The sequence below is a fragment of the Bradyrhizobium sp. UFLA05-112 genome (assembly GCF_053572325.1).
Genome location: NZ_JBANBK010000040.1, coordinates 1 through 57,671, shown reverse-complemented (window position 1 = coordinate 57,671; position 57,671 = coordinate 1). Strand labels below are relative to the sequence as shown.

Below are 57,671 nucleotides of genomic sequence, written 5' to 3'. Positions count from 1 at the left end.
GGCCATGACATGTTCGCGGTTCGTCAGCACGATCCTGGCGAGCGCCACACGCTCCTCGTCCTTCATGGCATCACGGATCACAGCAAAGGCATCGACCGCAGCCTTGCCGTCAGGAGCGACATAGTAGGGGTGGTTGAGGTAACGCTTGTCGATCTCCTCGCGCGGCACGAAGCTTTCGATGTCGATCGTATGATTGCTTTCGATCTGAACCGCTTCCAATTCCTCCGGCTCGATCTCGACATATTTGCCTTTACGTAGCTCGTATCCGCGTCCCTTCTGATCGCTCTCGACGACGTCGCCGGTCTCGGCATCGACCATTTGCTGCTTCAGACGGTTGCCGGTCTCCCGGTTGATCATGTGAAACCGTGTTTTCGCCGCAGCGGTCGCAGCGGGATAAAGGACGACCGGGCAAGTCACCAGCGACAGCTTCAATGTTCCTTTCCAATAGGCGCGGGGAGCCATTCCAATCTCCAATGTTTTCAATGCGTTTTCGGAACTCCAACCCACCTTATGGGTTTTGGTTCCGGGTGGGACTTTGGCCGTGATAGGCTCGAATGCACTTGAAAAAATGCGGGACCGGTCGTGCTGAGAAACCTCTCCACCTATCGGAAAAAGCGGGATTTCGAGATCACTCCGGAGCCGTCCGGCGAGACGGCGGTGACGCCCTCGAAACAGCGGCGTTTCGTGATCCAGAAGCACGACGCGACAAGGCTGCACTACGATCTCCGGCTGGAGTTCGATGGCGTCTTCAAGTCCTGGGCGGTGACGAAGGGGCCTTCGCTCGACCCGCATGACAAGCGGCTCGCGGTCGAGGTCGAGGACCATCCGCTCGATTACGGCGATTTCGAAGGCACCATTCCGGAAGGCCAGTATGGCGGCGGCACGGTGATGCTGTGGGACCGCGGATATTGGGAGTCTGAAGATCCCGAGCGCGGCTTCAAGAAGGGCGACCTCAAGTTCACGTTGCATGGCGACAAGCTGCATGGAAGCTGGGTGCTCGTGCGCATGCGCAATCGCGACGGCGAAAAGCGCACCAACTGGCTGCTGATCAAGCATCGCGACGACTATGCTCGCGAAGGCGAGGGCAACGACATCCTGGACGCGGACAAATCGGTCGCTTCCGGCCGGGCGATGGATCAAATCGCCGAGGGCAAGGGGCGCGCGCCAAAGCCGTTCATGCTGGCGAAGGGAACCAAAGGCAAGGCCGATGCGGTCTGGCAGTCCAATCGCGTCGATCAGGAGACGCGCACCATCAAGCCTGCGCCGCGCGCGGCCTTGAAGAAGGGCAAGGCGACGACAGCAACGACCGCGAAGAAAGTGTCGGAGATGCCGGACTTCGTCGCGCCACAGCTCTGCACGGCGGTGGAGCGTCCGCACCCGGGCGAGGGCTGGTGCCACGAGATCAAGTTCGACGGCTACCGCGTGCAGCTTCGTGTCGAGGATGGCGAAGCAACCCTCAAGACCCGCAAAGGCCTCGACTGGACCGGAAAATTCGCATCGATCGCTAAGGAAGGCAGCGCGCTGCCGGACGTGCTGATCGATGGTGAGATCGTCGCGCTCGACCACAACGGAGCGCCGAGCTTCTCCGCGCTGCAGGCGGCGCTTGCGGACGGCGAGACCGATGACCTCATCTTCTTCGCCTTCGATCTCCTGTTTGCCGAAGGCCTTGACCTGCGCCGGCTGCCGCTCGGCGAACGCAAGACGCGGCTTAAGAAGTTGCTGGACGCGCGCAAGAGGAAGTCGAGCCAGATCCGCTATGTCGAGCATTTTGAGAGCGGTGGCGATGCCGTGCTGCAATCTGCCTGCAAGCTCCAGCTCGAAGGCGTGGTCTCGAAGAAGCTCGACGCGCCCTATCGTTCAGGGCGCACCGAAAGCTGGACCAAGGCGAAATGCCGCGCCGGCCATGAGATCGTGATCGGCGGCTACAAGACCACGAATGGTAAATTCCGCTCTTTGATGGCGGGCGTGCACCGCGGCAATGATCTCGCCTTTGTAGGCATCGTCGGCACCGGCTTTGGTGCTGACAAGGTCAAGCGCATCATGCCGCTGTTGAAGGCGGCGGAGGCCAGGGAGAGCCCGTTCGGCGGCAAGAACGCGCCGAAGAAGACCCGCGACGTGCATTGGCTGAAGCCCGAGCTCGTGGCCGAGATCGAGTTCGCAGGCTTCACCGCCGACGGCAATATCCGCCAGGCCGCGTTCAAGGGCCTGCGGCAGGATAAGCCCGCCGAGGAGGTCGAGGCCGAGGCGCCGGTGAAGACCGAGCTTGCCGAGCCGTCGCCGCGGAAGGGCAAGGCGAAGGCTGCGTCAAAGACAAGATCAAAGCAGCCCGGTACCGCGGAAGTGATGGGCGTCGTCATCTCGAAGCCCGACAAGGAGCTGTGGCCAGACGGTGGGGATGGCGATCCCGTCACCAAGCTCGATCTCGCGCACTACTTCGAGGCGGTCGGCGAATGGATGATCGCGCATCTGAAGGGAAGGCCGTGCTCGCTCATTCGAGCGCCCGACGGCATCAAGGGCGAGTGCTTTTTCCAGCGTCACGCCATGCAGGGCACGTCGAACCTGCTGGAGCTCGCAAAGGTCTCCGGCGATCGCAAGCCATATTTGCAGGTCGATCGGATCGAGGGGCTGGCGGCGGTGGCGCAGATCGGCGGCGTCGAGCTGCATCCCTGGAATTGCGCGCCTTACGCCTATGATACGCCAGGCCGGTTGGTGTTCGATCTCGATCCCGCGCCGGACGTGGCTTTCCCCAACGTGATCGAGGCGGCCAGGGAGATGCGACAGCGTCTGTCCGACGTCGGACTGGAGAGCTTCTGCAAGACCACCGGCGGCAAGGGAATGCACGTCGTCGTGCCGCTGCTTTACGGTGCGCGGGACAGGGTCGATTGGAAGGAGGCGAAAGCCTTTGCCCAAGGCGTATGTCGGTGGATGGCTGACGATGATCCGCAGCGATATCTGCTCAACATGTCGAAAAAGCTGCGCAACGGAAAGATCTTCCTCGACTACCTGCGCAACGACCGTCTTTCGACGGCCGTGGCACCGTTGTCGCCGCGCGCCCGCGACGGCGCCACCGTCTCCATGCCGCTGACCTGGGCGCAGGTGAAGGGTGACCTCGATCCGAGGCGCTACACGCTGCGCACTGTGCCAGGACTTCTGGCGCGATCAAAGGCGTGGGAGGGCTATGACGATGCGGCCGCATCGATCAAGGCGGCGATCAAGAAGCTGGCGGGGAAGGTGAAGTAGTGGCGGATTCACCGAAGAGGTGGAATCGGTAGGGTGGGCAAAGCGAAGCGTGCCCACCATCGCTTGCCCGGATTGACACAGAATAAGTGGGCACGGCGCTTCGCGCCTTTGCCCACCCTACGATGTCGGCGATCAAAGCTAGATCCGTCCCATCAGCAGCAAGATCAGCAGAATGACGATGATCAGCCCCAGTCCGCCGCCACCGTAGTAGCCGGTGCCGTAGAACGGACCGCCGCCGATGCCACTGAAGCCGCCGAGCAGCGCGATGACCAAAATGATCAGAATGATTGTACCGATGGACATGCAAATCTCCTCCAGCCCTCGCAAAGAAGGGTCGTTGTCTTGACCAATTTTCGTCGGGGCAACTTGCCGTCGTAGCGAAAGTTCCTCGCTCGGATCATGATAAGAAGGCGTCAAGCAGGGGAACCTTTGTGTTCGAACGCGGCCTGATTTACATCAGTCGGCAGAGGACAATGTCATGTCAGCACCGCTCGTCGTTTCGATCCCGCACCGTCTCGGTCGCGAGGAGGCCGCGCGTCGTTTGAAATCCGGGCTTGGCCGCGCCGCAGCGAGCATTCCGGTGATGCAGGTCGAGGAGGAGCGCTGGGAGGGCGACCGCATGAATTTTCGCATCCGCGCGCTCGGGCAGGTCGCGACCGGTTTGGTCGATGTCGGAGAGGATCAGGTGCGGGTCGAGGTGATGCTGCCCTGGCTGTTGCAGCGCTTCGCCGAACTGGCGCAAGCCACGATCCGCAAGCGTGGGCAATTGTTGCTGGCAAAGGGCGATGGCAAGTAGAGTCTTGGCGTCAGGCGGGCGCGGGTTGCCGCGCGGCTCTTGCGGCACGCGCAATGCGAGCCTTCAGGACGGTTGCCGGAAACGAGCCAAAGGCCTGTGAGAGCCGCAGATCATGACCCTCGTGACCGGCGATCGCATAGCCCTTCGCGTCAATAATCGCATCGAGCGCTTCGAATGACGGCCATTCGCGGCCACCTTGCGTGAACGGTGCAAAGGCTCGCCCGACCAGGACGATCGCTGCGTCGCGTCCGTGGCGCCGCGCGAAAGCGATGACATGGTCGGCGTGCGGTCCGCTCACCACCAGAGGCTGGTAGTCGCCACGGGTAAAGACGTCGGCAAGCTCGGAGCGCAGCTTCAGGAGTTGCCGCGTCCAGGCGAGCTTCAGTCGACCGTCCGACCAGTTCCGGGCAAGACCGTTCCAGTCGGGGCGGTCCAGCGCGTCGAGCGCAACTTGTCGCTGGACAAAATCAACCGGACGGCGATTGTCCGGATCGACCAGCGACAGATCCCAGAATTCGGTGCCTTGATAAAAATCCGGCACGCCAGGGAGCGTTACCTTCAGCGTGAGCTGGCTCAGCGAATTCAGTGCACCGAGCAGGGCGAGGCGTCGCCCCAGCGTTTGAAGCGCCTCCAGGAATTCGGCGGAAACGGTGGGATCGAGAATCCTCGCAATGAAGTTCTGTACGCCTCCCTCATAGGCCTCGTTCGGATTGAGCCAGCTCGTCTCCTCCTTGCCTTCGCGGGCCGCTTTGAGCGCGTAGGCCTGGATGCGGTCGATGAAGCCCGCGTCAGGCGGCCCGGACATCCATGCGCCGAGCAGCGTCTGGTAGAGCATGTATTCGAACGTCGCCGACGGCGCGCGCATCTCGCCATGCGTTGTTATGTGAGGCACGTTCAGCACCTTCCAGCGTGCTACCGCGCTGGTCCATTCACCCGGGATTTCGCTGAGCGCGGCGAGCCGGGCCCGCGCATCCTCGCCGCGCTTGGTGTCATGCGTGGCCGTGGCCGTCATGCCATGCGGCCAATCCCTGGCGCGTGCCTTCATGGTCTCATGGAGGGCGGGTAATGCGAGAGCCTTTGCGGCGGGATCGCCGCCGACTTCGTTCAGCGCGAGCAGGCGGTGATAGCGATAGAAGGTCGTATCCTCCAGCGACTTCGCCAGCATCGGCCCGGTGAATTGCTGCACCTTCAGCGCAAAGCGTCGCACGCGCGGGGTACTGTGCGGCGGCCGATCTGGCTTGAGCAGATCCATGGTCAGGGCATCGCGCAGGAAGTCGAAAATGCCGTCGTCAGCCGCAAACCATTCCGCGCGAGCGCGCCCGATGGCCTCTTCGATCAGCCTGCGGTCGTGCGCCGTCGATCCGCTCGTCGTGATGTAGGTGCGGTAGACCGGGAAATGCAGCACGTAGAGCTCGAGCGCCTGCCGCAGGCTGTCGGCGGAAAAGTCGCGCGTCGAGTAGTGCCCGTTGGCGATGCGGGCGAGCAGGCGCGTCAGCACGGTGAATTCGCTCGTGAGAAGCGTATCCAGCACGCGTCGCTTGGCTTCCATCAGATAAGGTGCAAGCCGCGGCGAGCGGTTGCTGATCTGGCGCCAGGTTTCGTCGAGCGCGTCGAGCCCCTTGGCATCGACCAGTACCTGGGTGATGACGTTCATCCATTCATAGCCGGTCGTGCCGTGAACGCCGGCGAAGCGCGGCAGCCGTTCGTGCTCGCACAGGATCTTTTCGATCACGGTGTAGAACGGCTTTGCGGGGCCTTGCGCGTCGCGGACGATCCGGCGGAGCCGCTGGCAATATTGTGCGGGATCGCGCAAGCCGTCGATATGATCGAGCCGGATACCCTGCAGCCTGCCGTCCGCGACCAGCTGCTTGACCAGCCGGTGCGTGGCAGCAAATGTGCTCGCGTCCTCGACCCGCAGCCCGGCGAGACCGTTGACGTCGAAGAAACGGCGATAGTTGATATCGCTGGAGGCGAGCCGCCAATGGCCGAGCTTGTAGTGCTGGCGTTCGAGCAGATGATGCAAGGCAAGCGTTTGTGTCGGGCGGTCCTTGGCCGAACGATAGGCGGCAAGGCCTCGCTCCATGATTTCGGGCGCACCGGTGATCGCCCTCAGTTCGAGCCTGAAGGCCGGTGCCTCATCGCGGTTTGGATGGCGCAGTCCCTTGTAGCGTTCGGCGAGCTCAAGCAGACGCTTTCCAGCCTCGCTGCCTGCGGCATCCGCCTCCTTCACGATCATCCGCAGGACTTCGCCATAGCGCTCCGGCGCGATCGGCAGGCGATGCTCGAAGTACCACGCCGAAAAGCTGCCTTCGCCTGCATCAAAGCGCAGCTCGATCTCGCCACGCTCCAGCGCCTCGCCATAGGCCGAGCCGAGGATCGGCAGCAGCACGCCGCCGCGGGCGCGATAAGGCAACTGGTCCCAGTCGATGTCGAAGGAGGCCGCGTGCGGCGACGCCTGTCCCCATTCCAGCACGTCGAGCCAGTACGGGTTATCCGCGAAGTGGACGCCGACATGATTCGGGACGAAGTCGATGATCAGGTCAAGGTCATGCTGCTTTAGGGTGTCGCTGAAACGGGTAAAGCCGGCCTCTCCGCCGAGCTCGGGATTGAACTGGCTGTGGTCGACGATGTCGTAGCCGTGGGTCGAGCCCTTGCGCGCCTTCATCAGCGGCGAGGCGTAGACATGCGTGATGCCGAGAGCCTTGAGATAGGGTACGACCCGGGCGGCGTCGTCGAAGTTGAATTCGGCCGTGAATTGCAGGCGATAGGTGGCGAGCGGAACGGCACGAGGCATGTTCACCTCACAAGGCGCCAGACCACGAACCAGGGCGGAAGTCGATCACCGGCATCGTCACCCCATATTGGCGTGCCAGTCATGTTTGGTGAGGTGACATCGCGATCCGACAGATTGGCGGTCAGGCGCAGAGTCGCGCCGTCCCCCAAGCGCCAATGCGCGGTCAAGAGGCCGCTCTCCTCAACTTTGGCGTCGCCAAAGGCCGCGCCGGAAAGCCGTGGCATGATTTCGGTGCGGCGAATGCGCAGGAGCTCGCGCACCAGCGACAGCCGCGCGTCGTGCTCCGGGATACGCGAGTCCCAGTCGAGCACGGCGGATTGCGGCGTCGCCGGATCGAGCGGATCGGGCACTTCGTCGCCATATTTCTCGTAAGCCCAGGCATATTCCTGGCGCCGTCCGTTGCGAACGGCATCGGCGAGATCGCCGTGGAAATCGCAGAAGAACGGGAACGGCTTCGTCGATCCCCACTCCTCGCCCATGAACAGCATCGGCACCATTGGCGCGAGCAGGGTAACGGCGAGGGCCGCCTCGATCGCTCGGGGGTTCGCGATGCTCTCCAGCCGATCGCCAAATGGCCGGTTGCCGATCTGATCGTGGTTCTGCAGGAAATTGACGAAAGTGTCCGGGGGAAGCTGGCGGCTCGGCTCGCCCCGCGGCTTGTTGCCCCAGAACGCTGAGACCTCGCCCTGATAGACGAAGCCCGACGCCAGCGCGCGGGCGAGGTCGCCGCGCGGCGAGCGCTGATAATCGCCATAATAGCCAGAGGATTCGCGCGTCAGCATCACGTGCCAGACGTGATGATAGTCGTCGTTCCACTGGCCGCGATATTTTCCATTTGGCGGCTCCTCGGTGGGATCGAGCAAGCTCGCGCGATTGTCGCCATTCTCCAGCACGAGATGAATGTGCCGCCCGGTCGCCGCCGCAAGCTGGCCCGCTGCAATGCTGAGATCGTGCAGCACCGACTGCTCGCCCGGGATCGCCATGATGTGATTGGCGGCGTCCAGCCTCAGGCCATCGAAGCGGTAGTCGCTGAGCCAGCAAAGCGCGTTCTCGACCGCGAAGGCGCGGACCTGCGGCACACGATAATCGATAGCGCTGCCCCACGGCGTATGCGCATCGGTGAAGAAGTTCGGCGCATAACGGCCAAGATAGTTTCCCTCGGGGCCGAAGTGGTTGTAGACGACGTCGAGAAAGACCATCAGACCGCGCAGGTGCGCTTCGTCGATCAGCGTCTTCAAGTCTTCGGGCCGGCCATAGGCGCTGTCGGGCGCATACCACAGCACGCCGTCATAGCCCCAGCCGCGCTTGCCGGCGAAGTCCGCCAGCGGCATCAACTCCAGCGCGGTGATCCCCGTCGCGACGAGGTGATCAAGCTTGCCGATCATGGCGCGATAGTTTCCTTGCGGCGTGAAGGTGCCGACATGGGATTCCAGCAGCACCGTCTCATGCCACGGACGGCCGCGCCAATCTCTGGCGCGCCACTCGAAACTGTCGTGGTCGATCACTTCGCTCGGCCCGAACACATCCTCCGGCTGGAAGGCGGAAGCCGGGTCCGGTACGTCGAGTTCGTCGTCGATTCTGAACCGATAACGGGTTCCCGCCGTCAGCCCGGGAATGTCGGCCACGTACCAGCCGTCCTCGCCGCGCCGCATCGCATGGCGCTTGTCGAGCACGAGGTCGACGTGCCTTGCACCGGGCGCCCAGAGCCGGAACGATACGCCCTCCTTGCTCGCCTTGGCGCCGAAGGATGGCCTCATAGCGCGCCTGCAAAGGCGAGCACCGAGCGCGGCGGCGCCTTGCTGTCGGTGCCGGGCAGGAAATCGACAGTGTTCAACTTGGCATCGGTCGTATTCAGGATCTGCTGCCAGCTCTTGTAGTCGGCCATCTTGGGCAATTTGAATCCGATCTCTTCCGGTGCGGCGTTCAGGACAATAAAGATCGCGGGCACGCTGGGTTCCAGCGGGCCGAGCACGTAGGCGAGAAATCTCCCTTCTGGGAAATTCCAGTCGCCCTCCTTCATCTCCTCGGCTGCCGGCGTCAGCCACAAGACGCCATAGGAGCCGTCGGCGCGGCGGCCGTCGAGCCAGCGCTGGCTGCGGAGCTGCGAGAAGCGACGGCGGATCTCGGCGAGCTGGTTGACGAACTCAACCATGTCCTCACCGTCCTTGCCGAGATTGTCCCAGAGCACCCAGCCCACCTCATTGTCCTGGCAATAGGCATTGTTGTTGCCAGATTGGGTGTTGCCGACCTCGTCGCCGGCAAGCAGCAGCGGCGTGCCCTGTGCAAGCATCAGGCAGGCGAGCACGTTCTTGCGGAGCTGGCGGCGCAGCGACAGGATTTGCGGATCGTCGGTCGGGCCCTCGACACCGCAATTGTTGCTGTGGTTGTCGTTGGAGCCGTCGCGATTGTCCTCGCCATTGGCTTCGTTGTGCTTCTGGTTGTAGCTGAAGAGGTCGGCGAGGGTGAAGCCGTCGTGCACCGTGATGTGGTTGATGCTGGCGCGCAGCTTGCGGCCGTCATGGTGGAACAGGTCGGATGATGCCGTCATGCGGCTCGAGATGTCGCCGATCAGGCTGCCTTCGCCGCTCCAGTAGCGACGCATGGCGCTGCGGTAGCGGTCGTTCCACTCCGACCATTGCGAGGGAAACGCGCCGACCTGATAGCCGCCGAGGCCGAGGTCCCAGGGCTCGGCGACGAGCTTTACGCCCTGGAGCACCGGATCCTGGCGGACCGCGGTCAGAAACGAGCTGCCGCGGTCAAACCCGTTCGGTCCGCGTGCGAGCGTGGTGGCGAGATCGAAACGGAAGCCGTCGACATGGCAGACCTCGACCCAATAGCGCAGCGAATCCGTCACCATCTGGAGCACGCGCGGATGGGTGAGGTTGACTGATGAGCCGCAGCCGGTGAAATCGTCGTAGTAGCGCGGGTTCTCGCGGTTCAGCCAGTAATAGGAGGCGTTGTCGATGCCGCGGAAGGAAAGCGTCGGGCCGAGATGGTTGCCTTCGGCAGTGTGGTTATAGACGACGTCGAGCATCACCTCGATCCCGGCGTCGTGCAGGCGCGCTACGGTGGTGCGGAAGGAATCCAGCGGATTGTCCTGCGCGTAGCGCGGCTCGGGCGCGAAGAAGGCAAGTGTGTTGTAGCCCCAGTAGTTGGCGAGCTTCTTCTCCACCAGCACGCGGTCGTCGATGAAGCCGTGGATCGGCAGCAATTCGACGGTGGTGACACCCAATCGTTTCAGGTGCTCGATCATGGCCGGTGAGGACAGTCCGCCAAACGTGCCGCGCAGGTTCGGCGGCACGTCATCGCGCCTTTGCGTCAGCCCCTTGACGTGGGCCTCGTAGATGATCGTCTCGTCCCAGGGGATGTTCGGGCGGATTTCGCGCCGGCCCCAGTTGAAGGTCTCGTCGACGACCACGGCCTTGATCATGCCGCGCGCATTGTCGCGCCGGTCGAAGGACAAATCCTCGCGCGGGCTGCCGGTGCGATAGGCGAAATGCGCATCGCTCCACACCAGGCGTCCGGCGAGCCGCTTGGCGTAGGGGTCGAGCAGCAGCTTGTTGGGATTGAAACGGTGGCCGTGCTCGGGCTCGTAGGGGCCATGCACGCGGTAGCCGTAAAGCTGGCCTGGCGAGACGTCGTTGAGATAGCCGTGCCAGACGTCCTCGGTGCGCTCGGGCAATTCGATGCGCTCGAGCTCGCGCCGTCCCTGGCTGTCGAACAGGCACAGCTCGACCTTCTGCGCGTTGGCGGAGAACAGCGCGAAGTTGGTGCCGCGTCCGTCCCAGCTTGCACCGAGGCGTGCGGGCGTTCCGGCGGTCAGTCGCATGCGTCAGCTTTCCGGAACGAGGAAGATCGCGGCTAGCGGCGGAATGGTCAGGCGCAGCTCCGGCGTCTTGGCGTCAACCGCCAGCACCTCTCCGACGTTCCCGACGTTGCTGCCGCCATAGTGAGCGGAGTCGGAATTGAAGACCTCGTGCCATTTGCCGGCGAGCGGCACCCGGACGCGATAATTGCGATAGACGTTCGGCGAGAAATTCACGATCACGAGACAGCGCGCACGGGCGTCGAACCCCTTGCGCAGCCAGGCGAACACATTGCGGTTGGCATCATCGGTGATCAGCCACTCGAAGCCGGCCTGATCGCAATCCATCTGATGCAGCGCAGGCACGGCGCGATAAAGCCGATTGAGGTCGCGAACCAGCGACTGGATGCCGGAATGGTTCTTGTATTCGAGCAGATGCCAGTCGAGCGACTGGTCGTGATTCCATTCCTTCCCCTGCGCAAACTCGCCGCCCATGAACAGCAGCTTCTTGCCGGGATGGCCGAACATGAAGCTGTAATAGGCGCGCAAGTTCGCGAAGCGCTGCCATTCGTCGCCCGGCATGCGGCCGAGAATCGAGCGCTTGCCGTGCACGACCTCGTCGTGCGACAGCGGCAGGATGAAGTTTTCCGAGAAGGCGTAGTGCAGGCCGAACAGGATCTCGCCGTGATGGTGCTTGCGGTGGATCGGATCCTTGCTGATGTAGTTCAGCGTGTCGTGCATCCAGCCCATGTTCCACTTGTAGCCGAAGCCGAGGCCGCCATATTCGACGGGCCGGGAAACCTGCGGCCAGGCGGTGGATTCCTCCGCGGCGGTCGTGGCTTGCGGAAAGCGCGCGAACACTTCCGTATTGAAGCGCCGCAGGAACGCGATCGCCTCGATGTTCTCCCGCCCGCCATACTGGTTCGGAACCCACGCGCCCGCAGGGCGGCTATAATCGAGATAGAGCATGGAGGCGACGGCGTCGACGCGCAGTCCGTCGATGGCGTAGCGCTCCAGCCAGAACAGCGCGTTCGACACCAGGAAATTCGTCACTTCGGTGCGGCCGTAGTTGTAGATCAGCGTGCCCCAGTCGAGATGGCGACCCTGTAAGGGATTGGCATGCTCGTAGAGCGCGGTGCCGTCGAAGTGGCCGAGCCCGTGCGGATCATCGGGGAAGTGTCCGGGCACCCAGTCGAGCAGCACTCCGATGCCTTCGCGATGGCAGGCATCGACCAGCGCGGCGAAATCGTCCGGCGGCCCGAAGCGACTGGTCGGCGCATAGAGGCCTGTCGGCTGGTAGCCCCAGGAACCGTCAAAGGGATGCTCGCTGACCGGCAGGAATTCGAGATGGGTGAAGCCCATGTCGCGCGCATAGGCCGGAAGCTGCTCGGCGAGCTCGTGATAGGTCAGCCATTCGTTGTCGCCCTTGCGTCGCCAGGAGCCGAGATGCACCTCGTAGATCGACATCGGCGCCGAGAGCGCGTTGATGCCGTCGGGCGCCGGCCGCGGGCGCGGCAGGTGCGCTTCGTCGAACACGATCGACGCCGTCTTCGGCCGCAGCTCTGCGGCAAACGCCAGCGGATCGGACTTCAGCGGCAGATTGTGGCCGTGCGGTCCGACCATGTCGAACTTGTAGTGATCGCCGGCCTTTGCGTGCGGGATGAACAGCTCCCAATAACCGACACCGCGCACGCGCATCGGGTGGCGTCGCGCGTCCCAGAAATTGAAATCGCCGACCACGCTGACCCGCCGTGCATTTGGCGCCAGCACGACGAAGCCGACACCATCGACCCCGTCGAGCGTCATCGGATGTGCGCCGAGCTTGTCATAGAGCCGCTGATGCGTGCCTTCGCCGAGCAGATAGAGATCGAAATCGGTCAGGATCGGCGGAAAGCGATAGGGATCTTCGAGCTCGACGACATTGCCGCCGAACGTCGCGCGCAACTGGTAGCGCTTGGCACCATTGGGCAGCGCGCCTGCGAACAGGCCGGACTCGTGAATGCGATCGAGTTTCGCCACCTCGCCATGCTCGCCGACGGCCTCGACATTGGAGGCCTCGGGCAGGAAAGCGCGCACCACGCTTTTGCCGCCTTCGGGATGGAGCCCGAGATAATGGAAGGGATCGGAGTGGCGGCCCTCGATGATCGCATAGGCCTCGGCGGACAATTTAGGCATGTGCTTCGCTCTCCGCATTGGACAGAATGCGAAGCAGCCCGGTCAGCGGCGCACTGAGCGCCTCCGGCCGGTGGGACAGTTCGTACTCCACCTCATCGAACGCTCTATCAAGCAGGAAAAATCTTAACAGGCCATCCGCCGAATGTGGATGATTTGTCCGCAGGCGCCGGTCGGTCATGGCCTCGCGATAGGCGGTGAGGAACGTCGCCGTGGCGCGCTCGCGCCATTCGCCGAGCGCGGTCGCGAGCCGTCCCTGTTCGTCCGGCGCGCCCTTGAGCGCGCGGTCGACCGCTGCGATCACGGCCAGGTCGATCGAGCAGACGAGGCTCGCGACGTCGCGCGCCGCGGGTGCCTTGCGCCGCCGCTCCGCCAGCGGCAGATGGAGGTTGCCATCGAAGTCGATGATGAAGATGTCGTCCTTCACGATCAGAATCTGCCCGAGGCGGAAGTCGCCATGATGACGGATGTTCAACCCGCCGATGTCGGATGGCAATAGCTTCGTGAGCACGTCGGAAAGGGCCGGGCGCCGGTCCAGGAGCTGGTCGACCAGCGGGCGATCTGCCTCCCGCAAGCCGTTGCGGCTTTGGGCCAGCGTTTCAAAGGTACGTTCGGCGCGCTTGAGGAGATCCGTGGTCCATTGGGCGACGTGCGCAGACGTGACCGGCTCGGGCGCGAGATCGGCGCCCTCGGCCCGGGCGAGCGCGATATGCAGCTCAGCCAGCCGCCGACCGGTCTGGGCGAGATAATGCAGATAGGGCACCTGGTCCTGGTTCTCGCGCGGCGCTTCGCTTGCGGCGAGCAGACGCTGCTCGTCGATGTAGCGGTCGAGATAGCCCGACGTCACCGCCCAGCCGTCACCCTGGTTCGCGACATAGGCATGCACGACGGCGACGGCGCTCCGCCCGCTATCCTCCACCAGCTCGGCGCTGCCAAGCAGCGCGGGCGTATTGGCGAACTGAGCGACCTCGGTGAGGTAATAGCCGAGCTCGATCTCGGGGTTGGTGCCGGCTTCGAGCCGGCGATAGATCTTGGTGACATACTGATTGTCGACCAGCGCGGTGCTGTTGGCCTGCTCGATGGCACGGATCTGCTCCGGCTGCTTGATGGTGCCCGCGCCGAAGCGGCTGGTCGGCCTGAAGTCCAGCCGCATATTGTTTTCCTCGACGATCAGGGACTGGCTGAGATTGCGCAGGAACAGGCCGATGAAGATCTGGTCGGTCGCGACGTCGAGCAGCGTTCCCTCCCGCGCGCCCTGGCGCACCGCGGCCAGTGCCCTCGGGTTGAAGCGTTCGCGGTCGAAGCGAACCCATTCGATCTGCATCGGCATCACATAGCGCGACGTGACGCCGCGCTGCGTCGCCTCGAAGAATGCGAGCCAGGGCCGGTTGTCGCCAATGTCGCAGAACGGGACCGCAGAAGTCAGGGTCGGCCGGATCTGCTTGGGATTGCGCTCCGGATACCAGCGGGTCCGCGACAAAAATCCCGGCAGCACGTCGCGCTCGAAGACGCCGCGCTCGCGCGCAAGGGAGACCCAGGTCGAGTTGACCGGCACCACCAGCGTCTCGAATTCGGGCACCGCGCGCGGCGTCACCGGCTCGGACTTGTCGCGCTCCCGTAGCTGGAACCAATAGTAGCCGTACGGCCCCAGCGTGATCATGTAGGGCAGCTCGCCGATCGCAGGAAAGCGCGTGCGGCCCAGCATCTCCTGCGGGACCCGGTCCTTCCACGGCGACAGATCGAGCTCGGTCGCCTGTGCCGCGCGCGAGAGGTTGGCGACGCACAGGATGACCTCGTCGCGATATTGCCGGACATAGGCCAGCACGGAACGATTGGCCGGGCGTATGAAGGTCATGGTGCCGCGGCCGAAGGCGAGCGTCGACTTGCGCACCGAGATCAGGCGCTTGGTGGCGCTGAGCAGCGAGGACAGGCTGCGCGACTGCGCCTCCACATTGACCGCTTCATAGCCATAGACGGGGTCCATGATCAGCGGCGCATAGAGGCGGGCCGGGTCGCAGCGCGAGAAGCCGCCATTGCGGTCCGGGCTCCACTGCATCGGCGTGCGCACGCCGTTGCGGTCGCCGAGATAGATATTATCGCCCATGCCGATCTCGTCGCCGTAGTAGATGATTGGCGTGCCCGGGAACGACAGCAGCAGCGAGTTCATCAGCTCGATCTTGCGCCGGTCGTTGTCCATCAGCGGCGCTAGCCGCCGGCGGATGCCGAGATTGATGCGGGCCCGCGGATCGTTGGCATAGGTCGACCACAGATAGTCGCGCTCGACGTCGGTGACCATCTCCAGCGTCAGTTCGTCATGGTTGCGCAGGAACAGTGCCCATTGGCAGCTCTGCGGAATGTCCGGCGTCTGGCGCAGGATGTCGGTGATCGGAAAGCGGTCTTCCTGGGCGATCGCCATGTAGATGCGCGGCATCAGCGGGAAATGATAGGCCATATGGCATTCGTCGCCGCGGCCGAAATATTCCTGCACGTCCTCCGGCCATTGATTGGCCTCGGCCAGCAGCAGCTTGCCCTTGGAGTAGGCGTCGAGCTCCTGGCGCAGGCGCTTGATGATGGCATGCGTCTCGGGAAGGTTCTCGTTCGAGGTGCCCTCGCGCTCGCAAAGATAGGGGATCGCGTCCAACCGGAATCCGTCGACGCCGGCGTCGAGCCAGCGCTTCATCACCTGGATGATGGCACTGACCACCCGCGGATTATCGAAATTGAGATCAGGCTGGTGCGAGAAGAAACGGTGCCAGTAGAACGCGCCGGCCTCCGGATCCCAGGTCCAGTTCGACTTCTCCGTGTCCGTGAAGATGATCCGCGTACCCTGATATTTCTGATCGGTGTCGCTCCAGACATACCAGTTACGGGCGCTCGAGCCCGCCGGGCTCCGTCGCGCGCGCTTGAACCATCTGTGCTGATCGGAGGTGTGGTTGACGACGAGCTCGGTGATCACCCGCAAGCCGCGCCGCTGTGCCTCCTGGATGAAGCGTTTGAAATCCTTCATCGTCCCGAAATCGGGATTGACCGAGCCGTAATCGGCGATGTCGTAGCCATCGTCGCGGCCGGGCGAAGGATAGAACGGCAATAGCCACAGCGTGGTGACGCCGAGATCCTGCAAATAGGGCAGTCTTTCGGTCAGCCCGGCGAAGTCGCCAATGCCATCATGATTGCTGTCGGCAAACGCCTTGACGTGGAGCTGGTAGACGATCGCGTCCTTGTACCAGAGCTCGTCCACGACCTCGGCAGCTTCGACCTTCTTCTCGTCAACGGAGGGAAGAACGTTCATGCCGCGATCCTCACGCCAGGCAGCGGAACAAGAGCGCCGGATCGCGATCGGGATCGATGCGCAGCCGGATTCCGCCCCATTCGATTACGGACTGCTCGCCGGTGAGAAGGTTCTCAACGCGCGCGATGTGGCGACGTTCCCCGTTCACGCTGGCCATGACGTCGCCAAGCGGGAGCCAGATCTCCCGTACGTCGGGCGACAGCGCGATGGCGACGAGAACGGTGTTCGTCCTGTCGATCGACTCCTTGACGAAGGCGATCACGTCGCCATCGTCGATGCCGAGAAAGCGCAAATTCGACGCCTGTTGCAGCGCATCGTTGTCGCGGCGGATGCGATTGAGCACGGCGATGTAGGGCTTGATGTTGCCGGGCTTGTCCCAGTCGCGAACCCGGATCTCGTATTTTTCTGAGTCGAGATATTCATCCAGCCCGGGAACGGCCTGGTGTTCGAGCAACTCGAAGCCGCTATAGATGCCGTAACTGCCCGACAACATGGCCGCCAGCGCGACACGCGACTTGAACATCCAGGGCTCGCCACTCTGGAGGTGATACGGCAAGACGTCGGGTGTGTTGACGAACAAATTGGGGCGATAGAAGTCGCGCTCGGGATAGCCGGTCATTTCAACCAAATATTGCTCCAGCTCCCATTTTTGCGTTCGCCACGGAAAATAGCTGAAGGACTGAGCGAAGCCGAGCTTGGCGAGGCCCTTCATCAGTTTCGGCCGGGTGTAGGTCTTGGAGAACAGGATCACCTCGGGATGCCGGCGGCGGACGTCGCAAATCAACCACTCCCAGAAACTGAAGGGCGCGCTGTCGTGATTGTCGATCGCAAAGATAGTCACGCCATGGTCGATCCAGAACAGCATGACGTCACGGAAGGCGTTCCACAATTCGCTTCGGGTCAGACAGGAGAAATCGGGCACGACGATGTCAGAATAGTCAGCCGTCCGCATCGAGCCGTCCGGCCGCCATTTGAACCATTCCGGACGCTGCGTCAGCCAGGGATGATCCGGCGAACACTGAACCGCGAAATCGAGCGCGAGCTCGACGCCGTATTCCAGGCAGGTCGCAACCAGCGCTCGGAAATCCTCGATCGTGCCGAGCTCCGGATGCAGTGCATCGTGACCGCCCTCGGACGCGCCGATGGCGTAGGGGCAGCCCGGATCGCCTGTGACGGCGACCGGGGAATTGTTGCGGCCCTTGCGGCGGGTGCGGCCGATCGGGTGGATCGGCGTGAAATAGAGCACGTCGAAACCCATCGCGGCGATATCGGGGACACGCGCGATGCAATCCCTGAGCGTGCCGTGCTGGCCCGCCACCTTGCCCTGGCTGCGCGGCATCATCTGGTACCAGGTGCTGAAGCGTGCCTCCTCGCGGTCGACGACCAGCGGGAAGAGGGGCGAGCGGGTGAGGTCGAGCTGCAACTGGCTGTCGGCCATGGCATCTCTCAGCTCATCCGCCATCAGCGGGGTGACCTCGCCGGTTTCCAGGAAATCCTCGCATTGTCGCAGGATGATGGCCGCGGCGTCATCGTCTGCGCCATGGGCCTTGGTCAGAAGGGCGGCGCCCTCGATCGCATCGAGCGTGACATCGGCTCCTGATCGCTGCCTGAGCGCCAGTCCGTGACGCCAGGTCGCGAATTCGTCGGTCCAGGCCTCGACGGCGTAGACATATTGGCCCGGCTCGGGCGGGATGAACGCGGCGACCCAGCGGTCATTGCCGTGATGGAGCATCGGCGTGCGCTGCCATTCCCGATCCTGCTCGCGGCGCCAGAGCAGCGCGGCGCCGACCGCGTCGTGGCCGCCGCGGTAGATGTCCGCCCAGACATCGACGCGCTCGCCCGCGACGCGCTTGACGGGGAAGCGTCCGCCATCGACTAGCGGATAGACGCCTTCAATAAGGAAAGCGCCGCCGGCTGCGACACTCTCGACAGTTTGAATTGTCTTGTTCACGGTGATGCCATTGACAACAAAGCAGCGTCTCGTGTCCCTTGTCGGGAACCGACGCTTGGTACCTATATAGAAAGCCTCTTGTGTGTCATTAGTTCCCGCCAGGAACGATAGCCGCAGTCAACGCGTTAGTCTCGACTATCCTATTCCTCCGCCTCATAAAAATGAATGCCGCCGTCTCATGGTGGCCTGCAAACTGCGTGCCGAATGGATCTTTTAGCTGAAGCCAGAACCAAGGGCGTCCAGTCCGAATTCGTCGATGCCCTGGGCAAGCTGCGGGTCACCGCGCCCGATGCCCTCACATCGATCCTCAAGGCTCTGCCGGAGAAGCGCGCCTACCGCTTCGTCAGCGGTGCTGTCGTGGTCCGCACCGGCAGACAGCCACGCACCGACCTCAGCGAGGCTGCCAAGCTTCCGCTGCGTTGGTCCATTGCCAACGGCACCGTGCCAGTCGCGCAGGGCGAGGCGCGCGAGCGCGCCATTGTCTGGCCCGACAACCTGCCGTCGGGCTACCACCGGCTGAAACTCGTCGATGCGTCCGGGGCAGTAGAAGAGGCGCCGCTGATCGTGGCGCCCGAGCGCGCTTTCACCGGCGATTTCGACCGCGGCTGGCTGCTCGCGGTGCAGCTCTACAGCGTCCGTTCCGCGCGCAACTGGGGTATCGGCGATTTCACGGACCTTGCCGCTCTCGTTGTGCTTGCCAAGGAGCTCGGCGCAGATGGCGTCGGCCTCAACCCGCTGCATGTGCTGTTCGACGACCGGCCGTCCGACTGTAGCCCCTATTCGCCGAACAGCCGGCTGTTTCTCAATCCGCTCTACGTCGACGTCGAGAAGATTCCGGAGTTTGCGCTCCACCTGCTGCCGGAGGCGGGCGCGACCGCGGCATCCCTGCGCGAAGGCGACCGCGTCCGATATCGCGAGGCGGGGCCTCTGAAATGGCGCGGCCTGCGCGCCGCGTTCGATGCGTTCAAGGCCGAGGCCGGCCTCGGGCGCCGAGAGGCATTCGATGCCTTCCGCCTCGAGCGGGGTCCGCTGTTGTCGCGCTTTGCCTGTTTCGAGGTGCTGCGCCATCGCTACAAGGGACGACCGTGGTGGGAATGGCCGTCAGAGTGGCAGCGGCCGGACGAGACGAAATGCACGGAGCTGCGCGCAGGCCCCGATCACGACGAGATCGAGTTCGTCGAGTTCGTGCAATGGACGGCCGATCTGCAGTTGGCTGCGGCCAAGGAGCTCGCGGGCCGGCTCGGCATGAAGGTCGGGCTCTACCTCGATGTTGCCGTCGGCGTGCAGTCCGACGGATTCGATGCCTGGAACGAGCAGGGCGCGATCTCCCGCCATCTCGCGGTCGGTGCACCGCCCGATGTACTGAACACGGTGGGCCAGGATTGGGGCCTCGCCGGCTTCAATGCCGGTGGCCTGGAGGCGCAATCGTTCGTGCCGTTCGCTGACATGCTGGCCGCCTCGATGCGCCATGCCGGCGCGATCAGGCTCGATCACGTGCTCGGGCTGAAACGGCTCTACCTCGTGCCGCGCGGCTTCAGGCCGGACAATGGCGCCTATGTGCAGATGCCGTTCGAGGCGCTGCTGGCGGCAGTTGCGCGTGAGAGCGCCGCTCACAAATGTATCGTGATCGGCGAGGACCTCGGCACGGTGCCGGAAGGATTTCGCGAGACCATGCAGGATTGGGGCATCTGGTCCTATCTCGTGATGATGTTCGAGCGAGATGACGCCGGGCGTTTCCGCAATCTCGATCATTACCGGTCCAACGCGCTCGTCACGTTGAACACGCATGATCTGTGTACCTATGCCGGCTGGCGCTCGTTCAGCGATCTCAAGATGAAGCTCTCGCTCGGGCTCGATCCCGGCGAGAACGAGGAGGCACGCTGGTACGCCCTCGGCATGCTCGACGAGATCCTGCGCTTCAATTCCATTCAGGCCAATGATCTCTATTCGGTGCTGGCCTTCCTGTCCCGGACGCCCTCCCGCCTTCTGGCGGTGTCGCTCGAGGATCTCCTGGGCGTGGTCGACCAGCCGAACATCCCCGGCACGATCGACGAGCACCCCAACTGGCGCCAGCGGCTGCCGGTCGCGCTTGACAAGATCGCGTCGAGCATCGATCGCGCCGCACTGAAAGCAGCAACGCGGGAGCGCTCGCACAGTTAGCGTATGATCCGGAAAAGTGTGAAGCAGTTTTCCGAAAAGATCATGCTCAAACAATAACCTAAAGCGCGATGATCGCGCTTTGGAGTCCAGCCACGACAATTTCAGGTGGGTTACAAGGAATTGTCACAGAAGATCGAAGACTATGCGCTGATCGGAGATTGCGAGACCGCGGCCCTCGTCGGCCGCGACGGCTCGATCGACTGGCTGTGCTGGCCGGCCTTCGATTCCGACGCCTGCTTTGCAGCAATCCTCGGCACCAGAAGGAACGGCCGCTGGCAGATTGCGCCGAGCGAAGCGGTCACGGCTTGCTCCCGCCGTTATCTCGCCAACACGCTGATCCTCGAGACCCGTTTCGAGACGGACGGCGGTTCCGTCGCCTTGATCGATTTCATGCCGCCGCGCGGCAAGGCGTCCGACATCGTGCGGCTGGTGCGCGGCCTGAAGGGCCGCGTCAAGCTCAGGATGGAGCTCATCATCCGCTTCGGCTTCGGCGTCGACATTCCCTGGGTCAGGCGAACCGAGGATCGCTCCGCCGTGCTTGCGATCTGCGGCCAGGACATGACGGTGCTCCGCACACCCGTCGAAACCCGCGGCGAGGATCTGACCACCGTCGCCGAGTTCGAGGTCGCCGGCGGCGAGACCATCCCCTTCGTGCTGACCTATGGCCCGTCGCATCTTGATCCGCCCGAGGCAATTGACCCCGAACGCGCATTCGCGGAGACGGAAGCCTTCTGGAAGGACTGGTGCAGCCGATCAAATCGCGACGGCGAATATCACGATCTAATCATACGCTCGCTGATCACGTTGAAGGCCCTGACCTTTGCCCCGACCGGCGGCATCGTCGCAGCGCCAACCACCTCGCTGCCCGAGAAGCTCGGCGGCGCCAGAAACTGGGACTACCGCTTCTGCTGGCTGCGCGATGCCACCTTCACGCTGCTCGCGCTGATGAACTCCGGCTATACCGAGGAGGCATCGGCTTGGCATAGTTGGCTGCTGCGCGCGGCCGCCGGCGCGCCGGACCGCATGCAGATCATGTACGGAATCTGGGGCCAGCGGCGGCTGCTCGAATGGGAGGCCGAATGGCTCGACGGCTATGAGGGCGCGAAGCCGGTTCGCGTCGGCAATGCCGCCCACGCGCAATTGCAGCTCGACGTCTATGGCGAGCTGATCGACGCGTTCCACCAGTCGCGCATGGCGAAACTGAAGCTCGACGACGAGAGTTGGGCGTTGGAATGTGCCGTGCTGAAACACCTCGCCGAGGTCTGGGATCAGCCCGACAACGGCATCTGGGAGCGCCGCGGCCAGGCCAAGCACTATGTCTTCTCGAAGGTGATGACCTGGGTTGCCTTCGACCGCGGTATCAAGAGCGCCGAGACCTTCGGCTTCAAGGCGCCGCTGCTGCATTGGCGTACCTTGCGCGATGCCATCCAACGCGACGTCTGTGAGAGAGGCTTCGATGCAGAGGCCAACGCTTTCGTCGAGTCCTATCGCTCGAAGGTCCTGGATGCCAGCGTACTGTTGCTGCCCGCGGTCGGCTTTCTTCCGGCAAACGACCCGCGCGTGCGCGGCACAATCGCGGCGGTCGAACAGCACTTGATGCGCGACGGCTTCGTGCTGCGGCATGATCCGCGTGAGGTGTCCGAGGAGACGCAGCCGATCGAAGGGGCGTTCCTCGCCTGCAGCCTGTGGCTGGCGGATGCTCATGTGCTTGCCGGCGACCTCGACAAGGCGCAGGTGTTGTTCGATCGCGTGGTCGGCATCGCCAATGATGTCGGGCTGCTGGCCGAGGAATACGATTCAGTGGCGCGGCGTCAGACCGGCAATTTTCCGCAGGCGCTGACCCATATCGCGCTGATCAACACGGCCCATAATTTGTCCGCTGCCAGGACCCGCAGCGAGAAGCCCGCCGTGCAGCGGTCGCAGTGACGGAACTTCAGGCCGCAGTGCTTGTCGTGCCGGATGCCTGTGGCGCGAGATCCGGGCACAGCACGAGCTTGCCCTCCAGGCCACCGGCTTCGAGGCGTCGGTGCGCATGAGCAACTTCATCGAGCGATATCCGCGCGGCGATGCGCGGCTGGATGGCGCCACTGGCAAGCAGAGCGAACAGGCGCTTAAGGTCTTCGGTGAACCATTCAGGATGTTGCAGCCGCATCGCGTTGATCGAGTAGAAAAAAGCCGACCTGCCGCCAGGCAACCACCTCCAGAGATAAAGTCGCGCGATCCACATCAGCATGGTGAGCATCCGTCGCCGATCCTGCGCGCCCGCCGAGTAGCCATAGGCGCAGAGCAGACCGCCACGCTTGAGTGCCGAAAATGACCGGCGATAGCCATCCTCCCCGATGCCATCGAACACGACGTCAAATCCACCTGGCAAGACGCGCGTGAAATCTTCGCGCTGATAATCAAGCGGCGTAGCCCCGAGCTCACGGATCAGCGCAGCGTGCCTTCCATGAGCTCCGCCCCATAGCTGAAGTCCAGCCATGCTACCGAGTACGAGAAGCGCCTGTCCGACCGCTCCGGCAGCACCATGCACCAGCACACGCTGCCCCGGCTGCACCCGCCCAGCGCGGTGCAGGAGCTGATATGCCGTCATCCAGCTGAGGATCAGCGCGGCCGCTTGCGCCGAATCAACGCCCATCGGCACGTGGGTCAAGTGACGCGCCTGGAGCGTGCGATAGGCCGCATTCGATCCGAGCACCGTCATGTCGGCCACACGGTCACCAAGCTGAAATCCGCTCACGCGATCGCCGAGCTGATCGATTTCTCCAATAACATCGTAGCCCATTACCAGGGGTGGCCGACGGGAGGCAGTTTGCGGGTAGAGGTGCCGTCGGATCAGAGTATCGGTGTACTCGAGCCCCGAGGCGAGCACACGGATCCGTACCTCGCCCGTACCGGCCGTCGGCAGCGGAGCGTCGACGACTTCCAGCTCCTCAGGTCCGCCAAAGCGACGAAGTTGAACTACGCGGTTGCGCGCTTCGATCACACGCCGATCCCCGCAATCTCAGATTCGAGAAGTGCATCACGAGTGTTGCAATTGGATGGTCTGACACCACCAAGTCTGTTGCAAAGAATCAGCTCGAAATCGGGCCTTGTAATTGATGCAGATCAATTCGGCGCGTGGCCCATGCCAGCCGCCCGGTCGTCCATTGTCTGCTTCTCGGCAGCAGAGCGGACATCCCAGAAATGTTGCTAACGATGAGCAAGCGCCTTAGTCGATCCCGTTGCGCTTCAGGATCATCTCGATGGCGCCGGCAAAGCCTTCCTGCTCGTTGCTCGTCGTGACGTAAGTTGCCTGCTGCTTGACATTGTCCGCTGCATTGCCCATCGCGATCGACAGGCCGCTGACGCGAAACATCGCAAGGTCGTTCTGCATGTCGCCGATAGTCGCGACCGCATCGGTCGAGATGCCGAGCCGTCGCGCCATCGACTGGACGAAGGTGCCCTTGTTGCAGCCGGGCGGGGTGACGTCGAGATAGTAGGTCTGCGAGCGAATCGCCTCGGCTTCAGTCCCCAGCGCTTCCTGCATCACTTTTTCGCAGGCCTCCAGATGCGGCGCGTCGGCGCTGGCGCCGACGATCTTGCATGCGCTCGAAAGATAGGACGTGAAATCGCTGACGATGGTCGGATCGGCGCGGATCGTGTGCTGCTCGTGACCGACGTACTTCCCATCCGGATTGCGGATCAGCCACTTGTCCGACGTGAACAGCCAGATATCGACGCCGAACTCGTCGAGGATCTTGATGCTGCGCTCGGCGGCTGAGGCGGGGATCAGATGCTGCTCGACCGGCATCATCTGCGGATCGACGATAGAGGAGCCGTTGAAGGCACCGATCGGCAGCGAGAGCGCCAACGGCTCGATCAGGAAGCGCATGCCGATGCTGGGGCGGCTGGAGGTGATGGTGAAGCCGATCCCGGCATCACGCAGTCGCTGCACCGCGGCCCTGGCGCGCTCGGTGAGCGTCTTGTCCTTGGTCACCAGGGTGCCGTCGACGTCGGAGACCACAAGTGAGATGGGGGTCATGACATGGCCTTGTGCTTCTCGCTGCCGAATCTCAACTGCCGCAACACGCCATCTACGATCGCCTCGACGGTCTCGTCGATCGAGACTGTGATCACGTGTTCGCTCGCTTCCGGCGGCTCCAACGTTGTGAACTGGCTGGTCAGCAGCCCGGGTGGCATGAAGTGGCCCTTGCGGAGGGCGAGGCGGTCGGCGATCAGCTCCTGGCTGCCCTTCAGGAAGACGAAGCGGACGTCATCACGTCCACGCAAGAGCACGTCGCGATAAGTGTGCTTCAGCGCAGAGCAGGCGATGATGACGTGCTCGCCAGCCTTGCAGGCACGCGCGATCTCGTCGGCGATGGCGTTGAGCCAGGGCCAGCGGTCCTCGTCGGTGAGCGGCTGGCCGGCGCTCATCTTCGCGACATTGCTCGGCGGATGGAAACTGTCGCCGTCCTCGAAGCGCCAGCCGAGCCGCTCACCCAGTGCTTCCGCAACCGTGCTCTTGCCCGAGCCCGACACACCCATCACGATCAATGCACAAGGTGCTTCACTGCCCGCCACGAATCCCCTCCGGGAGCGCGGCCTGGTCGACCAGCCAGACGGTCTCACCATTCGAGCGCGCGCGTACGGCCGGCAGGTTCTCGCCATTGAGGAGCCGCGTCAAGATCGCTTGCTTGTCGGACCCGGCAATCTCGAACAGCATTTCGTGGCATGATGCCAGAGCGGGCAGGGTGAGCGAGACCCGCGGCACGAAAGGCGCGACATTGGCCTTGGGTACGCCGACGACCCAGCGCTCTGTCTCCTCGACCGCGGGATAGCCGGGAAACAGCGAAGCGGTGTGGCCGTCCGGTCCCGCGCCCATCAGGACCAGGTCGAACAGTGGGCGCGACGGATCGAGCTGGTCCCCACCATAGAAGGATTGGAGCTCGTGCTGATAGGCCTCGGCGCTCTGATTAGGATTCTCGGTCGCGGTGGGGATCGGGTGGACATGGCCGGACGGTGCGCTGCGATCGAGGAGGATCGTGCGCGCTACCGTCATGTTGCTGAGGGGATCACCGTCCGGCACGAACCGCTCGTCGCCGATGAACCAGTGCACGCGCTCCCAGGGAATCTTGTCTCGCCAAGCCTCGCTGGCGAGCAATTGATAGAGCTTCTTCGGGCTCGATCCGCCGGTGAGGCAGATCGCAATGCGGCCCGGGTTGGCCGCAATGCGCGCCATCACGCGTTCGGCCGCGGCCCGCGCCAGCGCATCGGCGTCGGCTTCGACGATCAGTTTCGGCTGGTCGGCCGCAGCCATCACGAATATTTCCGCCAGCTGCGCCCATCGCGCCGGAGTAGCTCGTCGGCGCAGGAGGGGCCATCACTGCCGGCACGATAAGTCTCGATGCCGTTGGTGCCCGCCTTCTTCCAGGCATCGAGGAACGGCTGCACGGCTTGCCACCCGGCTTCGACGCCGTCGGCGCGCTGGAACAGGATGTTGTCACCGATCATGCAGTCGTAGATCAGCGTCTCGTAGCCGGTGCTCGGATCGGCCTTGAAATAGTCGCCGTAGCGAAACTTCATCTCGACACCGTCGATCGTGACGCTCGGTCCCGGAATCTTCGCATTGAACTGCAACTCGATGGTCTCGGTCGGCGCAATACCGATGGTCAGGAAATTCTGCGACAGGCGATCGACCGTGGTGCCGCTGAACATCGACAGCGGCGCCTGCTTGAACTTGATCGCAACCTCGGTGCGCTTGTGAGCCAGCGCCTTGCCGGTACGCAGATAGAAGGGCACGCCGGCCCAGCGCCAGTTGTCGATCAGGAGCTTTAGCGCCACGTAGGTCTCGGTCGTGCTCCCGGACTTGACGTCCTCGGTCTTGCGATAGTCCGGGATATCGGAATCGCCGACGCGGCCTGCCAGATATTGCGCGCGCACCGAACTCTTCAGCGCTTCCTCTTCGCTCGGTTGCTGGATCGCGGAAAGAACCTCGGCCTTTTCGGAGCGGACGGAGTGCGCATCGAAACGGCTCGGCGGCTCCATCGCGACCAGCGACATCAGCTGAAACAGATGGTTCGGCACCATGTCGCGGAGTGCGCCGGTGGCGTCGTAGAAGCCGCCGCGATGACCGACGCCGAGCCGTTCCTCCACCGTGATCTGGATGTGGTCGATATGGTTGCGATTCCAGATCGGCTCGAACATGCCGTTGGCAAAGCGCAACACCAGGATGTTCTGCACCGTCTCCTTGCCGAGATAGTGATCGATCCGATAGATCTGGTGCTCCTCCATGATCTTCAGGAGCTCGGCATTCAGCGCGCGGGCCGAGGCAAGGTCGGTGCCAAATGGCTTCTCGACCACGAGCCGCCGCCAGGCGCCGTTGTTCTCCTTCATCAGTCCGGTGCGGCCGAGCTCGCGCGCGGTCGGTGCAAACGCCGCCGGCGGGGTCGCCAGATAGAACAGCCGGTTGCCGCCGGTGCCGCGGGAGCATTCGAGCGCGTCCAGATGCTCGTGTAGTTTATCGAAGGACGCTGGATCCTTCGTATCGGCCTCGACAAAGGTCACGCATTGCAGGAGTTGCCGGGCGACGACGTCGTCCACCGGACGGGTGGCATGCTCGCGCAGGCCCTTCAACAGGCCGTCGCGCAGCTCGTCATTCGACATGCCCTTGCGCGCGACGCCCACCACGCAGAATTTCTCCGGCAGCAGGTTCTCGGCGGCGAGATTGTAGAGCGATGGGATCACCAGGCGATGGGTGAGATCGCCGGTGACGCCGAAGATGACGAAGGCGCAATTTTCGGGCTTGCGTTTGGGCTGCGGGTCTTTTGTCACGAATGGCGGGCCTTCAGGCTTTGGGCTTGGGTGCGCCCGGTTGTTTCGGCTCCTTGTGCCCCCCGAATCCGGCACGCATGGCGGAGAGGATTTTCTCCGCAAAGGTATGCTCCTTGCGTGACCGGAAGCGGGCAAACAGCGCCGCGGTCAGCACTTCGGCCGGCACCGCCTCGTCGATCGCCGCATTCACGGTCCAGCGCCCTTCGCCGGAATCCTCCACGAACCCCGAATATTCCGCCAGCGCCGGGCTGTCGGCGAGAGCGGTCGAAGTCAGGTCGAGCAGCCAGGACGGGATCACGCTGCCGCGCCGCCAGACCTCGGCAATGTCGGCGAGATCGAAATCGAAACGATGATCCGCCGGCAGCGCCTCGATGTCAGCATTCTTGAGGATGTCAAAACCCTCGGCATAGGCCTGCATCAGGCCGTACTCGATGCCATTGTGGATCATCTTGACGAAATGACCGGCGCCGACCGGGCCGGCGTGGATGTAGCCCTGCTCGATGCGGGGATCGCGGCCCTCGCGTCCGGGCGTACGCGGGATCTCGCCCGCGCCCGGCGCAAGCGTGCCGAAGATCGGATCGAGCCGGTCGACGACGGCTTTGTCGCCACCGATCATCATGCAATAGCCGCGGTCGAGCCCCCAGACGCCGCCGGAGGTGCCGACGTCGACATAGTGGATGCCACGCTCCTTCAGCGCTTTGCCGCGGCGGACGTCGTCCTGCCAGAAGGTGTTGCCGCCGTCGATGATGACGTCACCGGCTTGCATCAGCTTTGCGAGCGTCTCGATCGTCGTCTCGGTGATGCGGCCGGCGGGCAGCATCACCCAGGCGGTGCGCGGCTTGTCGAGCTTGGCGACGAACTCTTCCAGCGTGCTCGCGCCTTGCGCGCCGTCCGCCGCAAGGTCGGCGACGGCCTTGGCGTCCTTGTCATAGACCACGGCCGAATGGCCATTCCGCATCAGCCGGCGGACAATGTTGCCGCCCATCCGGCCGAGGCCGATCATGCCGAGCTGCATTGACCTATCCTCTTTCAGTTCAACGCTTGGGAGAGCGCGGCGTTCAGCGCGGCAAGGCCTTTCTTCAGCCCGCCCTTCAGGTGCACGCGGAGCGCGCGTCGTCCGCGCTCGGTGAGAACATCGAAGTCGCCGCGCGCCTGCGCCGCCTTGATGACGCCAAAGCTCGCCTTCTGGCCCGGCACCGGAAGGTCCTCGGCGTCGTCGGTCGTGATTTGCAGGAACACGCCGCTGTCGGGCCCGCCCTTGTAGGCCTGTCCGGTCGAATGCAGGAAGCGCGGACCGAATTCAGCGGCGGTGGCGACACGGCGCTTTTCGAGCACCTCCGTCCGCATCGCCTGCAAGGCTTCGATCGTGGCCTTGTCGCGCGCGATGTAGCCGAGCAGGGCGACATAGTCGCCTTGCCGGGAGCGGTCGAGATGCGCTCTCAGCCAGGAGGTGAGGTCGCCGTTCGCGCCGGCGGCACGGAGCGCTGCGGCATTGGCGTCGTCGGTGTAGAGATCGGCGTCCGCGGTGCTGACGACCGGCTCCTCCGGCGGCAGCGCGCCGGTCTTCTCGAACGCGGCGGTGAGCTCGCGGGTCTTGATCTTGGCTGCTTCCACGTCGGGCTGGTCGAACGGGTTGATGCCGAGGATGGAGCCCGCGACCGCCGTCGCCATCTCGAAGCGGAAGAACTCCTGGCCGAGATGGTCGACCGACTTCATGAGGATGCGCACCACGGGATGGCCGGCCTTCTCGAGCGCGGAGAGCATCCCGTCATGGACGGCATCTGCTTCACCCTCGGTGCGGATGTCGATGAAGAAGCGGTCGTCTCCATAGACTGAATGATCGACCAGCGGCTCGCCGTCGATCGGGATCAGGCCCTTGCCTTCCTTGCCGGTCGATTCGGCGATGAGCTGCTCGGCCCAGGCGCCGAAATCGGCGATCTTCTTCGAGGCGTAGATCGTCACCTTGTCGCGGCCTTCCAGGCCTGCAAGGCCCATCGCGAGGCCGAGCTGCACGCCGGGATTCTCTTGCGGCGGCACGTCCGGTCCGCATGAGCGAGCCATCGCGAGCGCGTGCCCGATGAAGCTCTTGACGTCTATGCCAGCGGTCGCGGCGGGCACGAGGCCGAACGGCGAAAGCACCGAATAGCGTCCGCCGATGGAGGGTTCGCCGTGGAAGATGCGGGCATAGCTGAGCTTCTTGGCAGCCTTTTCCAGCGAGGAACCGGGATCGGTGACCGCGATGAAGCGGTGGCCGGTCTTCACCGACGGCCCGACCGCCTTGGCGACGCGGTCATAGAAATAATCCTTCATCGCGTTCGGCTCGGTGGTGCCGCCGGATTTGCTGGAGACGATGAAGACGGTGTTGGCGATGTCGATCTTGGCTTCCATCGCCCGTACCTGCGCCGGGTCGGTCGAGTCGAGCACGTGCAGCTTGGGGAAGCCGGCTCTTCTCGCGAACGTCTCGGCCAGAACTTCCGGACCGAGACTCGATCCGCCCATCCCGAGCACGACTGCGTCGGAAAAATGCTGGCCCTTCACCCGGTTCGCATAGTCGGCGTAGTCGGCGACATCGGCCTTCGCCGCGCTGTCGAGCCAGCCGAGCCATTTGTTCTCGTCCGTGCCGGTCCAGACCGACTTGTCGCGCTGCCAGAGCCTGCGGATTTTCGCCGACGCCCGCCAGTCTTCGGTGCTCTTGGTCACGGCCTTGCCGAGCCCCTCGCCCAGCACAAGCTGCTGGCGGTTGATCGCCGTCCCTAGCACGGTGGCGCGCTTATGGGCGACCGCGCCATAGAGCTTGTCGGCGGCGTCGGCAAACAGCTTCACGCCGTCCCTGACGAGCTCCTCGGTGATCTCGTCAAGAGAGATGCCGGAGCGCTCGAGCTCCTCCAGCACGTGGGCGGCCTCCTCGACATTCTCCTCCAGGCTGTCGCGCAGCTTGCCGTGGTCGCGGAACGCATCGAGCGTCGCCGGCGGCACGGTGTTGATGGTGTTCGGGCCGATCAACTCCTCTACATAAAGGACGTCGCTATAATCCTTGTTCTTGGTGCCGGTGGAAGCCCACAGCATCCGCTGCGGCTTCGCACCCTTGGCGGCGAGCTTGTCCCAGCGTGGCCCGGAGAACAGGCGCTTGTAGTCCTGGTAGGCGACCTTTGCATTTGCGATCGCGACCTTGCCCTTGAGCGCCGCGAGACGCTCTTTTTCGCTGGGATCGTTGGCGCGGGCGATCTTGTCGTCGAGCTGCTTGTCGACCACGGTGTCGATGCGGCTGACGAAGAAGCTTGCGACGCTTGCCACATGCGACGGATCGCCGCCGCCAGCCACGTATTTCTCAAGGCCCGCAAGATAGGCCTCGGCGACCTCCAGATAGACCTCCTTGGAGAACAACAGGGTGATGTTGACGCTGATGCCTTCGCCGATGAGCTGTTCGATGGCCGGCAGGCCCTCCGGCGTCGCCGGCACCTTGATCATCAAGTTTTTGCGATCGACATCCTTCCAGAGCCGCCGGGCTTCGGCGACCGTCCCTTTGGTGTCCATGGCCAGATAGGGTGACACCTCCAGGCTGACGAAGCCGTCCTGGCCCTTCAGGTGGTTATAGACCGGGCGCAGCACGTCGGCGGCGTTCTGGATGTCCTCGACTGCGAGCTGCTCGAAGAGGTCGGCGACCGGACGGTCGCCGCGCTTCAGCGCCTTGCCGATCGGGGCGTCATATTCGTCCGAGCTGCCGATCGCCTTTTCGAAGATCGACGGGTTGGAGGTGACGCCCTTGACGCCGTCGGTCTCGATCAGCCGCTTCAGGTCGCCTTCGGCGATGAAGCCGCGGGCCAGGAAATCCAGCCAGACGGCCTGTCCGTGCTTTTCCAGTTCTTTGACGGGATTCATGATCACTCTTTTCTCCGAGCCGGTGGCAGGCGAGGGGTTCCCGCGCCGGTCCTGACGCGCTATGGTGTGTTACCATGGCCTTGGGAGGGAACCAATCAAGGGTATGTGCGTCGTACTCTCGGCATAACTCCGTTGAGAGCGTAGCGATCCAGTTGATCGGGCGCGTCGTTGCGCGAAAGTCGTTGGCCGCCAAGTTTATCGGCCTGAGACCGTAGCGTAGCGTCAGCCTTGGCTGAGCGGAGTTTCGTGTCGCTGGCTCAAGCATTTGCCCGTGCGGCGGGTTGCCTCAGTTCATTCATGAACTGCCGTGCTGGCGGATAAGCATGCACGCAAATTTTGACGACCTTGCGATTGCCGTCACGCCGCGTCCATCTGCCTTTCCTGCCGATCTCGACGTGTCCAACGATCTCGATGTCGGTCATAGCTTTTCCCGCCTCGCAGAGCCGATTGTGCTGGGGTTTGTCATGCCCCTTTTCAGCGCCGCGCTTGCCTTCGAGTTGTGCGGCGGCCTTGGCGCCTGTGAGCGGGCGGCGGGCCGCGCGGGTGTTCTGCTGTTCGGGCTCGTCATCTGCCGACTGATCTGGATGTCGCTGGCCGAGCGGTGCGCGACCGTCAGCCACCACCGCATCCGCGATCTGCGTGCCGGCGATGAATTCCTGCTCTGGGACTCGATCGAAGACGTTTCGGTGCGTGAAAGCTACGGATGCAAAACCGTTATGCTGACGCCGGCGCTGCGGCGGCAACTTCGCAGCGTCAGGAGCAGAGGCGCGATCTCGCCGCGGAATGACACGGATTTCAGCGTCATCGCTCCGGCCGGGCCGGCGACGGACTTCGCGACGCTGCTGCGAGCCTGCCTGGCTTGCCACGACGCGAGCAAGCTGCGCGCCGCATTGCAGCAGAAGAGCCATCACGACGTTCAAGGCTTCGCCGTCAAAGCGTCATAAGTTTGCCGTCGGCGGGGCAGCTATGTTGCGCTGCCGGATGGACCAATCCCCGGTAACGCCCGGATGTTGCCGCGGGGCGACATTTGCTGGAAATTAGCACGTACGGGTATAGATTCGCATAAATAACAGGCAAGTGCCTGTTCGTAACTCACCCGGTGCCTACGTAGTGCGTTGCGCCAACAAGGTGCTCGGGTGTCCAATGATCGTCATGTGCTCACGCTGATTCGAGACGGGCGCTGAGGAACGGTCCGGTAACTGCTTTCGTTTCAGCTTGAGTGGCGGAAATCACGCGGAGAGGGATCATGTACAACGATTCTTTGTTCAACGCTTTCGCTCGGTCGTTCGAGGCGAGAAGCCAGCACGACATGTCGATGGCGGAATATCTGGAATCGTGTCGAAGCGATCCCATGAAGTACGCGAATTCAGCCGAGCGACTACTAGCTGCGATCGGTGAACCCCAGACGATTGACACGGCCAAGGACCCACGCCTTGGCCGTATCTTTTTGAACCGCACGATCCGCACCTATCCGGCCTTCGCCGGCTTCTACGGCATGGAGGAAACGATCGAGCGCATCGTTGGTTTCTTCCGTCACGCCGCGCAAGGGCTCGAAGAACGCAAGCAGATCCTCTATCTGCTCGGCCCGGTCGGCGGCGGCAAATCATCGCTCGCCGAGCGGCTCAAGTCGTTGATGGAGGTGCAGCCCATCTACGTGCTGAAGGCTGGCGATGAACTGAGCCCGGTGTTCGAAAGCCCGCTCAGCCTGTTCGATCCCGAGCAGCTCGGACCGATGCTGGAAGAGAAGTACGGCATTCCGCGCCGGCGTCTCACCGGTCTCATGAGCCCGTGGTGCTACAAGCGGCTGGAGGCCTTCGGCGGCGACATCTCGCAATTCCGCGTCGCCAAGATCCAGCCGTCGCGGCTGCGCCAGATCGCGATCGCCAAGACCGAGCCCGGCGACGAGAACAATCAGGACATCTCCTCGTTGGTCGGCAAGGTCGATATCCGCAAGCTCGAGACCTATGCGCAGAACGACCCGGATGCGTACAGCTATTCCGGCGGTCTCAACCGCGCCAACCAGGGCATCCTCGAGTTCGTCGAGATGTTCAAGGCGCCGATCAAGATGCTGCACCCGCTGCTCACTGCGACGCAGGAGGGCAACTATATCGGCACCGAGAACATCGGTGCGATCCCCTTCACCGGCATCATCCTCGCGCACTCGAACGAGGCCGAGTGGGCGAGCTTCAAGTCCAACAAAAACAACGAAGCCTTCATCGACCGCATCTGCGTGATCAAGGTGCCTTACGTCCTGCGGTACACCGAAGAGCAGAAGATATACGAAAAGCTGATCCAGGGCTCAGAGCTCGCCTCGGCACCTTGCGCGCCTGCGACGCTGGAGACGATGGCGCGGTTCTCGGTGATGTCACGTCTGCGCAAGCACGAAAATTCCACGCTGTTTGCCAAGATGCGGGTGTACGATGGGGAAAGCCTGAAGGAATCAGATCCCAAGGCGCGCAGCGTTCAGGAATACCGTGATGCCGCCGGTGTCGATGAGGGCATGGACGGCGTTTCCACTCGCTTCGCCTTCAAGATCCTGGCCGCGACCTTCAACCACGATCCGCAGGAGGTCGCTGCCGATACCGTGCATCTGATGTACGCGCTGGAACAGGCGATCCGCCGCGAGCAGCTTCCCGAAGAGACCGAGAAACGCTACCTGGAGTTCATCAAGGCCGAGCTTGCGCCGCGTTATGCCGAGTTCATCGGTAACGAGATCCAGAAGGCCTATCTCGAATCCTACTCGGACTACGGCCAAAACCTGTTCGATCGCTACGTGGACTATGCCGATGCCTGGATCGAGGATCAGGACTTCAAGGATCCCGATACGGGACAGCTCCTGGATCGCGAACTCTTGAACCAGGAGTTGACCAAGATCGAGAAGCCGGCCGGCATCGCCAACCCGAAGGACTTCCGGAACGAGGTGGTCAAATTCTCGTTACGGGCCAGGGCTCAGAATAGCGGCAAGAATCCGAACTGGACCTCTTACGAGAAGATTCGCGACGTGATCGAAAAGCGGATATTCTCTCAGGTCGAGGACCTGCTTCCGGTGATCTCGTTCGGTTCGAAGAAGGACGGCGAGACCGAGAAGAAGCACGGCGAGTTTGTCGCACGCATGGTGGAGCGCGGCTACACCGAGCGTCAGGTTCGCCGGCTTGTCGAATGGTACATGCGTGTGAAGCAGGCCGGTTGAGGCGGATGAGACAGTGGCCCACATTATTGACAGGCGCCTGAACCCGGGCGGCAAGAGTCTTGAGAACCGCCAGCGGTTCTTGCGTCGGGCCAAATCCCTGGTGCAGGGCGCCGTCAAGAAGACCTCGCAGGAACGCGATATCAAGGACGTCCTGGAAGGGGGGGAGGTCACGATCCCCCTCGACGGGATGCACGAGCCGCGCTTCCGCCGCGAGGGTGGCACGCGCGACATGGTGTTGCCGGGGAACAAGAAGTTCATCGAGGGCGACTATCTGCAGCGTTCGGGGCAGGGCGGCGCCAAGGACTCCGGTCCCGGTCAAGGTGACAGCGAGGATGCCTTTCGCTTCGTCTTGAGCCGCGACGAGTTCGTCGATCTCTTCCTCGACGATCTCGAGCTTCCCGACCTCGCCAAGCGCAAGATCACCCAGACCGAGAGTGAGGGCATCCAGCGCGCCGGCTACACCACGTCTGGCTCACCTGCGAACATCTCCGTCAACCGGACCGTCCAGCTCGCGCTCGCCCGCCGTATCGCGTTGCGCCGTCCGCGCAAGAGCGAGATCGATGAGCTGGAAGCAAGGATCGCCGAATGCGCCGACGAGGACGAGCGCGCGGCGCTCCTCACTGAGCTCGAGAGGCTGAAGGCGAAATCCAAGCGCATCCCCTTCATCGATCCGCTCGACATCCGCTACCGCCGCTTCGAGACGGTGCCGAAGCCTGTGGCGCGGGCGGTGATGTTCTGCCTGATGGACGTCTCCGGCTCGATGTCCGAGCACATGAAGGATCTCGCCAAGCGTTTCTACATGCTGCTCTACGTCTTCCTGAAGCGCCGCTACAAGCACGTCGAGATCGTCTTCATCCGCCACACTGACCGCGCGGAGGAGGTGGACGAGCAGACCTTCTTCTATGGTCCGGCCTCGGGCGGCACGCTGGTGTCGAGCGCGCTCCAGGCGATGCATGAGATCGTGCGCGAGCGCTTCAATCCGTCGGACTGGAACATCTACGCAGCCCAGGCCTCCGACGGTGACAACTCCTATTCCGACGGCGAGCTCGCCGGCATGCTCCTGACCGAGAAGATCCTGCCGGTCTGCCAGTTCTTCGCCTATCTCGAGGTCGGGGAGTCCGGTGGCAGCGCGTTCGATCTCTCCGACTCCTCGCTCTGGACGCTTTATGACCGCCTGCGCAACAGCGGCGCGCCGCTGTCGATGCGCAAGGTCAGTGAGCGCAGCGAGATCTTCCCGGTGTTCCACGACCTGTTCCAACGCCGCGAAAATCAGGAGAAGGCCGCTCCATGACGGACAAGACCGGGCGATTGTTCGAGGGCGCGGATTGGGACTTCCACACCTTGCAGCGTATCCACGATGCCTGCGAGGATGTGGCGAAGAAGGAGCTCGGCCTTGACGTCTATCCGAACCAGATCGAGGTGATCACCGCCGAACAGATGCTGGACGCGTATTCCTCCGTCGGCATGCCGCTGTTCTACAAGCACTGGTCGTTCGGCAAGCACTTCGCCTTCCACGAGGCCTCCTACCGCAAGGGCCTGATGGGCCTCGCCTACGAGATCGTCATCAACTCTTCGCCATGCATCTCCTATTTGATGGAGGAGAACACGGCGACGATGCAGACGCTGGTGATTGCGCATGCTGCGTTCGGCCACAACCACTTCTTCAAGAACAACTATCTGTTCAAGCAGTGGACCGATGCCGACGGCATCCTGGACTATCTCGACTTCGCCAAGACCTACGTCTCGCAATGCGAGGCGCGTTATGGCCGCGTCGAGGTCGAGCGCACGCTCGACGCGGCGCATGCGCTGATGTCGCACGGCATCGACCGGTATCCCGGCAAAAAGAATATCGATCTGCGGGCTGAGGAAAAGCGCGCCGGCCGCCGCCGTCAGCACGAGGAGGAGGTCTTCAACGACCTCTGGCGCACCGTGCCCAAGGGGGCGGCCAAGAGCCGGTCGGTGCTGAGCATCGAGCGTCGCCGCAAGCTGCTCGGTTTACCGCAGGAGAATCTGCTCTACTTCCTGGAAAAGAGCGCGCCGCGGCTGGCGCCCTGGCAGCGTGAATTGCTGCGCATCGTCCGCCACATCGCGCAGTATTTCTACCCGCAGAGCCAGACCAAGGTGATGAACGAGGGGACAGCGACCTACGTCCACTATCGCATCATGTCGACCCTGCATAAGCAGGGCCGCATCACCGACGGCAACTTCCTCGAATTCCTCCAGTCACACACCAACGTGGTGTTCCAGCCCGAGTTCGACGATCCGCGCTTCTCCGGCTTCAATCCCTATGCGCTCGGTTTTGCGATGATGCAGGATATCGAGCGGATTGCGACCAATCCGGAAGCTGAGGACCGAGAGTGGTTCCCGGACATTGCCGGCAAGGGCGACGCCATCGGCGTGCTGCGCGACGTCTGGGCGAATTACCGCGACGAGAGCTTCATCGGGCAGTTCCTCAGCCCCAGGCTGATGCGGCACCTGCGCATGTTCCATCTCCACGACGACCCCGAGGAGCGCGCCGGCATTCGGGTCGACGCCATCCATGACGAGCGCGGCTTCCGTCGCGTCCGCCGCGAGCTGGCGCGGCAGCACGATGTCGGCTTCATCGATGCCAATATCGAGGTGGTCGACGTCGATCTCGCCGGCGATCGTCGGCTGATCCTGCATCACCACGTCATCAAGGGTTCGCAGCTCAGCGAGACCGACGCCAAGCGCGTGCTCCAGCATCTGGCCGATCTCTGGACCTACGACGTGTCGTTGATAGAGGTGGATGCCAACGACAAGGTTTTGCGGGAGTACGTCGTGAGCCCGCGGCCGATCCCCGCAGCGGCGTAACGCTCACGCGTGAAGCGTGCCCCGCGATGGAGTCCGGCAAGCCGCATCCCCATTTTCGCCGTCATGCCCCGGCTTGACCGGGAAATCCAGTACGCCGCGGCTTCTCGATTGAGAGACGCCGTCTCTGGAATGCTGGATCGCCCCGTCAAGCCGGGCGATGACAGCTGAGCTTGGGGCGGCGACACCAACCTCCGTCGACATCACGGCCGCAAATACAAATACCCCCGCGATTGCAGCTCCGCGAGGCGAACTACGCCGCCTTTTTCCGCGCTGACGAAGCCGGGCAAGAGATCCTTCAGCGTGATGTTCTGCGCCTTCATGGTGTTGCCGCAGGCGGCGAGCTCCACGCCGTCCCGGGAGAAATCGCCGACGCGCTTGCTGACGTCGGGATTGGCTTGCGCCGAGTGAAACGCCTTGAGCGCCGGCCCGTGGATGACGAGCGCGATCGTCACGTGCTCCGGGCCGCCGACGCCGTCGATATGGTTCTGGATGTTGCCGAGCACGAAGTTGACCTTCTCGGCATCGCTCAGATGATAGACCACCTTCAGCCTGTCTGCTGGCGTCGGTTCGGTCGCGGCCTTCGCGCGCGACGCGGCGAAGGCCGCGCCCAACGTTGACACTGCGCTCCACAAGATATTACGTCGATTCATCGCGTGCTCAGAAGTTCGGGTCGAACCTATCACTTGTGGCGAAGCGCGGCGAGTTCCTTGCGGTCGGTCACGAGCGAGGCGCACTCGCTGGTGTCGGTGCGGTCGAGTCGGAAAATCTTGTCGTCGGCGCCGGCGACCAGCGATTCCTTGGCGTCGTCGTCAAGTTTGTTGTTCTGCCAGACCTTGATGCGCTCGAGCCGCACGATCGCCGATTTATCATCCTTCGCCAGCGCGATCCCGATGCCGCCGCCGTCGCAATCGACGCCGCAGCCGAAGCGGACCTCGTCGCCATTGTCCTGAAACAGCGCGTGACCGCAGGAGCCGGAGGTGTCGAAGTCGCCCGAGCGGTGCCGATATCGGAAGCCGAGGCGGAAGGCGTAGTGCAGCTCCTTGTCTTCTTTCTCGTATTCGGCCGAGACCAGCAGCTTCATGGACGCAACCTTCTGCTTCGGATGCCGGTCCAGATGGTCGGCATCGTAGCGGCGGACGAAGCAGGCATAGGCCTTGTGGCCGGGCGCGCCTGCAAACATTCGCGCGTCAAAAGCATCGGACTGGACCTTGCTGGCCTCCTGGGCGTGGCCGGTGCCGCCGAGAGCGGCGAGGGTGAGGGCGACGAGAAGGGGGTGTTTCATGTGTGGTCCAGAGCTCTCTTCGAACCGAAGTGTCCGGCTGGTGGTCGGGCAGGGTATTTGGCGGTTAGTCGCTACGCGGGCGGGATGCGTTCACCTGCCCTCGATGACCCGGCACGTCTGGCGCGCCCGGATTTAGTTATCCCCCGGATGGCCGAATGCTGATACACGCGCGTGATGCAGTCGACTTTAGCCAATCCGGGCCACTCATGATCCGGCGTGCCTTCATCCGGGCTATCGGGCTCCTGGCGGCCGCGCCATGGCTTGCGGTGAACGCCCAGCCGGTCCCGCGCAGGAAGCTCGTCGGCATGGTCTCCTCGTTCAGCGAGCAGCAATTGCTGCCGCTCCGCGCTGCGCTCCTGGACCGGCTGCGCGAGCTCGGCTGGCGTGATGGCGACAATCTGGAGTTCGACCTGCGGCTGGCGAAGCCGATGTCATCCTCCCTGTCGGAGGCCTCGGCTTCGTTGGTGCAACGGAAGCCGGACCTGCTGATCGCACAGGGAAGTCCTACGCTCGAGGCAATGCGCAAGTACTCGGGCGCGATACCCGTCGTATTCCTGTTGGTGGCTGATCCGGTCGAGCTCGGCGTGGTGGCGTCCCTGTCACACCCCGGAGGAAGCCTCACCGGCTTCACGAATTTCGAACTCGCGGTCGGGGGCAAATGGGTCGATCTGCTGAAGGCCGTCGACACGACGATCGAGCGCATCGTCCTGATCGCCAATCCCGACAATAACACCAGCGCCCCGTTCGCGCGCCAGATCGAGAGCGACGGACGCGAAAGCGGCGTGAACGTGCAGACGGTTTACGTCCGCGATGCCGGCGAGATCGAGCGCGCCGTTCGCGGTGCAGGAGGTTTGCCCAGGGCTGGGCTGATGACGCTGCCCGACTCCCTGCCGATCCTGCATCAGGATCTGATCGTCGGCTTGACCAACGAGCTGCGCATTCCCAGCATCCATCCGTTCCGCAGCTTTCCGACAAGCGGCGCGCTGATGTCGTACGGGCTGGATTTCCCGGACTTGTTCCGCCAGGTCGCTTCCTATGCAGATAGCATTCTTCGCGGAACGAAGCCGGCCGATCTTCCGGTGCAGGCGCCGACAAAATTCGAGCTGGTCATCAATTTGAGGACGGCGAAGCTGTTGGGGATCGCGGTGCCGCCGGCACTGCTGGCGAGCGCCGACGAAGCCATCGAGTGAGTGAACGCTCGCTTGGCGAGAAGTTCCGTTGCGAGCTTTAGTCGCTCGCGACATGAGGAAAGTTCAAAGCACCCAGCGAGCATTTTCGCTCGGAACCCATGCCGACGCTTCGCGAGAAGCTCTGATCTAGTCGCACTTTGCTTGTTCCTCGCGGGCGATGTGATAGCCTTCAGCTTGCACGTTGAGCTCTTCGAGAGCTGAACGTGCAAGCCGCCATTTGCAAGTTTGTGGAGCCCCAGTAATGGGTGAAATTCGCAACTTCAAATCGGGGAATCAGGGTGAGCCGCCGCGTAACGCGATGCCTCGCCGCCTCGCCGCCATTATCGTCGGTGACATCGCCTCCTACAGCCGTTTGATGCAGGCCGACGAGGAAGGCACGCATGTCCGCGTCAAGCGGATCGAGCGCGATCTGATCCAGCCCAGCATAGTCGAGCACCACGGCACGCTGATCAAGACGACCGGCGACGGCTTCATCGCGATTTTCGACAGTCCCGTCGAGGCCGTTCGGTGCAGCATCGTCATCCAGCAAAATCTCGTCGGCCGCAACGCCACGCTTCCGAATCATTCCCGGATCGAATACCGGATTGGTGTCAATCTCGGTGATGTCATCGTGGAGCCGGACGACGTCTACGGCGACGGCGTCAATATTGCGACGCGGATCGAAGGGATTGCCGAGCCCGGTCAGGTCTTCATCTCAGGCGCGATCTATGAGCAGATCAAGCACAAGGTGGTGTGCGGCTACGAGTCGCTCGGGGATCGCAAGGTCAAGAATATCACCGATCCAGTGCGCGTCTATCGCGTGCTGCCGGACGCTGACGCCGTCGGCAGGACACGAGGTCGGCGCGAGAACATCCTGCTGTTTCTCCTCGGCCTGACGTTGCTCGTGATCGCGAGCGGCGTGCTTTGGTACCTGCTCGTGCAGCAACGCCCCCGCCTCGATCAACACGCGGCAGCTCCCCCCGCCGCGGCTCCCGCATCCCCGGCGCCGCAATCCGTTCCAACAGAATCCGGTTCGATGGCGCCGGCGCCGCAGGCCGCCCCCGTTGCCTCTCCGTCGCCGACAGCAATGCCATCGCCGGCGCCTGCGCCTCCACCGGTCCCGGCGCAATCCACGGCACAGGTCCAGGAGCCGGAAATGATCGCGATCCGCGCCGGCAGTTTTGCGATGGGCAGCAACGAGGATCCGACGGAAAGACCGATCCACCAGGTTGCGATCAAACCGTTCGCGATCGGGAAATATCCAGTGACTGTCCGTGAATGGAACGAATGTGCGGCGGCAAAGGCCTGCGGATTTACGGCAACCGGAAAGGACGACGCCGCCGTCACGAATGTAAGCTGGACGGACGCGCAGCAATATGCGGGCTGGCTCGCGCAGGCGACGAAGAAGCCGTACCGGCTTCCGAGCGAAGCCGAATGGGAATATGCCGCCCGCGGGGGTACCCAGACCAAGTACTGGTGGGGCGACAAGCCGCAGTCGGGCATGGCGGCTTGCAAGGATTGCGGAGACGTATCGGCTGATCAGCCGGTCAAGGTCGGCAGCTTTAAGCCCAATCCCTTTGGACTCTACGACATGGGAGGCGGCGTCGATCAGTGGGTCGCGGATTGCTGGCACAAGAACTACCAGGGCGCTCCGGCCGACGGCTCGGCCTGGAGCGGCGACTGCACTTCGCATGTTCTGCGCTCGGGGTCCTGGAAGAACGACGCGCGCTATGTGCGACCGGCGAACCGCGACAGCTACGATACCAATGTTCGCTATCCGACCCACGGCTTCCGCATAGCGCTTGGTCCGTAAGCGCGGAAGGAGATGCGATGAAGATCGTCTGCTGCCTCGCGCTTTCAGTGCTGCTCGCATCGTCCTCCAGCGCAGCCTATTCGCAAGGCAAGCCGGCGCCGAAGGACGCAAAGCTCTATTTCATCACGCCGCGCGATGGTCAGAAGATCAAAGGCGGATTCTGGGTCCGGTTCGGCCTCCGCAACATGGGCGTGACGCACGCCGGCGACGACTACCAGAACAGCGGCCATCATCATCTGCTGGTCGACGTCAACGAGCCGATCGACCCCAAGGAGCCGATTCCGCAGGACAAAACGCATCTTCATTTTGGAGCGGGGCAGACCGAGACCTTTCTCGAGCTTCCGCCGGGCACCCATACGCTTCAGCTGGTGCTGGGCGATGCGAAGCACTATCCGTTCGACCCGCCCGTTGTGTCGAGCAAGGTCAGCGTTCGGGTCAGATAGGATTTCGTCCGGTCTGTTGGCTAGCGCAGGCCGGCGTTGATCTTGTCCAGCACGGCCGAGCCCGGGCACAGCGCGTCCGCTTCCAGCGTGTTGAGGGGCGTCTCGACCGTGTTGAGATGCTCGTGCATATCGTCCGCGTCGGGGTCGACATACAGCAGGCCTGTGACGATCTGTCCCTTGGCGGCGTGCTTCTGCAGGAAGTTTTGGGCGCCGAGCCGGTCGTGCGGATCGTAGTCGGCATCGATTTTGCGCAGCGCGATCTTGCTGCCGTCATGCTGCTCGACGACCTGCACGGAGCCAGGGGCGTAGTCGACGCTGATCGGATCCCGCCCGACCAGCACGTCGAGCCGGTTCACCGCGTCATTGTGCTCGCGGACATAGTCAAAGCTCTTGGTCGAGCCGGCGTGATTGTTGAAGGCGATGCAGGGACTGATCACGTCGATGAACGCCGCGCCCTTGTGGCGGATCGCGGCGGCGATGAGTGGTACAAGTTGCGTCTTGTCGCCGGAGAAGCTGCGCGCGACGAAGGTCGCCCCCAACTGCAGCGCGATCGCGACGAGGTCGATGGCGTTGTCGGTGTTGGTGACGCCCTTCTTGGATTTCGAGCCGCGGTCGGCGGTGGCCGAGAACTGGCCCTTGGTCAGACCATAGACGCCGTTGTTCTCGACGATATAGGTCATGTTGACGCCGCGCCGGATCGAATGTGCGAACTGGCCGAAACCGATCGAGGCGGAATCGCCGTCGCCGGAGACGCCGAGATAGATCAGGTCACGATTTGCGAGGTTGGCGCCGGTCAGCACGGAAGGCATACGACCGTGCACTGAGTTGAAGCCGTGCGAATTGCCGAGGAAGTAGTCGGGCGTCTTCGATGAGCAGCCGATGCCGGAAATCTTCGCCACCCGGTGCGGCTCGATCGAGAGTTCGTAACAGGCCTCGATGATCGAGGCCGTGATCGAGTCGTGACCGCAGCCGGCGCACAGCGTCGAGATCTTGCCCTCGTAGTCGCGATGCGTGTAGCCGAGCTCGTTCTTCTTCAGGCCCGGGTGATGAAATTTCGGCTTTGCAATGTAGGTCATGACACGGCCTTGCGGAGCGGGGTCACCTTGAGGTGATCCTGGTGGTCGCCAATGGCTTTTGCGATGAAGCGGGCGGTGATGGGCGAGCCGTCGTAATGCACGATCGGCACGAGACGCACCGGGTCGATGCCGTTCTCGTTGACGATGAGCTGACGGAGCTGGCTGTCGCGGTTCTGCTCGACGACGTAGACGAAATCGTGCTCGGCGAGGAAGCTCGCGACGCTCGAATGGAACGGGAAGGCACGGATGCGCAACCGGTCGAGCTGATGCCCGCGGACTTCCAGAAGGCCGATCGCCTCGTCCATCGCCGGCGCCGTGGAGCCGAAATAGATCACGCCATATTTGGTCGGCCGTTCCGCATTGGCCTGGAGCGGCCGCGGCACGAGATCCTGCGCTGTCTCGAACTTGCGCACCAGGCGCTGCATGTTGTCGGCATAGACCGTGCCCTCCTCGGAGTAGCGCGCATAGCGGTCGCGCGAGGTGCCGCGGGTGAAGTAGGAGCCCTTGGTCGGATGCGTGCCGGGATAGGTGCGATAGGGGATGCCATCACCGTCGACGTCGAGATAGCGGCCAAAGTCGCGGCCTTCTTCCAGCATTTCCGCGGTCATCACCTTGCCGCGGTCATACTGCCGCGCGTCGTCCCACTTCAGCGGACGGCAGAGGCGGTGGTTCATGCCGATATCGAGATCGAGCATCAGGAAGATCGTGGTCTGAAGCCGTTCGGCGAGATCGAACGCGGCTGCCGCGAACTCGAAGGCCTCAGCCGGATCTTCCGGGAACAGCAGCACGTGCTTGGTGTCGCCATGCGAGGCATAGGCGCAGGCGATGATGTCGCATTGCTGTGTGCGGGTCGGCATGCCAGTCGAGGGGCCGGCGCGCTGGATGTTCATGATCACGGCCGGAATCTCGGCGAAATACGAGAGGCCGATGAACTCCGTCATCAGCGAGATGCCGGGGCCCGACGTTGCGGTGAAGGCTCGCGCGCCGTTCCAGGAGGCGCCGATCACGATGCCGATGGAGGCGAGCTCGTCTTCGCCCTGCACGATCGCGTATTTCGCCTTGCCGGTCTCGGGATCGTGCCGGTACTTCTTGCAATGGCTGGTGAAGGCTTCCGCAACCGACGAGGACGGTGTGATCGGATACCACGCGCACACCGTCGCGCCGCCATAGACGGCACCGAGCGCCGCGGCACTGTTGCCTTCGATGAAGATGCGGTCGCCGACCTTGTCGGCCTTCTTCACCCGCAGCCCGATCGGACATTTCAGATTCTGCAATGCCCAGTCGCGACCGAGATGCAGCGCATGGACGTTGGAGGAGAGCAGCTTCTCCTTGCCCTTGTACTGCTCGCCGATCAGCTGCTCGATCACCTTGGGATCCATGTCGAGCAGCGCCGCGAGTGCGCCGAGATAGATGATGTTCTTGAATAGTTGTCGCTGGCGCGGATCGGTATAGGTCGAGTTGGTGATCGCGGTCAGGGGAACGCCAATCACGGTGATGTCGCCTCGGAATTTCGTCGACGGCATCGGCTTGGTGGAATCGTAGAACAGGTAGCCGCCGGGCTCGATGCCGGCGACGTCCTTGTCCCAGGTCTGCGGGTTCATCGCCACCATCATGTCGACGCCGCCGCGGGCGCCGAGATGGCCGGCTTCGGTCACCCGCACTTCATACCAGGTCGGCAGGCCCTGGATATTGGAGGGGAAGATGTTGCGTGGGGAGACCGGCACACCGTGGCGCAGGATCGCGCGGGCAAACAGCTCGTTGGCCGAAGCCGAGCCCGAGCCGTTGACGTTGGCGAAACGGACGACGAAGTCGTTTACGCTGCTGATCGGCTTTTTGTCGGACATGATGATCCTGCGTAGGTCATATCGATGAGGTATTTCTGCATGTCCCAGGCTCCGGTGGGACAACGCTCGGCGCACAGCCCGCAATGCAGGCAGACGTCCTCGTCCTTCACCATCACACGCCCGGTCTTGAGATCGCCGGAGACGTAGAGATCCTGGTCGGGATGCATCGATGGCGCCTTCAGGCGCTGGCGCAGATCGGCCTCTTCCCCGTTCTCCGTGAAGGTGATGCAATCCATCGGGCAGATGTCGACGCAGGCATCGCACTCGATGCACAGAGAGGTCGAGAATACGGTCTGCACGTCGCAGTTCAGGCAGCGATGCGCCTCGCCGAGCGCGAGCTTGACGTCGTAGCCGAGCTCGACCTCGGCGCGGATGTCCTTCAGGGCCACCACCTTGTCGCGGTGCGGCACCTTGAAGCGCTTCTCCGGCGAGATGTCGTTGTCATAGCTCCACTCGTGGATGCCCATCTTCTGCGAGGTGACATGCACGGCAGGCAGCGGCCGCTCATTGATATCCTCGCCCGAGAGCAGCCTGTGGATCGACAGCGCGGCGTCGTGGCCGTGCGAAACCGCCCAGATGATGTTCTTCGGCCCGAAGGCGGCGTCGCCACCGAAGAAGACCTTTGGGTTGGTCGAGGCGAAGGTCTTGGGATCGACCTTCGGCATGTTCCATTTGTCGAACTCGATGCCGCAGTCGCGCTCGATCCAGGGGAACGCGTTCTCCTGGCCGACCGCCACCAGCACGTCGTCGCAGGGAATGGTCTGATCCGGTTCGCCTGAGGGGACGAGATTGCGCCGGCCCTTGGTGTCGTATTCGGCCCGGACCTTCTGGAAGGTGACGCCGATGAGCTTGCCGCCTACATGCTTGAATTCCACGGGCACCATGTAATTGAGGATCGGGATGTCCTCGTGGATGGCGTCTTCCTTCTCCCAGGGAGAGGCCTTCATCTCCTCGAAGCCGGAGCGCACAATGACCTTGACGTCCTGGCCGCCGAGCCGGCGCGCGGTGCGGCAGCAATCCATCGCGGTGTTGCCGCCGCCGAGCACGATCACGCGCTTGCCGATCTTGTCGGTGTGGCCGAACGAGACCGAGGACAGCCAGTCGATGCCGATGTGTATATTCGCGGCTGCCTCCTTGCGGCCGGGAATGTCGAGCTCGCGGCCGCGCGGCGCGCCGGAGCCGACGAAGATCGCGTCGTACTTGTCCGCGAGCAGGGCCTTCATGCTTTCGACGCGGTGGCCGCCTTTGAATTCGACGCCGAGATCGAGGATGTAGCCGGTCTCCTCGTCGATCACGGAATTGGGCAGGCGGAATTTCGGGATCTGTGAGCGCATCATGCCGCCGGCTTCGGGATCGGCATCGAACACCGTGCAGTGATAGCCGAGCGGTGCGAGATCGCGCGCCACGGTCAGCGACGCCGGGCCACCGCCAACCAGCGCGATGCGCTTGCCGTTCTTCGGCGAGGGACGCGGCAGGCGCTGCTTGATGTCATCCTTGAAGTCGGCCGCGACGCGCTTCAGGCGGCAGATCGCCACCGGAGTTTCCTCGACGCGTCCGCGGCGGCACGCCGGCTCGCATGGACGATCGCAGGTGCGTCCCAGAATTCCGGGAAACACGTTCGATTTCCAATTGACCATATAGGCGTCGCTATAGCGGCCTTGTGCGATCAGACGGATGTATTCGGGAACCGGGGTGTGCGCAGGACAGGCCCACTGGCAATCGACTACCTTGTGAAAGTAGTCGGGGGCCGCGATATCGGTCGGTTTCATTCCTACCCTGTCCGCACAGGCCCAAAGACCCGGCGGCCTTCTTGAGCTTGGCGAACGCTTACGCGTCGATATGGTTCTTAAATTGGATCATAGGCTTACCTTATTAGAACCAATCCGAAGCGCGCACAAAGGCAAATTTGGGCAATGCTGTGCTTTCATAGGAGCTACGCACACACAGCATTAACACTCGCGCATTCCATGCGGCGGTGCAGCATCCCGTGATGCGTGTGATAATTTCAGCCGCGTGCGATGTCGCTCTTCGCAAGATCCCACATCAGGCAGTAGGTGCCGACGGAAACGGGAAGCGACGACGGTGATGCTGCTGGACCGGTGAAGCGTTCGGCAATCACGGCAGAGACGGCGCTGACACGCGTGCCGTCGATCAGCACGAACCAATCGTTGGCGCCCGGGCTGCGCACCGGAATTTCCGCTGTCGGGCCGGAAAGCTCTGCATCGCTCTCGAGTAGATGCATGGAGATGATGCCGTCGTATTTTTCCGGCGCCAGCTTTTCCCGCAATGCATCGCGTAATCGTCCGGCATTGTCGGGCGTTGGGCGCAGCCGTACCACGCCGAGCGCGACACCGCGTCCGGTGCCGCGACTGATGGTGATGCACGCCACCGCGCGGATCATGTTCTCAAACCGTGCCATGGTCTGGCGCGACCAGTCGGTCGGGTTTGCAAGCCGCGCCCGATAAGCGGGACTGTCGAGCACGTCGAGCGTCGCAGTCGAATACAGGCAGAGATATTTGGGGCTGGCAGCGTGCGCGACATAGCGCCGCGCCTCCAGAAAGCCGTCGATCGCAACACGCTCCGCAAGATGTTCGCGATCATACCAGCGGTTGAAATCGGCCTCATGCTCCGCGTCGATGTTCATCGACGTCAGCAGCATGCCCTTCCCGGCGAGCGGCATTCTTCTTATTCCTTCCCTGCGAACACTCGACCCTCATGGTGAGGAGCCGCGAGCGGCGTCTCGAACCATGAAGGCCCAGCTGAGGCATCTCGGCCTTCATCCTTCGAGACGCGCTTCCGTGGGAAGCGCTCCTCAGGATGAGGGGACAGACCTTTATCGCGCGGCTTTCGAGCCGAGGTCCGCGATCGCTTTCATCACGGCGTCCCTCACGCCGGGATCATAGAGCGAATGCCCAGCCTCTTCCACGATGCGGATCTCGGAACCCGGCCACACTTTTGCGAGCGCCCAGGATGTCTCAGGCGGGCACAACAGATCATAGCGGCCCTGGATGATGATGCCGTGAATGCCGGCGAGATTGCCGGCATTTCGCAGCAGCTGATCCGGCGCCATGAAGCAGTCATTGATGAAGTAGTGTGCTTCCATGAACGGCGTCGCGGGCAGCGTGCGCCACACGTTGAGCGTGGCGAGATCAAGCCGCGTGCGTGCCGGCTTGTGTTCGGACAGCGTGCGCTCGGTATCATGCCAGGCCCGCGCGGCGGGGCCATGCTTATCAGGATCAGGATTGAGAATGCGGCGCCAATACGCCTCGATAGGCCGCTCTCGTTCTTCCGCCGAGAGCAGGCTCAAGAAGTCCTCGTTGAGCGCGGGATAGAGCTGCGGCAGCCGCGACGTGAAGCCGGTCTCGACCTCCGCTCGCGTGCCGAGAAAGGTTGCGCGCAGCACGATACCCGAAACGCGCTCGGGATGAGCTTCCGCGTAGGCCAGCGCAAGCGTCGCCCCCCAGGAGCCGCCGATCACGATCCAGCGTTCGAAACCGAACTTTTGGCGGATCAACTCCATGTCGGCGACGAGGTGCTGCGTGGTGTTGTGCTCGCGCGAGCCCTTCGGCCGGCTGCGGCCGGCGCCGCGCTGGTCGAACAGCACAGCATGGAAGCGTTCAGGATCAAAAAGCCGGCGATGGTCGGGCTGGCAGCCGCTGCCGGGACCGCCATGCAGATAGACGGCTGGGATGCCATCAGTGCGGCCGACGCTTTCGACATAGATCTCGTGGCCGTCCGAAACGGCAAGCATTTCCGAAGTCAGCGGCGCAAAGGGATCGGCGCGCTTGGCCGATTTGGCCGCGTCGGCGTCAGGCGCCATGCTTGCCGGACTCCACAGGGTCAGGCTCCAAAGTGCCACCGGCAAAGTTGCGGTAGAGGAAGCGGTTGGTCTCGCCTTCGGCTTCGCGTTCGGCCTGCTTGAAGATGGTCTCGTGCAGCGGCGACAGCGCGCAGGCCGGATCGGTATTGGCCGCATCGCCCGTCAGTGCAAAGGCCTGGCAGCGGCAGCCGCCGAAATCGATCTCGCGGAATTCGCAAGTTCGGCACGGCTCCTTCATCCAGCCGGTGCCACGATAGCGGTTGAAGGCGTCCGAGTTCTGCCAGATCCAGGCGATCGAATGATTGGAGCGCACGGATTCGAAGTCGAGCCCGGTGATGCTCTCGGCCGCATGGCAGGGCAGCACCTTGCCGGCGGGTGAGATGTTGAAGAACTGCCGGCCCCAACCGCCCATGCACTTCTTCGGCCGTTGCGCGTAGTAATCCGGCACGACGTAGTCGATCGCGAGCGTGCCCTTGAGACGCTCGCGCGCCTCCTCGACGATACGGGTGGTCTCGTCGAGCTGCGCGACCGTCGGCATCAGCGCGGCGCGGTTCTTCAGCGCCCAGCCGTAGTACTGGACGTTGGCGACCTCGAGCCGGTCGGCATCGAGATCGACCGCCATCTGGATGATGTCGGGGAGCTGGTGCAGGTTCTGGCGGTGCATCACCGCGTTCACGGTGAGCGGCAGATCGAGCTCTCGCGTCCACTTCGCGACTTCGAGCTTCTTGTGATGCGCGCCCTTGTAACCGGCGACGCGGTCGGCAGCGATATCTTCGGTGCCCTGAAAACTGATCTGCACATGGCAGAGGCCGGCATTCGCGAGCTCGCTCAGTCTGTCGCGCGTCAGCAGCACGGCGGAGGTGATCAGGTTGGTATAGAGGCTGGCGTCGCTCGCATGCTTGATGAGCTCGACGAGGTCTTTCCGCGCAGTCGGCTCGCCGCCGGAAAAATGGACCTGGAGCACGCCGATCTCGGCGAGCTCGGTCAAGACCTTCTTCCACTCCTCGGTCGTCAGCTCCTTGCCGGCGCGATCGAGCTCGACCGGGTTGGAGCAATAGGGGCATTGCAGCGGGCAGCGATGCGTGACTTCCAGCAGCACCGCCAGCGGAATGCCAAAAGTCTCTGCCGTCGAGCGCTGTTTTTCGAGCACGGCGAGGCTGTCGCTGACATCGTGGGGAACGCCGGGGTCGCCGAGTACGTCACTCATGACGTCTTCTCCCGTGCTTCGGTGAGAAAGCCTTTGTCCGCCAGGTCCTGCAACATGGCGACCACGTCGGCCAGGATCGCATCGCGCGGCGCAGCATACTTCGCGGCGAGCTGGTCGGCCACATTGCCGACGGTGCGGATGCCGTCGCAGAGCTGCAGAACCTCGACCGCGATCTCGTCCGGCGCCAGCACCCGTTCCGGCGCCAGGATCACCCAGACCTTGCGCGTCTCGTCGTATTTCAGCTTGGCATGCCGCGGCAGCACGGGCCGGCTCGCTTCGCTGACGCTGATGTGACGCGGCCCGGCCATTGCTTATTTCCTCTCAGCTCGCCTTGGGCGCGAAGGCGCCCGGCGGAATGTGCCCATCGACATAGGCATGATAGAGCGCGTCTAACTGCACCCACAGCACGTTGGTCTTGAAGATCAGCGCGTTGCAGACGGCCGCGCGTTCCTCCGGCGTCCTGGCGTGCTTCCTGACATAGTCGAGCGCAAAGTTCGCATCGCGCGGCGCCTGCGTCAGGCGGCGCTTGAAGTAGCTCATGATATCAGGGTTGACGAAGTCATAGTGCTCCAGCATGCCGCTGATGCGCTCTTCGTGCAGGTTCGGCGCGAACAGTTCGGTGAGCGAGGAGGCGATCGCCTCCAGCGGGCTCTTCTCGCGGCAGAAATGCACATAGGCCTCGACCGCAAAGCGTGTCGCCGGAAGGATGCCTTCGGTCGATTCCACATAGGCCGTGTCGAGGCCCAGGCCTTCGGTCAGCTTTAGCCAGCGCTCGATGCCGCCCTGGCTGCCGACATCGCCGTCATGATCCTCGATGCGGTGGCGCCACTCCAGCCGCGTGGCGCGGTCGCGAAAGCGCGAGATCACCACGGCATCCTTGAGCGGGATCGTGCTCTGGTAATAGTAGCGGTTGAGTGCCCAGGCCTGCACCTGGCCCTTGTTCAGCTTGCCGCCGTGCAGGAGCTTATGGAACGGATGCAGGCTGTGATAGCGCGTCGCGCCAATGTGGCGCAGCGTCGCCTCGAGCTCCTCGGCCGAGTTGAGCCTGATGTCCTTGCCGATCGAGAGTGCGGTCATTCCGGGAAGCGTCATGGCGTTCACAGCACGATCTCCGTTCCATCGGCGGGTATCTGCCAGCCCGCATGCTCGGCCGCCTTGCGCTCGGGCGAGGAGGGCAGCAGCGCCGGATTCGAGTTATTGATATGCAGAAATATCTTCCTGTCGATATCGAGGCCGGCAAGCCGCGCGAGGGCGCCGTCCTCGCCGGACATGGCGACATGTCCCATGCTCTTGCCGGTCTTGTGGCCGAGCCCGGCCCGGATCATCTCGTCGTCGCGCCACACCGTGCCATCGAAGAACACCAGCGATGCGCCGGCGATCTGCGCTCTCAGCGCGTCGGTGATCTCGGCACAGGCGGCGAGGAAGTAGAAGTTCTTGCCGGTCGACTTGTCGGTGATCTTCAGGCCCAGCGTATCGCCCGCACCACTGCTCCCGCCGGGATGCGCCTTGCCTTCCAGGTACCAGGCCGATTTGCCTGCTACCTCGAGTGCAACCACCTCGATGCCGGAGCGTGCGCCGTCCGGAAGGCGCGGCTCGAACGGTTCGTCGACCCCGATCGGCTGGCGCCTGACGTTCTTCTCATTCAGCACGTTGAAGATGCTGTTGGCCTTCAGGATCGCCAGCACCTTGTCATGGGCGTAGATCGTGAACGGCGAGCCCTCGCGCATCGACAAGAGGCCGGCGACTGCGTCCACCTCGCCATTGGTCAGGATCACGCCGGCAACCGGCGTGTGGCGCAGCGCGCCCGGCTTGGGGTGAAGCTGCGGCGTGGCGTTGAATTGCTGTCGGAGGTCGGGAGAGGCGTTGATCAGGAACCAGTTATCGCCGTCGGCGCTGAAGGCGACCGAAGCCTGGGTTCTCTGCAATTGTCGGGGTTCAGCGCGCGCTGCCCGGCAGCCTGTGCACCCGCAGTTCCACTGCGGGACCCCGCCGCCAGCCGCGGCGCCCAGGACGACGACGCGAAGCATAATTCCGTCTCCTGGAGACACGTGTCGAGGTGGATCTCAGGCTGACACAACCCCCTTCGTCCGGGAAAGTCACGCACCCGACGGATCCACCTGCGCTCAACGTGAAATTGCCGCCCTTACTTGCGGGTGGCGCTCACATACATGTTGATTTCCATGCCGCACGGCACTTCGACGATTTTCGGTGCTTTCCAGGCCATTGTGGCTCTCCTTTTCTGAGAAATCGGACGTGTCCGCCCCCGGTTAAACTACTGCGGGCGGAAAAGTTCGCCAGTTAAATCTTCCGGGACCTAGGTAGTAGACAGCTGCAATGCTGCGCTGCAAACACGAAAAGGCGCGATCACGCCGCGGAGATGACGCAAAAACAGCAAAACAACCCCGTGCAAAATACGACGATATGCAAAGAACGGACGATAGGGTGTCATCCCTGTCCGGATAAAGCAGTTGTGAGTAAGAAGCGGCTTTCAATCCTCTACAGGCGACCCCATTGGATCAAGGCATGCCCAGATATTTCTTCAACACCCGCATCGGCGACGAATTGATCGTGGACCCTGACGGCGAGGACCTGCGCAATCCCGATCGCGCCTGGGAAGTGGCGCGCCAGATGATTTTGGAAGTTCTGAAGTCGGAAGGGACGCAGCCGGCGCTGCTGGAGGCCGTCATCGAGGTCACCGACGACGACGGTGAGATCGTGCTGGAATTTCCCTTCACCGAGGCGCTTCTGGACATGCCGGACCAGTCCGCCACCCGGCACTGACGATCCGGATTCGGCCCCCGCGTATTGCGCATGGCTTTGCCGCCTGACCGGCGCTAAAAGACCCGGTCACACGGAGCATGCCATGCAAGATCTCTGGCGCTTGTCGGCCGCCGACCTCGCCACCCTCATTCGGTCGAAGAAGATTTCCGCCACCGAAGCTGCGAAGGCCGGCCTTGCCCGGCTCGATGCCGTCAATCCCAGGCTGAACGCAGTGATCGACCATCGGCCGGAGGACGTGCTCAAGCAGGCGGCGGCCGTGGATGGCAAGATTGCCCGGGGCGAGGATCCCGGCCTTTTGGCCGGCGTCCTCGTGACCGTGAAGGTCAATGTCGACCAGGAGGGCTTTGCCACCACCAATGGCCTGAAGATTCAGCGCGAGGTGATCGCGAAGGCCGACAATCCGGTTGTCGCCAATTTGCGCAAGGCGGGCGCCGTCATCCTCGGCCGCACCAACTGCCCGGCCTTTTCCTACCGCTGGTTCACCACCAATCTGATTCATGGCGACACCAAGAACCCGCGTGACGCCTCGCTGACCCCGGGCGGCTCGTCCGGCGGCGCAGGTTCGGCCGTAGCAGCAGGCATCGGCCACATCGCCCACGGCACCGATATCGCGGGCTCGATCCGCTATCCTGCCTACGCCTGCGGCGTGCACGGCCTGCGGCCGACCATGGGCCGGATTCCCGCCTTCAACGCCGCGCTGCCGGAGCGCCCGATCGGGCCGCAGATCAGCGCGGTCTCCGGGCCGCTGGCGCGCACCATCAATGACTTGCGGATTTCGCTCGCCGCGATGGCGGCCCGCGACGCGCGCGACCCCTGGTGGGTGCCGGCGCCGCTCGAAGGACCGGCGATGCCCAAGCGCGCGGCGCTGTGCCTCAACCCGGACGGGCTCACGACTGCGCCTGAGGTGAAGGCCGCGGTCAGCGACGCCGGCAAGCGGCTGGAGCGGGCAGGCTGGACGGTGGAGGTGATCGAGAACACCCCCCCGATGCGGGAAGCTGCTGATTGGCAGACCAAACTCTGGATCGGCGACGGCTACGAGGCCGCGCTCGAAGCCGCCGAGCGCGAGGGCGATCCAGGCGCGCTCGCCTGCCTGCGCGGCAACCGTGCCAAGGTCACCCCGTTCGACCAGGCGGCCTACGCCAAGGCGCTGATGCGCCGGGCAACGCTAACCCGCGAATGGATGCTGTTCTTCGAGACATACGCGGTGGTGCTGACGCCGGTCTCCGGCGAATTGCCCTTTCCTGACCATCTCGATCGCAAGGACGAGGCGTCCTTCAAGCGGGTCTGGGACGCGCAGTTGCCGCAGATCGCCATTCCCTTCATGGGACTGCCGGGCCTCGTGGTCTCCACCGGTCTCGTCGGCAGAGCGCCCGTCGGCGTGCAGGTCGTATCCGGCCGCTATCGCGAGGACCTCTGCCTGCTCGCCGGCGAGGCGATCGAGGCCGGCGGCGTGCCGCCGTCACCGATTGATCCCGTGGGCTAAAGGACAACGATGTCGGCGATCTACGATTTTTCGGCCAACTCGCTTCTCGGCGAGGACGTGCCGATGCGACGCTTTGAGGGACAGGTGCTGCTCATCGTCAACACGGCGAGCAAATGCGGCTTCACGCCGCAATATCGTGGGCTGGAGGACTTGCACCGTGACCTTAGCCCGCGAGGCTTCTCCGTGCTCGGCTTTCCCTGCAACCAGTTCGGTGGCCAGGAGCCGGGCAAGGCAAGCGAGATCCAGGAGTTCTGCAGCACGCAGTATGACGTCACCTTCCCGTTGTTCGAGAAGATCGACGTCAACGGCGCCAATGCGCATCCCCTCTATGAGTACCTGAAACGTCAGCAATCCGGCCTGTTGGGTGCCTCCATCAAATGGAATTTCACGAAATTCCTGGTGGACCGTGCAGGCAAGGTGGTGGCGCGCTATGCGCCAACCGCGCGGCCCGAGGGGCTGCGCCAACAAATCGAGACAATGTTGTGAGCGAGACAATCATGAGCGACGAATTCCCGGACCGCCTGTCAGTCGATCCGAACAGCCCGTACTACAACGCCGACATCCTGGCGCGCGACGTCGGCATCCGCTTCAAGGGCATCGAGAAGACCAATGTCGAGGAGTATTGCATCAGCGAGGGCTGGGTCCGCGTCACGGCCGGCAACGCCAAGGACCGCCACGGTAATCCGCTGACGATCAAGGTGCATGGGTCTGTCGAGCCGTATTACAGGGATAAGAAATAAGCTCGGCGCTCGGGGCGCGCCGCACATTTCCGCCGTCATGCCCGGGCTTGTCCCGGGCATCCACGTCTTCGAACTTGCTCAGTGGCAAGGGCGTGGATGGCCGGGTCAAGCCCGGCCATGACGAGAGGAAAGAGCAGGCCAGGAGGAGAGGAAACCCATGTCCGTCCGCATCGTCGACGTCCGCGAGATCACCAAGCCGATCTCCTCGCCGATCCGCAACGCCTATATCGATTTCACCAAGATGACGACGAGCCTGGTCGCCGTCGTCACCGACGTCATGCGTGACGGCAAGCGCGTCGTCGGCTACGGCTTCAACTCCAACGGCCGCTACGGGCAGGGTGGCCTGATCCGCGAGCGCTTTGCCGCGCGCATCCTCGAGGCCGAGCCGAAGTCGCTGCTCGACGAGGCCGGCGAAAATCTCGACCCCGACAAGGTCTGGGCCGCGATGATGACCAACGAGAAGCCGGGCGGTCACGGCGAGCGTTCGGTCGCGGTCGGCACCATCGACATGGCGGTGTGGGATGCGGTGGCGAAGATCGCCGGCAAGCCGCTGTTTCGCCTGCTCGCCGAGCGCCACGGCGTCAAGGCCAATCCACGCGTGTTCGTCTACGCCGCCGGCGGCTACTACTATCCCGGCAAGGACCTCTCGATGCTGCGCGGCGAGATGCGCGGCTATCTCGATCGCGGCTACAACGTCGTCAAGATGAAGATCGGCGGCGCGCCAATCGAGGAGGATCGTACGCGCATCGAAGCGGTGCTGAAGGAGATCGGCGAGGACGCGCAGCTTGCGGTCGATGCCAACGGCCGCTTCGATCTGGAGACCGCGATCGCCTACGCAAAGATGCTGCGGGACTATCCGTTGTTCTGGTACGAGGAGGCCGGCGATCCCCTCGACTATTCGCTACAGGCCGCACTTGCAGAATTCTATCCGGCGCCAATGGCGACCGGCGAGAATCTCTTCAGCCACCAGGATGCCCGCAACCTGATCCGGCATGGCGGGATGCGGCCCGATCGTGATTGGCTGCAATTCGACTGCGCGCTGTCCTACGGCCTCTGCGAATATCAGCGCACGCTGGAAGTTTTGAAGACCCATGGCTGGTCGCCCAGCCGCTGTATCCCGCATGGTGGCCACCAGATGTCGCTGAACATCGCCGCCGGCCTCGGCCTCGGCGGCAATGAGAGCTATCCCGACCTGTTCCAGCCCTATGGCGGCTTCCCCGACGGCGTCCGCGTCGAGAACGGTCACATCATCATGCCGGACTTGCCGGGCATCGGGTTTGAAGGGAAGTCGGATCTCTACAAGGAGATGAAGGCGCTGGCGGAGTAGCGGTCGGACTCGCCAAGCTTTCAGTAGCCATACCCCGCGAAGGCGAAGGCGAAGGCGTCCAGTACGCCGCGGCTTCTCCGTATTCGTCGCTGCCTCGGGAATACTGGATCGCCCGAACAAGTCGGGCGATGACACCATACGTGCGTTCAGGATAACCGCATATCCAACAGCCGTCGCTCGCCCTTGAGCAGCTTCTTCACCGCGCTCGACGCGACGACCGTGCCGTCGTTGGCGTAGGCTTCGTGGTTCTTCTCGATGTCCTCGAGGCGGTAGAGATAGTTGACCATGACACCGGCGGATTCGCGCAGGCCCTTGGGCGAGAGGTCTCCCAACCAGTTGATGCGCTCCAGTCGTGCGCCATTGCCGAGATGGAAGCGGGCGACCGAGTCGATCAGCCGGCCCTTCGACGTGCGTGCTTTCAGGAAATAATAGGCGGCGAGCGGTTCGATCACGCCGCGCAGCTGCGCGGTCAGCTCCGCGTCCTCGAACCATTTCGGCTCGTCGAGATGCTTCAGCACCTCGCGATCTTCCTCCGACAGCGGCAGGTCCTTGTCCTGCTTCAGCCACGGCATGAAGCCCGGCACCGGCGACAGCGTCACGAAGGTGTCGAGCTTGGGCAGCTCGCGGCGCAGCTCCTCGACCACCTGCTTGATCAGGAAGCTGCCGAAGGAGATGCCCCCCAAGCCTCGCTGTGTGTTCGAGATCGAGTAGAACACGGCGGTGCGTGCGCGCTCGATCGGCACCGGCTCGCGGTCGACCGCGAGCAGCGGCGCGATTGCGCCGGGGATCGTCTCGGTCAGCGCCACCTCGACGAAGATCAGGGGCTCATCGACTAGCGCCGGATGGAAGAAGGCGTAGCAGCGGCGGTCGACCGGATCGATACGGCGGCGCAGATCGTCCCAGTCGCTGATCTCGTGCACGGCCTCGTAGCGGATGATCTTTTCGAGGATGTTGGCCGGTGTCGACCAGTCGATCCTGCGCAGCACGAGAAACCCCCTGTTGAACCACGAACTCAAGAGATGCACGACGTCGCGGTCGAGCGCGGCGAGGTCGGTGTGCCCGTTCATCATGCCGAGCAGGTCGGCGCGCATGGCGACGAGATCGCCGGTGCCGCCAGGGGCGCGGTTGAGGCGACGGATCAGCTCCTGCCGCCGCGGCTCCGAGGCGAAATGCAGGTCACTGGCGTCCTCGTCGCTCGGCTGGGTGCGCCATTTCTCGACCGTCTGGGCAAGCTTCTCGCGGTCCGGCCCGAAATCACGCACGAGCGCCGCGAAGAAGGCGCGGCGTCCGGTCGCATCGAGGTCCTGATAGTGGTCGAGCACCTCGCGCGCCATCGCGGTGCCCGAGGCCTCGCCTCGACCCGACAGCAGCGCCTCGCACAGCTCGATCAAGCCATCGGCGTCCTGTCTTGTGTCCGAGGCGTCACCGCGCCGCAGCAGCGTACGGCCGCGCTCGGAGATCGTGGCGAGCAGGTCGGAGAAAAAGGCGTTGGCCATCTGGGCTTTTCGAATCCGGTTTGTGCGGTGCGGAAGCTTACACGGGATTTAGGTGGAAGCTTATCACAATCAAGCGCAAGTGGGATGCATGTGAAGCAGTGCCATGCGCTTCAAAGAAAGCTGTCATGCCCCGGCTTGACCGGGGTATCCAGTACGCTGCGGCCGGTCGGTTCGATCACCGCCGTCTCGGAGTACTTGTATGGGCTTGGTCAAGGATGAGTGGTTGTTAGATCATTTCAGATCATCTCCTTGTTCGAAGGAGGCGGACG

44 protein-coding genes (1 of these 44 running past the window's edge) are annotated in these 57,671 nt (G+C 63.3%); 16 read left to right on the top strand and 28 right to left on the bottom strand.

The genetic code is table 11. The annotated features are described in order from the left end of the window. Positions 1–462: the 5' portion of a non-homologous end joining protein Ku gene (gene ku, locus SO180_RS22875; protein WP_449381089.1), read on the bottom strand. 423 nt of this gene lie to the left of the window's left edge; only the first 462 of its 885 coding nucleotides appear in the window; it begins with the start codon at positions 460–462; the stop codon falls past the left edge of the window. A 120-nt stretch (positions 463–582) separates the two neighbouring features. Between ku and ligD the strand changes: the two genes are divergently transcribed. Then, the gene (ligD, locus tag SO180_RS22870; protein ID WP_449381088.1) at positions 583–3,240 is read left to right on the top strand and encodes a DNA ligase D; all 2,658 of its coding nucleotides are present in this window, start codon (positions 583–585) and stop codon (positions 3,238–3,240) included. Positions 3,241–3,378: 138 nt separating this feature from the next. Here the strand turns inward: ligD and SO180_RS22865 are convergent, their stop codons facing one another. Beyond that, positions 3,379–3,543 carry a DUF3309 family protein gene (locus SO180_RS22865; protein WP_211384334.1) on the bottom strand — a complete coding sequence of 55 codons (165 nt, stop codon included), beginning with the start codon at positions 3,541–3,543 and terminating at the stop codon, positions 3,379–3,381. Between the two features lie 175 nt (positions 3,544–3,718). Here SO180_RS22865 and SO180_RS22860 point away from each other — a divergent pair, with 175 nt between their 5' ends. Then, positions 3,719–4,036: a polyhydroxyalkanoic acid system family protein gene (locus SO180_RS22860; RefSeq protein WP_449381087.1), complete on the top strand. Its 318-nt coding sequence runs from the start codon at positions 3,719–3,721 to the stop codon at positions 4,034–4,036. Positions 4,037–4,046: 10 nt separating this feature from the next. Here SO180_RS22860 and treY read toward each other — a convergent pair whose 3' ends face one another. Genes treY through SO180_RS22830 form a run of 6 tightly spaced genes read right to left on the bottom strand, consistent with a single transcriptional unit; the run spans position 4,047 to position 18,047 of the window. Next, a complete protein-coding gene (gene treY, locus SO180_RS22855; RefSeq protein ID WP_449381086.1) occupies positions 4,047–6,830 on the bottom strand; it encodes a malto-oligosyltrehalose synthase in 2,784 nt (927 codons plus the stop codon). Positions 6,831–6,832: 2 nt separating this feature from the next. After that, positions 6,833–8,587: a malto-oligosyltrehalose trehalohydrolase gene (gene treZ, locus SO180_RS22850; protein WP_449381085.1), complete on the bottom strand. Its 1,755-nt coding sequence runs from the start codon at positions 8,585–8,587 to the stop codon at positions 6,833–6,835. Beyond that, entirely contained in the window at positions 8,584–10,659 is a 2,076-nt protein-coding gene (gene glgX / locus SO180_RS22845) for a glycogen debranching protein GlgX (RefSeq protein ID WP_449381084.1), read from the bottom strand. The genes treZ and glgX overlap by 4 nt, the downstream gene beginning before the upstream one ends. 3 nt (positions 10,660–10,662) lie before the next feature. Next, positions 10,663–12,810, bottom strand: coding sequence for a 1,4-alpha-glucan branching protein GlgB (gene glgB, locus SO180_RS22840; protein ID WP_449381083.1), 2,148 nt, complete (start codon positions 12,808–12,810; stop codon positions 10,663–10,665). Beyond that, positions 12,803–16,096, bottom strand: a complete 3,294-nt coding sequence (treS, locus tag SO180_RS22835) for a maltose alpha-D-glucosyltransferase (protein ID WP_449381082.1) — start codon at positions 16,094–16,096, stop codon at positions 12,803–12,805. Before treS ends, glgB begins: the two co-directional genes overlap by 8 nt. Positions 16,097–16,106: 10 nt before the next feature. Continuing rightward, the gene (locus SO180_RS22830; protein ID WP_449381081.1) at positions 16,107–18,047 is read right to left on the bottom strand and encodes a maltotransferase domain-containing protein; all 1,941 of its coding nucleotides are present in this window, start codon (positions 18,045–18,047) and stop codon (positions 16,107–16,109) included. A 204-nt stretch (positions 18,048–18,251) separates the two neighbouring features. On the opposite strand from SO180_RS22830, the gene malQ reads away from it, so the two are divergent. Next, the gene (gene malQ / locus SO180_RS22825) at positions 18,252–20,207 is read left to right on the top strand and encodes a 4-alpha-glucanotransferase (RefSeq protein ID WP_449381080.1); all 1,956 of its coding nucleotides are present in this window, start codon (positions 18,252–18,254) and stop codon (positions 20,205–20,207) included. A 120-nt stretch (positions 20,208–20,327) separates the two neighbouring features. Continuing rightward, entirely contained in the window at positions 20,328–22,133 is a 1,806-nt protein-coding gene (locus SO180_RS22820) for a glycoside hydrolase family 15 protein (protein WP_449381111.1), read from the top strand. A 7-nt stretch (positions 22,134–22,140) separates the two neighbouring features. Here SO180_RS22820 and SO180_RS22815 read toward each other — a convergent pair whose 3' ends face one another. The 7 genes from SO180_RS22815 to SO180_RS22785 all read right to left on the bottom strand — a co-directional run bounded on the left by SO180_RS22815 (position 22,141) and on the right by SO180_RS22785 (position 30,899). Next, complete coding sequence (locus SO180_RS22815; RefSeq protein ID WP_449381079.1) at positions 22,141–23,193, bottom strand: medium chain dehydrogenase/reductase family protein; 1,053 nt, start codon at positions 23,191–23,193, stop codon at positions 22,141–22,143. 225 nt (positions 23,194–23,418) lie between these two features. Further along, positions 23,419–24,231: an HAD family hydrolase gene (locus tag SO180_RS22810; RefSeq protein WP_449381078.1), complete on the bottom strand. Its 813-nt coding sequence runs from the start codon at positions 24,229–24,231 to the stop codon at positions 23,419–23,421. Then, positions 24,228–24,770: a gluconokinase gene (locus SO180_RS22805; RefSeq protein ID WP_449381077.1), complete on the bottom strand. Its 543-nt coding sequence runs from the start codon at positions 24,768–24,770 to the stop codon at positions 24,228–24,230. Before SO180_RS22805 ends, SO180_RS22810 begins: the two co-directional genes overlap by 4 nt. After that, positions 24,757–25,506, bottom strand: a complete 750-nt coding sequence (gene pgl / locus SO180_RS22800) for a 6-phosphogluconolactonase (protein WP_449381076.1) — start codon at positions 25,504–25,506, stop codon at positions 24,757–24,759. The genes SO180_RS22805 and pgl overlap by 14 nt, the downstream gene beginning before the upstream one ends. Beyond that, entirely contained in the window at positions 25,506–27,020 is a 1,515-nt protein-coding gene (gene zwf, locus SO180_RS22795; protein WP_449381075.1) for a glucose-6-phosphate dehydrogenase, read from the bottom strand. Before zwf ends, pgl begins: the two co-directional genes overlap by 1 nt. Before the next feature lie 13 nt (positions 27,021–27,033). Beyond that, positions 27,034–28,035, bottom strand: coding sequence for a phosphogluconate dehydrogenase (NAD(+)-dependent, decarboxylating) (gene gnd, locus SO180_RS22790; RefSeq protein WP_449381074.1), 1,002 nt, complete (start codon positions 28,033–28,035; stop codon positions 27,034–27,036). A gap of 14 nt (positions 28,036–28,049) precedes the next feature. Continuing rightward, positions 28,050–30,899 (bottom strand): bifunctional transaldolase/phosoglucose isomerase, encoded by a 2,850-nt coding sequence (locus tag SO180_RS22785; protein ID WP_449381073.1) that lies wholly within the window; start codon positions 30,897–30,899, stop codon positions 28,050–28,052. Positions 30,900–31,180: 281 nt separating this feature from the next. Between SO180_RS22785 and SO180_RS22780 the strand changes: the two genes are divergently transcribed. The 4 genes from SO180_RS22780 (at position 31,181) to SO180_RS22765 (ending at position 36,921) form a co-directional block, all read left to right on the top strand. Beyond that, the gene (locus tag SO180_RS22780; protein ID WP_449381072.1) at positions 31,181–31,843 is read left to right on the top strand and encodes a hypothetical protein; all 663 of its coding nucleotides are present in this window, start codon (positions 31,181–31,183) and stop codon (positions 31,841–31,843) included. 302 nt (positions 31,844–32,145) lie between these two features. Next, entirely contained in the window at positions 32,146–34,089 is a 1,944-nt protein-coding gene (locus tag SO180_RS22775) for a PrkA family serine protein kinase (protein WP_449381071.1), read from the top strand. Between the two features lie 13 nt (positions 34,090–34,102). Next, positions 34,103–35,380 (top strand): YeaH/YhbH family protein, encoded by a 1,278-nt coding sequence (locus SO180_RS22770; RefSeq protein ID WP_449381070.1) that lies wholly within the window; start codon positions 34,103–34,105, stop codon positions 35,378–35,380. Beyond that, positions 35,377–36,921, top strand: coding sequence for a SpoVR family protein (locus SO180_RS22765; RefSeq protein ID WP_449381069.1), 1,545 nt, complete (start codon positions 35,377–35,379; stop codon positions 36,919–36,921). The genes SO180_RS22770 and SO180_RS22765 overlap by 4 nt, the downstream gene beginning before the upstream one ends. Positions 36,922–37,121: 200 nt before the next feature. On the opposite strand, the gene SO180_RS22760 is transcribed toward SO180_RS22765, so the two are convergent. After that, the gene (locus SO180_RS22760; protein ID WP_449381068.1) at positions 37,122–37,571 is read right to left on the bottom strand and encodes a DsrE family protein; all 450 of its coding nucleotides are present in this window, start codon (positions 37,569–37,571) and stop codon (positions 37,122–37,124) included. Between the two features lie 29 nt (positions 37,572–37,600). After that, positions 37,601–38,203 (bottom strand): hypothetical protein, encoded by a 603-nt coding sequence (locus tag SO180_RS22755; protein ID WP_449381067.1) that lies wholly within the window; start codon positions 38,201–38,203, stop codon positions 37,601–37,603. Positions 38,204–38,409: 206 nt separating this feature from the next. Here SO180_RS22755 and SO180_RS22750 point away from each other — a divergent pair, with 206 nt between their 5' ends. From SO180_RS22750 to SO180_RS22740, 3 genes are all read left to right on the top strand, one after another. Then, the gene (locus SO180_RS22750) at positions 38,410–39,393 is read left to right on the top strand and encodes an ABC transporter substrate-binding protein (protein WP_449381066.1); all 984 of its coding nucleotides are present in this window, start codon (positions 38,410–38,412) and stop codon (positions 39,391–39,393) included. A 241-nt stretch (positions 39,394–39,634) separates the two neighbouring features. After that, complete coding sequence (locus SO180_RS22745; protein WP_449381065.1) at positions 39,635–41,185, top strand: SUMF1/EgtB/PvdO family nonheme iron enzyme; 1,551 nt, start codon at positions 39,635–39,637, stop codon at positions 41,183–41,185. A gap of 17 nt (positions 41,186–41,202) precedes the next feature. Beyond that, entirely contained in the window at positions 41,203–41,628 is a 426-nt protein-coding gene (locus tag SO180_RS22740; protein ID WP_449381064.1) for a DUF4399 domain-containing protein, read from the top strand. 20 nt (positions 41,629–41,648) lie between these two features. On the opposite strand, the gene SO180_RS22735 is transcribed toward SO180_RS22740, so the two are convergent. The 10 genes from SO180_RS22735 to pqqA form a co-directional block, all read right to left on the bottom strand. Then, on the bottom strand, positions 41,649–42,704 hold the full coding sequence (locus SO180_RS22735; protein ID WP_449381063.1) for a 2-oxoacid:ferredoxin oxidoreductase subunit beta: 1,056 nt from the start codon (positions 42,702–42,704) through the stop codon (positions 41,649–41,651). After that, on the bottom strand, positions 42,701–44,548 hold the full coding sequence (locus SO180_RS22730) for a 2-oxoacid:acceptor oxidoreductase subunit alpha (RefSeq protein WP_449381062.1): 1,848 nt from the start codon (positions 44,546–44,548) through the stop codon (positions 42,701–42,703). Before SO180_RS22730 ends, SO180_RS22735 begins: the two co-directional genes overlap by 4 nt. Continuing rightward, the gene (locus SO180_RS22725) at positions 44,518–46,317 is read right to left on the bottom strand and encodes an FAD-dependent oxidoreductase (protein WP_449381061.1); all 1,800 of its coding nucleotides are present in this window, start codon (positions 46,315–46,317) and stop codon (positions 44,518–44,520) included. Before SO180_RS22725 ends, SO180_RS22730 begins: the two co-directional genes overlap by 31 nt. A gap of 236 nt (positions 46,318–46,553) precedes the next feature. Further along, positions 46,554–47,228 (bottom strand): hypothetical protein, encoded by a 675-nt coding sequence (locus SO180_RS22720; RefSeq protein WP_449381060.1) that lies wholly within the window; start codon positions 47,226–47,228, stop codon positions 46,554–46,556. A 153-nt stretch (positions 47,229–47,381) separates the two neighbouring features. Next, a complete protein-coding gene (gene pip, locus SO180_RS22715; RefSeq protein WP_449381059.1) occupies positions 47,382–48,368 on the bottom strand; it encodes a prolyl aminopeptidase in 987 nt (328 codons plus the stop codon). After that, positions 48,358–49,575: a pyrroloquinoline quinone biosynthesis protein PqqE gene (gene pqqE, locus SO180_RS22710; RefSeq protein WP_449381058.1), complete on the bottom strand. Its 1,218-nt coding sequence runs from the start codon at positions 49,573–49,575 to the stop codon at positions 48,358–48,360. Before pqqE ends, pip begins: the two co-directional genes overlap by 11 nt. Continuing rightward, positions 49,572–49,883, bottom strand: coding sequence for a pyrroloquinoline quinone biosynthesis peptide chaperone PqqD (gene pqqD, locus SO180_RS22705; protein WP_449381057.1), 312 nt, complete (start codon positions 49,881–49,883; stop codon positions 49,572–49,574). Before pqqD ends, pqqE begins: the two co-directional genes overlap by 4 nt. Positions 49,884–49,896: 13 nt before the next feature. Then, positions 49,897–50,652, bottom strand: coding sequence for a pyrroloquinoline-quinone synthase PqqC (gene pqqC, locus SO180_RS22700; RefSeq protein ID WP_449381110.1), 756 nt, complete (start codon positions 50,650–50,652; stop codon positions 49,897–49,899). A 20-nt stretch (positions 50,653–50,672) separates the two neighbouring features. Further along, entirely contained in the window at positions 50,673–51,602 is a 930-nt protein-coding gene (gene pqqB, locus SO180_RS22695) for a pyrroloquinoline quinone biosynthesis protein PqqB (RefSeq protein WP_449381056.1), read from the bottom strand. A gap of 116 nt (positions 51,603–51,718) precedes the next feature. Then, the gene (pqqA, locus tag SO180_RS22690; protein WP_007595659.1) at positions 51,719–51,799 is read right to left on the bottom strand and encodes a pyrroloquinoline quinone precursor peptide PqqA; all 81 of its coding nucleotides are present in this window, start codon (positions 51,797–51,799) and stop codon (positions 51,719–51,721) included. 299 nt (positions 51,800–52,098) lie between these two features. Between pqqA and SO180_RS22685 the strand changes: the two genes are divergently transcribed. The 5 genes from SO180_RS22685 (at position 52,099) to tarD (ending at position 55,906) form a co-directional block, all read left to right on the top strand. Then, positions 52,099–52,356: a DUF6894 family protein gene (locus tag SO180_RS22685; protein WP_449381055.1), complete on the top strand. Its 258-nt coding sequence runs from the start codon at positions 52,099–52,101 to the stop codon at positions 52,354–52,356. Positions 52,357–52,438: 82 nt separating this feature from the next. Further along, positions 52,439–53,839 (top strand): amidase family protein, encoded by a 1,401-nt coding sequence (locus SO180_RS22680; RefSeq protein WP_449381054.1) that lies wholly within the window; start codon positions 52,439–52,441, stop codon positions 53,837–53,839. 9 nt (positions 53,840–53,848) lie between these two features. Further along, a complete protein-coding gene (locus SO180_RS22675) occupies positions 53,849–54,325 on the top strand; it encodes a glutathione peroxidase (RefSeq protein WP_449381053.1) in 477 nt (158 codons plus the stop codon). 11 nt (positions 54,326–54,336) lie between these two features. Continuing rightward, entirely contained in the window at positions 54,337–54,579 is a 243-nt protein-coding gene (locus tag SO180_RS22670) for a DUF3297 family protein (RefSeq protein WP_449381052.1), read from the top strand. Positions 54,580–54,736: 157 nt separating this feature from the next. Beyond that, the gene (gene tarD / locus SO180_RS22665) at positions 54,737–55,906 is read left to right on the top strand and encodes a D(-)-tartrate dehydratase (protein ID WP_449381051.1); all 1,170 of its coding nucleotides are present in this window, start codon (positions 54,737–54,739) and stop codon (positions 55,904–55,906) included. Between the two features lie 146 nt (positions 55,907–56,052). Here tarD and SO180_RS22660 read toward each other — a convergent pair whose 3' ends face one another. Then, the gene (locus SO180_RS22660) at positions 56,053–57,402 is read right to left on the bottom strand and encodes a malonyl-CoA decarboxylase (protein ID WP_449381050.1); all 1,350 of its coding nucleotides are present in this window, start codon (positions 57,400–57,402) and stop codon (positions 56,053–56,055) included. Positions 57,403–57,671 lie beyond the last annotated feature (269 nt).

Bases quoted from the DNA above. Each gene is read 5' to 3' on its own strand.
- SO180_RS22865 (WP_211384334.1), bottom strand. From the start codon at position 3,543: ATGTCCATCGGTACAATCATTCTGATCATTTTGGTCATCGCGCTGCTC.
- SO180_RS22860 (WP_449381087.1), top strand. From the start codon at position 3,719: ATGTCAGCACCGCTCGTCGTTTCGATCCCGCACCGTCTCGGTCGCGAG.
- treY (WP_449381086.1), bottom strand. From the start codon at position 6,830: ATGCCTCGTGCCGTTCCGCTCGCCACCTATCGCCTGCAATTCACGGCC.
- treZ (WP_449381085.1), bottom strand. From the start codon at position 8,587: ATGAGGCCATCCTTCGGCGCCAAGGCGAGCAAGGAGGGCGTATCGTTC.
- glgX (WP_449381084.1), bottom strand. From the start codon at position 10,659: ATGCGACTGACCGCCGGAACGCCCGCACGCCTCGGTGCAAGCTGGGAC.
- glgB (WP_449381083.1), bottom strand. From the start codon at position 12,810: ATGCCTAAATTGTCCGCCGAGGCCTATGCGATCATCGAGGGCCGCCAC.
- treS (WP_449381082.1), bottom strand. From the start codon at position 16,096: ATGAACGTTCTTCCCTCCGTTGACGAGAAGAAGGTCGAAGCTGCCGAG.
- malQ (WP_449381080.1), top strand. From the start codon at position 18,252: ATGGATCTTTTAGCTGAAGCCAGAACCAAGGGCGTCCAGTCCGAATTC.
- SO180_RS22810 (WP_449381078.1), bottom strand. From the start codon at position 24,231: ATGACCCCCATCTCACTTGTGGTCTCCGACGTCGACGGCACCCTGGTG.
- pgl (WP_449381076.1), bottom strand. From the start codon at position 25,506: ATGGCTGCGGCCGACCAGCCGAAACTGATCGTCGAAGCCGACGCCGAT.
- gnd (WP_449381074.1), bottom strand. From the start codon at position 28,035: ATGCAGCTCGGCATGATCGGCCTCGGCCGGATGGGCGGCAACATTGTC.
- SO180_RS22785 (WP_449381073.1), bottom strand. From the start codon at position 30,899: ATGAATCCCGTCAAAGAACTGGAAAAGCACGGACAGGCCGTCTGGCTG.
- SO180_RS22775 (WP_449381071.1), top strand. From the start codon at position 32,146: ATGTACAACGATTCTTTGTTCAACGCTTTCGCTCGGTCGTTCGAGGCG.
- SO180_RS22765 (WP_449381069.1), top strand. From the start codon at position 35,377: ATGACGGACAAGACCGGGCGATTGTTCGAGGGCGCGGATTGGGACTTC.
- SO180_RS22760 (WP_449381068.1), bottom strand. From the start codon at position 37,571: ATGAATCGACGTAATATCTTGTGGAGCGCAGTGTCAACGTTGGGCGCG.
- SO180_RS22755 (WP_449381067.1), bottom strand. From the start codon at position 38,203: ATGAAACACCCCCTTCTCGTCGCCCTCACCCTCGCCGCTCTCGGCGGC.
- SO180_RS22750 (WP_449381066.1), top strand. From the start codon at position 38,410: ATGATCCGGCGTGCCTTCATCCGGGCTATCGGGCTCCTGGCGGCCGCG.
- SO180_RS22745 (WP_449381065.1), top strand. From the start codon at position 39,635: ATGGGTGAAATTCGCAACTTCAAATCGGGGAATCAGGGTGAGCCGCCG.
- SO180_RS22740 (WP_449381064.1), top strand. From the start codon at position 41,203: ATGAAGATCGTCTGCTGCCTCGCGCTTTCAGTGCTGCTCGCATCGTCC.
- SO180_RS22735 (WP_449381063.1), bottom strand. From the start codon at position 42,704: ATGACCTACATTGCAAAGCCGAAATTTCATCACCCGGGCCTGAAGAAG.
- SO180_RS22730 (WP_449381062.1), bottom strand. From the start codon at position 44,548: ATGTCCGACAAAAAGCCGATCAGCAGCGTAAACGACTTCGTCGTCCGT.
- SO180_RS22725 (WP_449381061.1), bottom strand. From the start codon at position 46,317: ATGAAACCGACCGATATCGCGGCCCCCGACTACTTTCACAAGGTAGTC.
- SO180_RS22720 (WP_449381060.1), bottom strand. From the start codon at position 47,228: ATGCCGCTCGCCGGGAAGGGCATGCTGCTGACGTCGATGAACATCGAC.
- pip (WP_449381059.1), bottom strand. From the start codon at position 48,368: ATGGCGCCTGACGCCGACGCGGCCAAATCGGCCAAGCGCGCCGATCCC.
- pqqE (WP_449381058.1), bottom strand. From the start codon at position 49,575: ATGAGTGACGTACTCGGCGACCCCGGCGTTCCCCACGATGTCAGCGAC.
- pqqD (WP_449381057.1), bottom strand. From the start codon at position 49,883: ATGGCCGGGCCGCGTCACATCAGCGTCAGCGAAGCGAGCCGGCCCGTG.
- pqqC (WP_449381110.1), bottom strand. From the start codon at position 50,652: ATGACCGCACTCTCGATCGGCAAGGACATCAGGCTCAACTCGGCCGAG.
- pqqB (WP_449381056.1), bottom strand. From the start codon at position 51,602: ATGCTTCGCGTCGTCGTCCTGGGCGCCGCGGCTGGCGGCGGGGTCCCG.
- pqqA (WP_007595659.1), bottom strand. From the start codon at position 51,799: ATGGCCTGGAAAGCACCGAAAATCGTCGAAGTGCCGTGCGGCATGGAA.
- SO180_RS22685 (WP_449381055.1), top strand. From the start codon at position 52,099: ATGCCCAGATATTTCTTCAACACCCGCATCGGCGACGAATTGATCGTG.
- SO180_RS22680 (WP_449381054.1), top strand. From the start codon at position 52,439: ATGCAAGATCTCTGGCGCTTGTCGGCCGCCGACCTCGCCACCCTCATT.
- SO180_RS22675 (WP_449381053.1), top strand. From the start codon at position 53,849: ATGTCGGCGATCTACGATTTTTCGGCCAACTCGCTTCTCGGCGAGGAC.
- SO180_RS22670 (WP_449381052.1), top strand. From the start codon at position 54,337: ATGAGCGACGAATTCCCGGACCGCCTGTCAGTCGATCCGAACAGCCCG.
- tarD (WP_449381051.1), top strand. From the start codon at position 54,737: ATGTCCGTCCGCATCGTCGACGTCCGCGAGATCACCAAGCCGATCTCC.
- SO180_RS22660 (WP_449381050.1), bottom strand. From the start codon at position 57,402: ATGGCCAACGCCTTTTTCTCCGACCTGCTCGCCACGATCTCCGAGCGC.